Genomic DNA, 57,061 nt, shown 5'->3' on the forward strand with positions numbered 1-57,061 from the left:
GGCGGCCCTGTCGTCAGTGGGCCCTGTCGTCAGTCGGCCCTGCCGTCGGGCGCCCCGCCCCCAGGAGGCGCGGTGCCGGTCACCGGGGGACGTGCGCGAACGCGGCGCGCAGCCGGGCCCCGCGCTCGGGGTTGAGCTGCTCGACCCAGCCGATGCGCCCCCACAACTGGGCGGCGAAGTCCGGGTGCCCGGCCCGGTTCTGCGCCTCGAGCCCGGTGGTGGCCGCGTTGTGCAGCACGGCCCGCAGCCGGTCGTACTCGGAGCGCACCGTGTTCGTGCCCTGGTTGACCACCACGCCGGTGACGACCTGTCGCGTGGCCGCCCCGCGCACCCGGGTCTTGGCCGGGTTGAGCTCGTGTCCCTCGTCGCCGACGATGCGTCCGACACCCCGCACGAACGCGTCGGCCCGTGCCGCGAACGCCGCGTCGCCGCTGAACGCGAGGTCGTCGGCGTAGCGCGTGTACGTCGCACCGGCGGCCCGGGCGTACCCGTCGAGCCGCGAGTCGAGTCGGCGGACGGCGACGTTCGCGAGGGAGGGCGAGGTCGGCGCGCCCTGGGCGAGATGCGCGGCGGCGAGCGCGTGACGCAGGGCGAAGCGCTGTTCGGGGCTGCCCCCGGGGGGCATGCGCGAGAGCACGCCCGGCGGCACGGAGGTCGTGCACAACCCGGTGAGCACGTGGGCGACGGCATCGGGCAGTCCCTCGCGGCGCAGGGCACCGAACACCTGCCCGGCGGTGACCCGGGCGAAGAACGAGGTCAGGTCGAGGGCGATGACGACCTCGCGGCCGACGTGGCGACGGGCCCCGGTGACCGCGCTGCGCCCCGGCACGAAGCCGTGTGCCGCGTCGTGCAGCGGCACCGCGGCCAGCACCTCGTCGAGCACGACGCGGTGCAGGTCGCGCAGCCGGAAGCCGGGCACCTCGAGCAGCCGCGGCGTGCGTCCGGGCCGTGCCCGCCACTCGTACCGGTGGTGCTGCAGGGGGCCGCGTTCGACGCGGCGGTGCCACCGGCCGGGGTCGGCGAACCAGTCGAGCTCGCCCACGGTCAGGTGCAGCAGCCGGGCGACGTCGGCCACGGTGCCCAGACGCAGGAGGCGCGGGTCGGCCGAGCGCGCCTCCTGCGTCACGGGCACGTGGTGGACGATGCGCAGCGGACGGCCGCGCGCGCCCGCCTCGGCCACCGCCTCGGTGAAGGCCGGGTCGCGGCGGATGAGGGCCGCGAGGGTGCGGGGGTCGTCGTGCGGTGCTCGCGGAAGGGTGCGGACGAGGCCTCGGGCCAGGGGCCGCCAGAAGCGGGACGGGCCGTCGATCGCCTCGCCGGCCGCCGCGGCGAGCCCGCGGACCGACCATTCCGCGCCGAGCAGGGTGTCGGCGAGGGCGGTCGCCACGGCGTCGGGGCCCGGGTCGGGCTCGTGTGCGCCCGCGGCGGTGGCGGGGGAGCGGACGCTCACGCGGTGCCCGCCCGACTGTGGGGCATCCGACCGATGGGCGTCCGACCGATGGGCGTCCGACCGATGGGCGTCCGACCGTCGGTCGGGCACCTCGCGGTCGTGCCCGGGCGGGCCGGGCGGGCCGGGCGTGACGTGGGCGTCGGCACGGCGAAGGCTGGCGAGTGGATGCGGCGGTGCCTCGGCGACTCGTGCATCGGTGCGGGCCGCGAGCCGCGCGAAGCGCGGTCACCGGCCTGCGGAGCGGTGCCGTGGTCGATCTGCGTGCCCCGGGGTATCCCCGGAGAGGAAGGCACGACGCGTGTGCCGTCCACCTCGCCGAGACACCGTCGCATGCCGACACGCTAACGGCGCCCACCGACGTCCGCGATCCCCCGGAGGGCTGAGGGGCGCACCCGAGCGCTCGTCCCCAGGGGTGGACATCCCTCGCCGGAGACCATCCCGATACTGATATGTTCGCCGGAAGCGCCCCGATCGCCGTTCCTGCCCTCCGATCGAAAGCCGGCCCATGCCACGACCCCTCTCCCCGTCCGTCCGTCACCGAACCGTCTCGGCGGTCGCCCTCGGGGCGTTGTCCCTGTCCTTGCTCGCGGCGTGCGCCCCCGGCGGGGGTTCGCGCGAGAGCGTCGATCCCGCCGTCGGGGCCGCGGTCCGTGAGACCCTCCCGGCGACGCCGACCGAGACGCCGCGGCCCGACCCGCGCGAGTACGCCGTAACTCCGCAGACCATCACCGACGCGCCGCTCGGTCACACCGTCGAGGTCACCGACGTGGTGCGGAACTTCTCGGTCGAGGGTGGCACCGAACCGGTCCGCGACGGGGCCGAGGTCGTCCTCGTCAAGCTGGCCGTCACGGCCGGCAGCACCTACTACGCGTCGGTCAGCCAGAACGACTTCGGTCTGCTCACGACCTCGGGTGGGGTCGCCGCCGACCATTCCAACTACACGTACGAGGACGACATGGCGTCGGCCGGGTACGAGGTGCTGTCGCGGGTCGGCCACGGCGAGAGCGCTGCGGGCTGGATCTCGTTCGAGCTGAAGCACCCGCAGGACGAACTGTTCCTGAAGTACGAGCGTGCCGCGGCGAACGACGGCGCCATCGAGGCGTCGTCGGCCGAGGTGCCGCTCGTCGAGGCCGGCTGAGTCCCGCCCGGACGCCGAGGAGGCGCGGTGCCTGCTCTGCAGACACCGCGCCTCCTGTGCTCCCCGGCTCGTGTGCCGGGGGCGATCGACCTAGTAGGTCTGGACCGATGCCATGCCGGCGCTGAACGCGGCGATGCTGACGATGATGCCCACGACGAGGAAGACGGCGCTGAGGATCACGCCGGCCAGGGCGAGGCCGTGGCCGCGCTCGCCGGTCTTCTTGATCTGCGACAGGGCGATCAGGCTGACGATGAGGCCGGCGAGGCTGAAGACGAAGGCCAGGATGAACCCGACGATCGCGAGGACGTTGTAGCCCGCGGCGGTACCGGCGGACTGGGGCATGGCGGTGTTGTTGGACATGAGTACTCCTAGGTGGTGTGACGTCCGGGGACGTGCAAGACGAGATCGACCGCTTCGAGACGAGAATGCCTCAAACAGACCGGTCGTGCACGGAAGTCTGGCAGAAAGTTGTGATCACGTGTGGCCGACATACCGGCCGGCCTTGTGGTTCATCGCGAGGACGAGGTTCAGCACGACGGCGCCGAGGGCCGAGAGCAGCACGATCCACGGCGAGACGACGGTCAGCGAGGTCAGCACGATGACCACGTCGAAGCCCATCTGGACGTAGCCGGCGCGCAGCCCGGCGCGTTCTTGCAGCACCAGGGCGAGGATGTTGATCCCGCCGAGGCTCGCCCCGTGGCGGAAGAGGATGAGCAGGCCGACGCCGACGAGCAGGTTGCCGGCGAGGGTGCCGTAGATCGGGTTGATGCCGTCGATGTCGAACATCAGGGGGTGCAGGTACGAGAACGCGGACAGCATGACGACGGTCAACACCGTGCGCAGGGTGAACGGCCAGCCCTTCTTCCACACGGCGAGCGCGAAGAACGGCACGTTGACCAGGACGAACAGCACGCCGAAGGTCCAGCCCGTGGCGTAGCTCGTCAGCAGGGCGAGACCGGCCGTGCCGCCTGACACGGCCCCGCTCGTCTTCAGCAGGAAGAGCCCGAACGAGGCGAGGAAGACGCCGGTCACGACGCCCATCACGTTCTCGGCGAGCGTGTGTTTGTTCGCGTCGACGGTCTCGATGGAGCCGGTCAGGGCGGGGTCGTCGATGCCGTGCCGGGCCGGTGCGGCCGCGTCGGGGGTGGCGGCGTCGGGCAGGCCGGCCGGGGAGGACTCGGGGGCATGCCCGTCGTCGCTGTCGACGGCGTTCCGCTCGGAGCTCGCGGCGCGGGACGTGCTCGCGGTCGGGGTGGGGGAGGAGGTGCGGGTGACGTCGTCGGCGCGGGCGGCGGGGGTGGTGCCGGGGCGCGACTCGTCGAGGGGTTCGTGGGTCACCGGCACATCCTGCCAGCCCCCTGTTTCGCGCACGTGACGCGCCGCGCGCCTGCCGCTCAGCCTGCCGCAGCGTCCAGGGGACGAGTCGCGGCAGCACGCCACGATGTCTCGTCCCCTCGACCATGTTGTGCTGGGGCGATCAGGCTGCGTCGGCCGTCACCATGGCGATCGGCACGATGACGGCGATCAGGCCGGCGAGCGCCACGAGGGCGCAGAGCACCGGACGTCGGGTCGTCAGCGGGACGACGCCGGGCACGATGGCGGCGGCGTTCTTGCCCGAGAAGATCTGATCGGCGGGCATGATCGTGAGTCGTGCGTGCTGGGCGATCTCGAGCAGTTGTTCTCCGGGCCAGTTAGCCTCGGTGAGGACGAGTCGGCGGCCCTTGCCGTCCCGGACGGCGAGGTAGCCGAGGTTCTGCACGCCGAAGTTGAGCATGCAGAGGATGCCGCGCTGTGAGCCGTCGAACTCGACGGTCGTGGTGCGTCCCCACCAACGCCGGGCCACCGCCGTTTCGGTCACGGTGATGCTCGTCGTCCGGAGGTAGACCCACAGGCCGGCTGCCATCACCACCAGCAGGACGACGAAGTACGGGACGACCGATTCTCCGAGCCGGTACCAGCCCATCACGAACGCGAGGGGTATGAGGAAGAGCCGGCCCTTGGCTTTCGCCCAGAAGTGCGACCAATCCGGGCGGTAGGTGACGGCGGACGTTAGGGGACTGCTGGTCATGGTTCTTCTTCCTCTGGTGTGGTGTCTGACGGAGGGTCGTTCGTGAGATTCCACGAAAGACCTTCGGCGAGCTCGTCCATGAGGCGGACGACCTCGGAGAATGGGTGGGGAAAGGGAGCTTCCGCGATCAAGACGACGCGGGTCGACGTGCCCTCCTGCAGCCACGTCCAGGTCACCTGGCCCGTGGCGGCGGGGCGCGAGAGCCCCTGAAGCGGCAGAAGGCGGATGGCCTGTATTCGGTGGGCGCTTCCGAGCTGCGTTCCGAGGGTTGCGATGGATGGTGGCGCCAGGCATGTCGAGCTCGCGACGAGGGACTCCCTCAGCAGGCCCTCTCTTATCGGATGGTCGTCTTCGACGACGTAGAGGGCGGCCCAGGCGACCGGGCCCGAGCCCGGACGCCCGGGGGTCACAAATGCGGCTATCGCGCCTTGTTCTTCCAAGGTCGTCCGCAGTCCGGCAAGCGGATGCGAGTCATCGGGAGGCCACTGGCCCGCCACGCCGAAGAGTGGTCGCCAGAGGGACGAGTGATGGATGGTCAATCCCAGGTCTCGGTCGGGTCTCATGCGCTCGCCGTCGCGACGACAGGGGGAGCCCCGAGTGACCAGATGACGATGCCAAGAAGGACCGCGGCGATCATGGTCAGGGAAACGGCGATGACGAGGGTCGCCCAAGGGTGTCGTTGTAGGGGCGACAGCATGCCTGGTGCGAGGGCGTCTGCTTCTGCAGGGCTCAGCAGGCCATTGCCGTTGGAGTACCTGAGCGGAAAGTGGCGCGCGATCCGTTCCAGGTCAGGGGTGGCCCAGTAGGCACCCGTCAGCCGCACGATGGGCTGCTTGCCCCGTCCCAGGATGAGACGAAGAACGGGTCGAGGACCATCTACATTGGCGAAGATTCCGGCCGTCGGACGAGTCCTAGGGACATGTCGAGTCGAGAAGAAGCGCGAGTAGCTCAACCCGTCGTCGTGCAAGACGACGCGGGTGGTCACCATGTAGAGGCAGATGCCGCCGAGAACGAACACCAGGACGCCTGCGGCAAGAGCCCAGCCCGCCGCCGAGTCCCGGACGGTGAACGGGATGAGGCTCGTCGATCCGACCGAGACGACGGCGTTTCGTGCGTAATGGCGCCATCGTGGCCGCAGGACGAGCGGCGTTGACGTCGCCCGGCTCACGAAGCGGCCCCCGTATCAGCTGAGTTTGACGAAGTTCGGGTTCTGGCAGGCGCGGTCCAACGGAAAGCGCGCACGATGTCATCGGCGTGGGCGAGTTGCGGCGAGAGAAAAACTCCTCCCGTCGCGATGAACGTCATGAGGAGAACACAGTCGCGCCGCTTGGGAACGTCAACGATGTAATGAACTCGTGCCGTTTCGACGGGCTCCTCGAGCGCTTGGCGCTTCTCGGATGAAAGGTCTGTCGTGCTGGCGATTCCCACGCGCGCAAGCGCGAATTCAGCCGTCCTGGCCCACTGCGCGGCGCTTTCCGTCCAGCGATCCAGGACTCGTGCGACATCGCCCTGGCTGGTGCTCATGGTGCTGACCAGGCTCGTTGGCCCGGCGAGGGAACGTGCGACCTCGACATTCAGCGAGACGCCTGAGCGAGCTTCGTTTGTCACCACGGGCAAGACGGACAAGCACATAGGGCCCATCGATGGCCCGGCGGCCGACGAAAAGACGAAGAGGTCGAGGACGCCGTCCCGCCTTGCCTGCGAACAAATTGCCAGAAGGGTGTTTTTGGCACGCCGGCGGGCCAGAACGGTGTTGCGCGCGTCTCGTTGGCGACTCAGCGATGTCACCCCGTCGAGGAATCGCTCGATCTCGGTGTCGAGGTCGATTGCGAGGTTCAGGCGACCCCACCCGTGCGGAAACGTGAAGGCATATCCCGGGGACATCACAGCGACCCCACATGGATTTTCGTCTTCTCGGTCCAGTAGGTGCCCGCCGCGATGTCGGCTGCGTCTTGCCCGGCCGACACCAGCGACTTGACGTTTTGACCTGCACCCAGCAGACCGTTCGTGAGGGCTGAAACGACGCCGGGAGCAAAGAGTTCGCGTGCCTTCGGCCCACCCGCGGCCAGGCGACGCATCGCGAACATCTCGGCGGCCCCGCCCAGGAGAAGATTGTCGAGGCTCGTGACAAGGGGGTTCCTCGCCACCGCGTCGAGTCGCTCTGCAACGGCTTGTCGCTCCACGATCCGGGCCTGTTTTGCGGCCTTGGCGGGAACCCCGGCAAGTGCGCGAGCACTGACCGAGTCGATGATCGATCGTCGCATCCCCGATGTGGCCACCAGCGCGCCCTTGGCGGCCCCCAAGCCGACGATCGAGAGACCGACACCGAGGAGTTCGGCCCCGACGTCCGCGGTGGTTGCATCGCCCGCGCTGGCTTGAGCAAGGGTGATGACGAGGAGGAGCACGGCGGCTGCGATTCCGAGTCCCAGAGCGAAGGGGCCGATTATCGGTACGAAGCTCAGGACGGCCAGCACCGGCCCGAGCGCGTTCAGGACGTCCTTGATCGCCCCCAGCACCCCGCGGGCGTCGTGCACCGCCTGTTTCACTCCGTCCCACCAGGTGTCGCGCAGCTCGTCGTCGCCGGCCAGTCGGATGGCGGCGATCGCCTGGTCGTTGAGGGCGCCGTACTCGCCGTCCGTGTCGCCCCCGGTGCCGACCAGGCGGGTGATGACCGCCTTGGCATCCGCGAGGTCGGTGTCGGCGAGGTCGACTGCCCGCGTCCGGGCGGCCTCCTGCCGGTCGATCTCGAACGGGTCGGTCTCGCCGGGGACGACGAACGTGTCGGCCGTGCGCCGCGCCTCCTTCGCCTCGTCGGCGTCGAGGCGTGCGGCGTCCGCCTGGCGCTGGAGCTCTTCGAGGCCGTCCGCGTAGGTGTCGAGCGCCGTCGCGAGGTCGAGGTAGCGCTGCTTCGCCTTGTCGATCGCGTCGGCGAGCGGTTCGGCCGACGTCGTGAAGGTGCGGCCCGACTCGGAGTCCCATCCCTCGGCCTTCGCCAACCGACGCAGCCGCCTCGACTGGGTCTCGATCGACGTGCCCGTGGCACGCGCCGAGGTCGCCGACGACCGGATGTCGGTCGGGTCACCGGGCACGGGGTCGGACGCCAGGTCGAGCGGACTCCAGTCCCACGGGCGGCTCATGCCACACCTGCCGTGTCGGTCGGAGCCAGCGCGGCAGCCAGCTCGTCCTCGGCCTGCGTGAAGGTCTTCGCCGCGCCCTCGGACATGGCGCCGACCGCGGCGATCGACTCGAGCATGCGGCCCCGGGCGATCGCCCAGTCGTCGGCGAACGCCGTGACGGCCTGCTGCAGGCGAGGCGAGCCGATGCCGTCACCCGCGGCGCCGGCGCTGCCCGACGACAGGTCGGTGTGCAGGGTCTGAAGGTCGCGGGCCAACGCGGCCAGCGCCTCCAGATCGATGTTCATGTACGGCGCCACGGCAGATCCCCCTCGTCGATATGAGCAATGTCACACACCATAGCGACTGTTCGGCCCGCCGTGGCCTGCCTGTGGACGACCCCTGTGCCCCCCGGAGACGGGCGGATCGGCCGACGACCCGCACCTAACGCCCCGCCACCCCCGGCCGATAGTCACCCGTAGCCGCTCAGGACGAGCAGCGACACCTGCCCCACGGATGGCGGCAGGAGACACAGACCTAGGACGGGCCGATGATCGTCGTCACGCGACTCAACGACAGCAGATTCGCTGTCAACCCTGACCTCATCGAGCGCATCCACGAGACGCCCGACACGGTCCTGATCATGGTCGACGGCGCCAAGTACGTCGTGACCGAGCCGATGGCCGAGGTCATCGAGATGATCGCCCGCTACCGGGCCCGCATCGTCTCGCTCGCCTACGACGAGCCGTCCGCCACCGCGCCGGCCAGCCAGGCCCTCGGCAACCGCACCTCGACCGGCCCGCAGCTCGGCATCGTCCGCGGCTGGTCGGGTGCAGGAGGCGCGGGTCGCGTCACCGAGTTCCGTCCCGCCGTGCAGGCTCCCGCGGTGCACACCCCGACCGCCCCGACCGTGCCGACCGCGCCCGCCGCATCGGCCGACACCACGCAGGGACGCTGACCGTGGATCCCGCAACGATCATCGGCATCGTCCTCGCGCTGGGCGCCCTCTTCGGCATGATCCAGCTCGAGGGCGTCAGCATCGCCGGACTGCTGTTGCCCGCCCCGATCATCCTCGTCTTCGGCGCCACCATCGGCGTCGGCATCGCCGGTACGACGATCAAGGACGCGATCCTCAGCTTCAAGAAGATCTCCCGCGCCTTCACCGGCAAGGTCGTCCCTCCGCAGTCGGTCATCGACGGCGTCGTCTCGCTCGCCGAGAAGGCCCGCAGCGAGGGCCTGCTCTCGCTCGAGCAGGAGGCCGAGAAGCTCGACGACCCCTTCATGAAGGGCGCGTTGCAGAACATCGCCGACGGCACCGACGGGGAAGAGCTGCGCATCCTGCTCGAGGACGAGATGGAATCCCGCCTCGCCGCCGACCGCACGGCCAGCAAGTTCTTCATGAGCCTCGGCGGGTACGCCCCGACGGTCGGCATCGTGGGCACGGTCGTCAGCCTCACCCACGTGCTCGAGAACCTCGCCGAGCCCGACGAGCTCGGCCACATGATCGCCGCGGCCTTCGTCGCGACCCTGTGGGGCCTGCTGACCGCCAACTTCCTCTGGCTGCCGCTCGGTGCGCGCCTCAAGAAGCTCGCCGACCTCGACGAGCTGCGCATGACGCTGCTGATGGAGGGGGTCCTGGCGGTCCAGGCCGGAAGCCAGCCGCGCCTCCTCGGCGAGCGCCTCAAGGCCATGGTGCCGACGCACGCGCTCGACGGCGGCGACGGCAAGGGCGGCAAGGCCGGCAAGGCCAAGGCCGGCGCGAAGAAGGGCGGCGACGACCAGGGGCTGGCCGCATGAGCGGGGCACGTGGTGGACGCAAGAAGAAGGGGCACGCCGAGGACGAGCACCCGGACGAGCGCTGGATGGCCTCGTACATGGACATGATCACCGTGCTGATGTGCATGTTCATCGTGCTGTTCGCCATGTCGAACGTCGACCAGGACAAGTACATCGCCCTGCGCAACTCGCTCGCGACCGGCTTCGGCCAGACCGACGTGGGCAAGGTCGACACGGCCTCGGGCACCGTCGTGAACGCCGCCGACGTGACGAAGGAGGGCAAGGGCTACTCGTCGGGCGACGAGACCGACCTGAGCAAGGCGGCCGCCTCGGGTGAGGCCCAGACCGCCGAGCAGGCCGCCGCCGCCACGGTCGCGGCCCAGGGCGAGCTCGACGACCTCACCGCCATCAAGGCCGCGATCGCGGCGAACCTCGAGGGCTCGGGGCTCAGCGCCGACGTCGAGTTCGCCGTCGACGCCCGGGGCCTCACCGTCCGCCTGATCGGCTCCGAGACCTTCTTCGGCACGAACAGCGCCGACCTCAGCGGCACGGCCGTCAACGTCATGAACGCCATCGGGCCGGTGCTGAAGACCTCGGGTCACGACGTCTCGGTCGAGGGCCACGCCGACCAGCGCAGCTCGACCGCGCCCTTCGCGACCAACTGGGAGCTCTCCTCCGCCCGTGCCACCCAGGTGCTGCGCGACCTGGTCGAACGCGGCGGCGTCGGCGCCGACCACATCCAGTCGGTCGGCTTCGGCTCGTCGCGTCCCCTCAGCACCGGCACGACCGACGCCGACCTCGCGTCGAACCGTCGGGTCGACATCGTCGTCCTGTCGAACCAGTCCGACTCGGTGAGCGCGCTGCTGCCGCAGCTCGAGCAGGCGGCGGCGGCCGCAGGAGGCGCGGTGACCGACGGTCGCAACCCCGCCGTCCAGCAGGCTTCCGACACCTCGACCACGGCCGAGTCGGGTGACACGTCGACGGCGGACGCCGCGGCCGAGACGAAGACCGAGAAGAAGACGGAGAAGAAGGAGGAGTCGTCGGGCCACTGACCTCCGCCGGGCCCCTCCGGCCCGGCAGCGCGACCACGGCCCCCGGGCTCGACGACGGCAACCCAGTCCGGGGGGTACGGCCGATCCTGGGCTAACGCTCAGGTGGGGCGGGCCGATAGCTCCGTCCGTGACACTCCTCGACGCCCCGACGGGCAGCAGCGCGCCGACCGCGACGGTCGGCTCGTCGACGCGCCCGCAGAAGACCGTCGAGGTCTACGACTTCCGCCGTCCGACGACCCTCGCCCGCGAGCACTCGCGCGTCCTCGAACTGGCCTTCGACACCTTCGCCCGGCAGTGGGGCACGCAGCTCACCGCCAAGGTCCGGGTGCTCTCGCAGGTCACCTGCGACCAGGTCCAGATGCTCACCTACGACGAGTACGCCTCGTCGCTGCCGGCGACCACCGCGATGGTGCTCTGCTCCCTCGAGGGCGTCTCGGCGAAGGCCGTCATCCAGTTCCCGTCGTCGGCCGCGCTCACCTGGGTCAGCCACATGCTCGGGGCCGCCAAGCCGGCGAGCTCGCCCGAACGCACCTTCACGCCCATCGAGCAGGCCCTCGTGCGCCGCCTGATGGACGACGCCCTCGACGACCTGCGCTACTCGTTCGGCACCATGCTCGCCGACCCGATCAGCGTCGGCGGGTTCCAGTACAACTCGCAGTTCGCCCAGGCCGCGCAGAAGTCCGACCTCATGATCGTGGCCTCGTTCGAGATCCGCGTCGGCGAGCGCGTCGCGCCCGGCACGGTCGCGATCCCGGCCGACGTCCTGCTGTCACAGCTCGGCGAGTCCAACCCGACGATCGACGCCGCCGACGCCCGCGACCTGCTCGGCGCCCAGCTGGCCTCGGTCCCGGTGGGCGTCTCGCTGACCTTCGCCCCCGCCGCGGTGCTGCCGAGCGTCGTGCTCGGGCTGGCCGTCGGCGACCTGCTGCCGCTGCCCCACCCGCAGCACCGCCCGCTCGAGATCAGCGTCGACGGCCAGCCCGTCGGCCGCGCCGCCGTCGGGGCCGCCGGCTCCCGTCTGGCCGGCATCGTCGTCTCCACCTCCCTGACCGGCACCGAAGAAGGAACCTCATGACCGGCACGACCATCACCCTGCACACCGCGGCGGTCGAGGCGCTGGTCGCCCAGCTGCCGACGCCCACGCCCCTGCGTGCCGTGGCCGTCGACCCGGCCTCCGCACACGGCCTCCGCCTCGCGGGTCCGTCCGTCGTGGTCACGTCGTTCGTCGGGTCGGTCTCGGCCGACACCGCGGTCCTGCTGGCCGACATGGACCAGCTCGCCGCCGCCGCGGGCACCGACAACCCGATGGTCTCGGTCTCGGACGTCCTGCGTCCCGCGCTCGAGGCCGCGACGGGCGTGCTCGGCACGGGCGTGCTCGGCGAGAGCCGCCGCGAGTCGGCCGACGCCTTGCTGGCCGATCCCGAGACCGTCGTCTTCGAGCTGACGGCCGCGGGCCAGCCCGCCGGCTGGTTCGCCCTGCGCCTGCGCGAGACCGGCACGATCGGCGGATCGTCGCCGGTGGTGCCGGCCTCGAGCGGGGTGTCGACCGGCAACCTCGGTCGCATCAACAACGTCGAGATGGCGCTGACGGTCGAGATCGGCCGCACCCGCATGTCCGTCCGTGACGTCCTGGGCCTCGAGCCCGGGGCCGTCATCGAGCTCGACCGCTCGGCCGGTGCCCCCGCCGACGTGCTGCTCAACGGCCGCCTGATCGCTCACGGCGAGGTCGTCGTCGTCGACCAGGACTACGCCGTCCGCATCACCAAGATCCTCGACGTCGCCGACGGCATCGCCTGATCGTGGACACCGTCGTCGTCGGCCTGCGGGTCGTCCTCTCGTTGGGCGTCGTCCTCGCCCTGCTCTGGGTGCTGCAGAAGCGCCTGGTGAAGGGCGGTCGCGCGGGCACCCGTGCCACGTCGCAGGTCTCCGTCGTCGCCCGCCAGGGCGTCGGCGCGAAGGCGAGCGTCGTCGTGGTCGACGTCGAGGGCGAGCGCCTCGTGCTCGGCGTGACCGAGTCGTCGGTGACCGTCCTGGCCGCCGCCGACCGCCCGGTCGACGTCGGTGCCCTGACGCTGGTCCCCGAGCCCACGGCTGCCGAGGCCGGGCCGGAGGCGCAGGAGGCGCGGGTCACGTCGATCGCGCCCGTCGCCTTCGCGTCCGTCCTCTCCGCCGAGAACGCCGCGGCCCGCGACGAGCTGCCCGCCCGCCCGGCGGACGCGACGCCCGCCGAGTTGTTGCGCCCCCGCGGTGCCGCCCGTCGTGCCTCCGTCGCGCGTCCTCGGGACCTCGACGCGCGTCGTCGCGGTCGCACCGCCAAGTCGATCGAGGGCTCGATCCTCGCGCCCGACACCTGGCGTCAGGCGGCCGCGGCCCTGCGCAGCGGACGAGCCGGATGACCGGCCGCCGGTCGTCCGCGTCCCCGACCCGCCCCTCCTTCGCGTCCGCTCTGCGCCGGCTCGTCCGCCCGACGCTGCGCGACGGCCTGCACGGAGCCCCCCTGGGCCGCTCGGTGGTGGCCGTGCCCGTGCGCTTCGCCGACACGCGGTTCGCCCGTGCGGTCGTCGTCACGCTGCTCGCGCTCGTCGTGGCGTCCGCCCTCGTGATGCTGATCGGTCAGCAGGCCAACGCGGCACCCGTCTCGCCGACGGCCCCCACCGCGCCCACCGCCCCGGCCACGGACGGCACCGGCACCGAGGGCACCACGGGCACGACACCGACCGATTTCACCGACACCGACCAGACGACGTCCGACGGCACCGGCTCGGGCGGCCTGAACATCGACATCAACGGCCCCGACGGGGCACCCAGCCAGGCCGTCGTCACCCTGATCGGCATCACCCTGTTGAGCGTCGCCCCCGCGCTGCTGCTGATGATGACGTCGTTCACGAAGATCTTCGTGGTGCTCGCGATGACGCGCAACGCGCTCGCGCTGCCGTCCATCCCGCCGAACCAGGTGCTCGCGGGGCTGGCCCTGTTCCTGAGCCTGTTCATCATGGCTCCGATCCTGACCCACATCAACACGGACGCCGTGCAGCCCTACCTCGACGGCCGCCTCGACCTGCAGGGCGCGATCGACGCCGGCATCGCGCCGCTGCGCGAGTTCATGCTCGCCCACACCCGCGAAGAGGACCTCGCGCTGATGACCCGCTCCGCGAACCAGCCGAACCCCGACAGCCAGGCCGACGTGCCCATGCTGACGCTCATCCCGTCGTTCATGATCAGCGAGCTGCGCGCCGCGTTCATCATCGGCTTCGTCATCTTCATCCCCTTCCTCGTCATCGACCTCGTCGTCAGCGCCGCGCTGATGTCGATGGGCATGATGATGCTGCCGCCGGTGATGATCTCGCTGCCGTTCAAGATCCTGCTGTTCGTCCTCGTCGACGGCTGGGGTCTCATCATCAAGAGCCTCATCGAGAGTTACCAGGTGGGTGCCTGATGGATTCGAACGCCGTCCTCGACCTCTCGATGCAAGCCCTCATCATCACGGGCAAGCTCGCCGCGCCCGTCCTGATCACCTCGCTCGTCGTCGGTTTCGCGATCTCGCTGCTGCAGTCGATCACCCAGATCCAGGAGGTCACCCTCTCGTTCGTGCCGAAGGCCGTCGCCGTGGGCATCGCGCTCATCGTCACCGGCCACTGGATGATCAGCGAGATGGTGTCGTTCACGACCATGGTGTTCGACCGCATCCCCCAGCTGCTCAGCGGCGGGTAGGGGCACGTCGTGTCGTTCGACCTCAGCTGGCTCGAGGCCACCCTCCTCGCCGCCGTGCGCATGACCGCGTTCCTCGTGATCGCGCCTCCGTTCTCGTACCGCGCGTTCCCGGCGCGGGTGAAGGCCATGCTCGGCATCGGGCTGGCGCTCGCCGTCGCGCCGCGCGTCACCCCCGGCTACGTCTCGCTCGAGACCGGCCCGTTCGTCATGGCGCTCGTGCTCGAGCTCGTCGTCGGCGCCGTGCTGGGGTTCCTGGTGTTCGTCGCCTTCGCCGCCGTGCAGGCCGCCGGCAGCCTGATCGACCTCTTCGGCGGTTTCACGCTCGCCCAGGCGTTCGACCCGCAGTCGATGGTCAACGGCGCCCAGTTCACCCGGCTGTTCCAGATGACCGCACTCGCGCTGATGTTCGCGACCGGGGGCTACCAGCTGATCATCGGCGGCCTCACGCGATCGTTCGACGCCGTCCCGCTCGGCCTCGGCATGGACCTCTCCCGTCCGGTCGAGCTGCTGACGACCGGCGTCAGCCAGCTCTTCCTCTCGACCATCCAGATCGCCGGGCCGCTCTGCGTCGTGCTGTTCCTCGCCGACGTCGGCCTCGGACTGCTCTCGCGCGTCGCGCCGGCCCTCAACGCCTACGCGATGGGCTTCCCGCTCAAGATCCTCATGACGGTCATGCTGGCCGGCGGCGTCTTCCTCGCGCTGCCCGGCGTCGTGGCCTCGTTGACCGGCGACGCCGCCGACATGCTGCTGGGGGTGGGCTGACGTGGCGGACGACTCCGGCGAGCGCTCCGAGGCCGCGACCGACAAGCGGATGAAAGAGGTCCACTCGAAGGGCCAGCTGTCCCGCTCGCAGGACCTCAGCGCCTGGGTGGGCGTCGGCGCCGCCGCCGTGATGATCCCCTCGACCATCGAGCGCGCCTCCTCGGCGGGCGTCGACCAGATGTTCTCGATCCGCCAGGCCATCACGCACCCCGACTCGGCGACCGTGGTCACCGAGCTGATGCAGGGCGCGGGCTCGATGGGGGCCACGATCGGACCCATGCTGGCCGTCGTCGGCGTGGCCGTGCTCGCGACCGCGATCGTGCAGGGCGGCGTGCACATCAAGCGCATGACCGGCAACTACGAGCAGTTCAACCTGCTCAACGGCCTGAAGAACACGTTCGGCACGCAGGCGCTGTGGAACGGCGCGAAGGCGCTGATCAAGACGACCGTCGTCGGCCTCGTGCTCTGGTTCGCCATCCAGGGCCTGATGCCCGTGCTCATGAGCGGTGGCGGCCTCAGCGTCTCGGCCGTGCTCGCCGAGGCGAAGGTCGGCACCGGCATCCTGATCAAGGCCGCGATCGCGGCCGGCCTCTTGCTCGCCTTCGCCGACGTCTTCGTCGTCATGCGCCGCAACCGCAAGAAGACGCGCATGACCAAGAAAGAGGTCAAGGACGAGAACAAGTCGAGCGACGGCGACCCCCAGGTCAAGTCGCAGCGGCGTTCACGTCAGCTCGCGATGAGCCGCAACCGCATGATCGGGGCCATCGCCGACGCCGACGTCGTCATGGTGAACCCGACCGACTACGCCGTGGCGGTCAAGTACGAACCCGGAAAGTCGGCACCGCGCGTCGTCGCGAAGGGCGCCGGCAAGGTCGCCGCCCGCATCCGCGAGCAGGCCACCGCCGACGGTGTCCCGCTCGTCGTCGACGTCCCCCTGACCCGAGCCCTCCACGCCGCCTGCGGCCTGGGCGACGAGATCCCCGTCGACCTCTACACGCCGGTCGCCCGCGTGCTCACCTTCGTCATGGCGCTCAAGGCCCGCGGCACGCTGAAGGGCACGCACACGCCGCCTCGCGTCACGACGGCCGACGAGGTGGCCGGCGTCCTGGCTCCTGAGTCGCTCGAGGCCGACGCCGTGCCCCGTCGCCTCCGCATCGCCCGCGAGACCGCGACCGCCGTGGCCGCCGCGACCTCCGCGGCCGGCACCGCGGCCGGCGCGACCTCCGCGCCGTCCCGCACCGCGCCTCCTGCGCTCTCCCGCTCCGTCCGCCCCGCCACCCCTGGAGGCACCCGATGAAGTCCACCCTGCCCAAGCTCGCCGTCCCGGTCGGCATCGTCGGCATCGTGCTGCTGCTCGTCGTGCCGGTGCCCGCGCCGCTGCTCGACGTGCTGATCATCCTCAACATCCTGTTGGCGCTGGTGATCCTGCTGACGACGCTGTTCGTCAAGAAGCCGCTCGACTTCTCGGTCTTCCCGTCACTGCTGCTCGTGGCGACGCTGTTCCGCCTCGGGCTCAACGTGGCCTCGACGCGCCTCGTGCTCGGCGACGGCTTCGCCGGCGACGTCATCGCGGCGTTCGGGCACGTGGCGGTGAGTGGCTCGATCATCATCGGCTCGGTGATCTTCCTGATCCTCGTCGTGATCCAGTTCGTGGTCGTGACCAAGGGTGCCGAGCGCGTCGCCGAGGTGGGCGCGCGCTTCACCCTCGACGCCATGCCCGGCAAGCAGATGGCCATCGACGCCGACCTCAACGCGGGCCTCATCACCGACGAGGTCGCCAAGCAGCGTCGCGCCGACGTCAGCGCCGAGGCCGACTTCTACGGCGCCATGGACGGTGCGTCGAAGTTCGTCAAGGGTGACGCGATCGCCGGCATCATCATCATCATCATCAACCTGGTGGGCGGCATCGCGATCGGCGCCCTGCAGAACGGCATGGCCATCGGCGACGCCCTCTCGCACTACGGCCTGCTCACCATCGGCGACGGCCTGACCACGCAGATCCCCGCCCTGCTGATGGCCGTCTCGACCGGCATGATCGTCACCCGCTCGGGTGCCGACACCGAGATGGGCGCGCAGGCCGCGTCACAGCTCGGGCAGTCGCGCATCGCGCTCGCCGTGGCGGGGACCGCCGCCATCGGCATGGGCTTCATCCCCGGCATGCCGATCGTCGCGTTCCTGCTGATCGGTGGGGCGCTGCTGCTCGTCGCCTACCGGCTCGGCGTGGCCGCCAAGGCCGAGGAGGCGCGCGCGGCCCTGGCGGAGCAGCAGGCGGCGGTCGTCGCCCCCACCGACACGACCGACGACCTGCTCGAGCAGATGCGGGTGCACGCGCTCGAGATCCTGCTCGCGCCCGACCTCGTCGACATGGTCGGGGGAGCGTCGGACGACCTGCTCGGGCGGGTCAAGGCCCTGCGTCGCAAGATCGCGGTCGACCTCGGCATCGTCGTGCCACCCGTCCGCACCCGGGACAGCGTCGACCTGCCGCCGGCCACCTACTCGATCCGCATCGCGGGCGTCGAGGCGGGTCGCGGCCAGGCCCCGGCCCGTTCGGTGCTCGCCCTCGGCGACGCGCTCGACGGCCTGCCCGGCACGGCCACGGTCGAGCCGGTCTTCGGCCTCGCCGGCAAGTGGGTGCCCGCCGAGATGCGCCACAGTGCCGAGATGACGGGTGCGACGGTGATCGACCGTGTCTCGGTCCTGGTGACGCACCTGTCGTCGATCATCGCCGACAACGCCGCCCGACTGCTCACCCGCGAGGACGTCCGCGTGCTGACCGAGGGCGTCAAGCAGGTCAACGCCCCGGCCGTCGACGACCTCGTGCCGAACATGCTGTCGCTCGCCGAGCTGCAGCGCGTCCTCCAGGGCCTGCTGTCGGAGCGCATCCCGATCAACGACCTCGCGCGGATCTGCGAGGGACTGACGCTGCGGGCGAAGGTGTCGACCGACCCGGAGGGACTCGTGGAAGCGGCCCGCGCCTCCTTGGGGCCCGCGCTCACGGCGCAGTACCTCGACGGCCGCGTGCTGCGGGTCATCATGATCGACCCGACCCTCGAGCAGTCGATGCTCGAGGGGCTGCGACCCAGCGACCAGGGCACGCAGATCCTGCTCGACGGGCACCGGGTCGAGCAGGTGCTCGGGTCGCTGCGCGAGGCCGTGCAGTCGGTCGAGGCCCAGGGGCTCAGCGCGGTGCTGGTCTGCGCCCCGGCGTTGCGGCCGGCCATCCACCGGCTCGTGTCGGCGCAGCAGAACGGCCTGCCGGTGCTGTCGTACCAGGAGGCCACCGCCGCCGGGTCCACCATCGAGACCGTCGGCGTCGTCCGCGCGACCGACTCGATCGTGGCCTGAGATGCCGACCACGATCGTCATGACCGGCGAGACGCTCGACGCGCTGCGCCGGGAGGTGCGGGCCACCCACGGGGCCTCGGCGCGCATCGTCGCGGCCCAGAAGGTGACCGTCGGGGGAGTCGGCGGCTTCTTCGCCCGCAAGCACTACGAGGTCACGGTCGAGGTGCCCGACCCCGCGATCGACCTGCCCGTCGCCCGGGTGCGCATCACGACGCCGGTGCCGGCCGAGCGCGCGGGCATCGCGGCGCTGCTCGCGTCGGCGGACGAGGCCGAGGACGCGTTGCAGGCGGGGGCTCCGGCAGCCCGGGCCGCGTGGTCCGCGTCGTTGGCCGCGGGGGACGCCGCCGCGACGGCGGCGACGCCCGCGCGCGACGGCTTCGACGACGTGCTGACCGGTTCGGCCGTGCCCGTGAGTCCGCGTCGGGCCGCCCGCGCCGCTGCCGCCGCGGCGGGTGCGGGCGGGGCGTCGGTGTCCGCATCGGCCTCGGCCTCGCCGCCGAGCGCAGGAGGCGCGGTGCCGGTCGCGTCCCCGGCCGACGTCTCGACGCGCACCGACGCGTTCGCCTCGATCATGGACGACCTCACCTTCAACGGCATCGCGCCCGTCGCCGGTGCCGCCGCCGGCCTCGGAGCCGGTGTCGCGGCGACGGGCCCGGGCTCCACCGCCTTCGCCGACGGTGACGCCGCCGACCCCGACGCGCCGCACGGGGCCGCTCCCCGTCGGACGGCGGCGTCGCTCGCGGCCGCCGCCGACGCGCTCGCCGCGCAGGCCCGTGCCGTGGCCTCTCCGGGTGTGCCGCCCGCCCCCGACGTGTCGCGCGGGGCAGGCGACCTCGTCGTGGTCGTCGGCCGCCCCGGCGACGCCTTCCGCGTGGCCGCCCAGATGGCCTCGACGTTCGGGCTGCGCTCGGTCGACGTGTCGGATCGCCGGAGCGGCATCCTGGCCCGGGCCACCGGCGTGCACGAGAACTCGGCCGTCGTGACGGCCCTCGCCTGGGACGCGGCCGCACCCGCCGCCCTCGAGGCGATCGCCGCCGACCAGGTCTGGGTCGCGGTCGACGTCGGGCGCAAGCACGACGACACGGCCCGCTGGGTCGAGGCCGTCCGAGCGGTCGCGCCCGTGGTCGCGGCCGCGGTGGTCGGTGAGGACGACACGGCGACCCCGGGCACGGTCCACCTGCTCGGCGTGCCGGTGGGCTGGCGCGAAGGAGGCGCGGGCCGCTGAGCCGCGCCTCCTGCGATGGTCGTCCTCCCGCGGTGGTGCCTCGTGGCCGATGCCGTCCCGCGATCGCCGACCCGCGCCTCCTGCCTGTCGCCGCGACCGGAGCGCCCCGCGCTCGGTAAGCTGGCCCGATGCTGGTGCTGACACGCAAGGTCGGAGAACGCATCGTGATCGGCGACGACATCGTCATCACGGTGCTCGACTCCCGTGGCGACGGCGTGCGCATCGGCATCGACGCACCGCGCGGGGTCAAGATCCAGCGCGAAGAGGTCATCAAGGCCGTGACCGAGGCCAACGTCGAGGCGGCCAAGGCCCCCGACGACGCCGAGGCCCGCCTGCGTGCCGCCCTCGGCGCCCCCGCCCCCCGCGCCGACCAGTAGTCCCGCCGCCCGGCCCCGAGGTTCCTGGCCCGGGTCGCTCTCCGCTCGTGCCGCCGCGCGGTCGCACCCTTACGCCGCCGCGCCGCCGCGCCGCCGCACCCTCGCGCCGCCACGAAATGGACACACCGCCACCCTTTCGCGTGGCGTCGTGTCCACATCGTGGCGGGTTGCCCGAGATAACTGCAGCCCCCTCAACAGTCTGACATTGCAGATAAGAATGTTGCTACCTTCGACGCATGCATGACAGCCGCATCCGATGCCTCTCGCCAGCTGCCTCCGACTGCGTCGTCGGCGAGTCGGTCAGGTTCGTCATCCGCGACGCCTCGCTCGACCGCCTGTTCCTCCGCGGGGGCACCAGATGACGGCGGTGTCGCTGTGGGGGGTCGGCCACGACGTGGTGGACACCAAGGATGCGCGGCGCCCCGTCCTCGAGCAGATCTCGTTCACCGTGGCGAGGGGGGCGGCCCGGCGGTTCGACCGGAGCGTGATCAGCGCGCCCCGAACACGCTCCGCGACGGCTCGGGCGACGGCACGGCCGTGGCGTCGGTGACGACGGGCGCCCCGGCGACGAAGTCACGCAGCTCACGGCCGTGGACGACCTTGGCCGGCAGCGGGTCCGACGAGTAGAGCCGCGGCATGCGATCGGTCGGCAGCGGCGACGGCGAACCGATCAGCACGACGTTGCCGAAGCGACGCCCCTTGAGCGTCGCGGGGTCGGCGACCGCGACCACGTGCTCGAACACGGTCGCGAGCGTCGACGCCTGGCCCCGGGCGAAGGCCAGCCCCGCGCCGTCGGCCGAGTTGACGATCAGCATGCCGGTCGGCGACAGGAATTCCGCCGCCGCCGTGTAGAACTCGAGCGACGTCACGTGTGCGGGGATCTGCGAGCCGCCGAACACGTCGACGATCAGCAGGTCGACCGTGCCGCGCAGCCCGGCGGGCAGCTTCACCATGACCTCGCGGGCGTCGCCGTAGCGCACCCGGATCGAGGCCCCGCGGGGCAGCGGCAGCGTCTCGCGCACCAGGGCCACGAGGTCGGCCTCGAGCTCGATCACCTGCTGGCGCGAGCCCGGTCGGGTCGCCTCGACGTAGCGCGGCAGGGTCAGGGCGCCGGCGCCGAGGTGCAGCGCGGTGACCGGCCCCTCGGGCAGCAGGTCGATGGCGTGCCCGATCCGCCGGACGTACTCGAAGGCCAGGTGCGTCGGGTCGTCGAGGTCGACGTGCGACTGGGGCGTGCCGTCGACGACGAGGGTGTACGAACCGGGGCGGTGCCGGTCCTCGTCCACGCGGGCGAGACCCGCCCCGATCGAGATCTCGACGGGCGGTTCGTCGTGCTGTGCGGCCATGCCCCAAGCCTCCCATCCCGGGGACGAGGAGGCGCGCGCGGCCCCCGATCCCGTGGAATGCCTGTGCATGCGCCCGGCTTATACCGAAGCTCGGGCGAAAGGTCAACGACAGGGCTTGCCAGGCGTGTCCGGGGCGACCTAGTATGGACCTTTGCGCTCCCCGTGCGTCCTGTCGTCATATTGCGGTCGACAACGTCTCGAGACACCCACCCCCGAATATGACGGCGGGGTGGATGGTGTCCGCCGGGTAGGGCCGTTCACTCACTCACCACATACTGTCCGACAGTGATGACCCGACGGGGTCCACGGAGGTTACTTCCTTGGCTGCTGCGAACAACGCATCCACCAACTCACCCAAGAACGGTCGCAACGCATCGCGGCTCTCGTTCGCCAAGATCACCGACACGCTGACGGTCCCCGACCTGCTGGCGCTCCAGACCGAGAGCTTCGACTGGCTCGTCGGCAACGACATCTGGAAGGACCGCCTCGCCGAGGCGACCGAGCAGGGCCGCACCGACCTGGCCCTCCACTCGGGCCTGGAAGAGATCTTCGAAGAGATCTCGCCGATCGAAGACCTCGGCGAGACCATGCAGCTCTCGTTCACTGCTCCCGAGCTCGAAGAGCCCAAGTACACGATCGACGAGTGCAAAGAGCGTGGCAAGACCTACGCCGCGCCGCTCTACGTGAACGCCGAGTTCATGAACCACCTCACCGGTGAGATCAAGACCCAGACGGTCTTCATGGGTGACTTCCCGCTCATGACCGAGCGTGGCACGTTCATCATCAACGGCACCGAGCGTGTCGTCGTCTCGCAGCTCGTCCGCAGCCCGGGCGTCTACTTCGAGCGCGCCTCCGACAAGACCAGCGACAAGGACATCTACTCGGCTCGCGTCATCCCGAGCCGCGGTGCCTGGCTCGAGTTCGAGATCGACAAGCGCGACCAGGTCGGCGTGCGCATCGACCGCAAGCGCAAGCAGAGCGTGACCGTCTTCCTCAAGGCCCTCGGCCTGACGAGCGAAGAGATCATGGAGGAGTTCAAGGGCTTCGCCTCGATCGAGGCCACCCTCGAGAAGGACGCCATCCTCACCAAGGAAGAGGCGCTCAAGGACATCTACCGCAAGCTCCGTCCGGGCGAGCAGGTCGCTGCCGAGGCCGCACGTGCTCTCCTCGACAACTTCTACTTCAACCACAAGCGCTACGACCTGGCCAAGGTGGGTCGCTACAAGATCAACCGCAAGCTCGGCATCGACGCGCCCCTGGGTGACTCGGTCCTGACCGTCGACGACATCGTCGCGACGATCAAGTACCTCGTGTCGCTGCACGCCGAAGAGAAGTCGATGAACGGCACGCGCGACGGCGAGCCCGTCCAGCTGCGCCTCGACGTCGACGACATCGACCACTTCGGCAACCGTCGCATCCGCGCGGTCGGCGAGCTGATCCAGAACCAGGTCCGCACCGGTCTGTCGCGCATGGAGCGCGTCGTCCGCGAGCGCATGACCACGCAGGACATCGAGGCGATCACGCCGCAGACCCTGATCAACGTGCGCCCCGTCGTCGCCGCGATCAAGGAGTTCTTCGGCACCTCGCAGCTGTCGCAGTTCATGGACCAGAACAACCCGCTCTCGGGCCTGACGCACAAGCGTCGCCTGAGCGCGCTCGGCCCCGGCGGTCTGTCGCGTGAGCGCGCCGGCGTCGAGGTCCGCGACGTCCACCCCTCGCACTACGGCCGCATGTGCCCGATCGAGACCCCTGAAGGCCCGAACATCGGTCTGATCGGTTCGCTCGCGTCCTTCGCGCGCATCAACTCGTTCGGCTTCATCGAGACGCCGTACCGTCGCGTGGAGAAGGGCAACGTCACCACGACGATCGACTACCTCACCGCGTCGGAAGAAGACGACTACGTCGTCGCCCAGGCGAACGCCCCCCTCGACGACAAGTTCGACTTCGTCGACGACAAGGTGCTCGTCCGCAAGAAGGGCGGCGAGGTCGAGCTCGTCGACAAGGCCGAGGTCGACTACATGGACGTCTCGCCGCGCCAGATGGTGTCGGTGGCCACGTCGCTGATCCCGTTCCTCGAGCACGACGACGCGAACCGCGCCCTCATGGGTGCCAACATGCAGCGTCAGGCCGTCCCGCTCGTCCGCAGCGAGAGCCCCCTCGTCGGCACCGGCATGGAGGGCTACACCGCGATCGACGCCGGTGACGTCGTCACCGCCGACGCCGCCGGCGTGGTCTCCGAGGTGTCGGCCGACGTCGTCACCGTGCAGCTCGACGACGGTGGCACGCAGGACTACTTCCTGCGCAAGTTCGACCGCTCGAACCAGGGCGCCAGCTACAACCACCGTGTGATCGTCGACGCCGGCCAGCGCGTCGAGGTCGGCGAGGTCATCGCCGACGGTCCGGCGACCGAGAACGGCGAGCTCGCGCTCGGCAAGAACCTCCTCGTCGCGTTCATGCCGTGGGAGGGCTACAACTACGAGGACGCGATGATCCTGTCGCAGAACCTCATCAAGGACGACACGCTCTCGTCGATCCACATCGAAGAGTACGAAGTCGACGCCCGCGACACGAAGCTCGGCAAGGAAGAGATCACCCGTGATCTCCCCAACGTCAGCCCCGACCTGCTGGCCGACCTCGACGAGCGCGGCATCATCCGCATCGGTGCCGAGGTGCGCCCCGGCGACATCCTCGTCGGCAAGGTCACGCCCAAGGGCGAGACCGAGCTCAGCGCCGAAGAGCGCCTGCTGCGTGCGATCTTCAACGAGAAGAGCCGTGAGGTCCGCGACACGTCCCTGAAGGTGCCCCACGGCGAGCAGGGCACGGTCATCGGCGTCAAGGTGTTCGACTCGCAGGACGGAGACGACGAGCTCGGCTCGGGCGTCAACCAGCGCGTGGTCGTGTTCATCGCCCAGAAGCGCAAGATCACCGCGGGTGACAAGCTCGCCGGTCGTCACGGCAACAAGGGCGTCATCTCGACGATCCTCCCCGTCGAGGACATGCCCTTCCTCGCGGACGGCACCCCGGTCGACATCATCCTCAACCCGCTGGGCGTTCCCGGTCGAATGAACTTCGGCCAGGTGCTCGAGATCCACCTCGGGTGGATCGCGGCGCAGGGCTGGAACGTCGAGGGCGTCCAGGAGTGGGCGAAGAACCTGCCCGAAGAGGCGCTCAGCGCCGCTCCCGGCACGAAGGTCGCCACCCCGGTGTTCGACGGTGCCGCCGAGCGCGAGATCGAGGGTCTGCTCGACTCCACCCTGCCGACCCGCGACGGTGAGCGTCTGATCGGTTCGTCCGGCAAGGCGCGCCTGTTCGACGGTCGCTCGGGTGAGCCGTTCCCGAACCCGATCTCGGTCGGCTACATGTACATCCTGAAGCTGCACCACCTCGTCGACGACAAGATCCACGCGCGTTCGACGGGCCCGTACTCGATGATCACGCAGCAGCCGCTGGGTGGTAAGGCACAGTTCGGTGGCCAGCGCTTCGGTGAGATGGAGGTCTGGGCCCTCGAGGCCTACGGCGCCGCGTACGCGCTGCAAGAGCTCCTGACCATCAAGTCGGACGACATCCTCGGCCGCGTGAAGGTGTACGAAGCCATCGTCAAGGGCGAGAACATCCAGGAGCCCGGCATCCCCGAGAGCTTCAAGGTCCTCATCAAAGAGATGCAGTCGCTGTGCCTGAACGTCGAGGTCCTCTCGGCCGACGGCCAGACGGTCAGCCTGCGCGACACGGACGACGAGGTCTTCCGTGCCGCCGAAGAGCTCGGCATCAACATCTCCTCCCGCTTCGAATCGTCGAACGTCGACGAGATCTAAGCCCCCTTCCCACAACGACACGTCGATACATCTGACAAGGGATTAAATTTTGATCGAAGCAACAACTTTCGATGAGCTGCGGATCGGCCTCGCCACTGCCGAGAACATCCGCGCCTGGTCGCACGGTGAGGTCAAGAAGCCGGAGACCATCAACTACCGCACGCTGAAGCCCGAGAAGGACGGTCTCTTCGGAGAACAGATCTTCGGGCCCTCGCGTGACTGGGAGTGCGCGTGCGGCAAGTACAAGCGCGTCCGCTTCAAGGGCATCGTCTGCGAGCGCTGCGGCGTCGAGGTCACGAAGTCGTCCGTGCGTCGTGAGCGCATGGGCCACATCGAGCTCGCCGCCCCCGTCACGCACATCTGGTACTTCAAGGGCGTCCCCTCGCGCTTGGGCTACCTGCTCGACATGGCCCCGAAAGACCTCGAGAAGGTCATCTACTTCGCGGCCTACATGGTCATCTCGATCGACGAAGAGGGCCGTCACGCCGACATGCCCGGGCTCGAGAACGAGCTCCGCCTCGAGATCAAGCAGCTCGAGTCGCAGCGCGACACGCGCATCGCCGACCGCCTGAAGAAGCTCGAGGACGACCTGGCCGTCCTCGAGGAAGAAGGCGCGAAGAGCGACCAGAAGCGTCGTGCGAAGGACGGCGCCGAGAAAGAGATGTCGCAGACGCGCAAGTCGTTCGACGAGGACATCAACCGCCTCGAGCGCGTGTGGGAGGACTTCCGCAACCTCAAGGTCGGCGACCTCAAGCCGGAAGACGCCGTCTTCCACGAGCTGCAGGACCGCTTCGGCATCTACTTCGAGGCCCACATGGGCGCCGAGGCGATCAAGAAGCGCCTCGAGGCCTTCGACCTCACCACCGAGGCCGAGAACCTCCACCTGCAGATCTCCGAGGGCAAGGGTCAGAAGAAGATCCGCGCCATCAAGCGCCTGCGCGTCGTCAGCTCGTTCCTGGCGACCGGCAACTCGCCGGCCGCCATGGTCCTCGACGTCGTCCCGGTCATCCCGCCCGAGCTGCGCCCGATGGTGCAGCTCGACGGTGGTCGCTTCGCGACCAGCGACCTGAACGACCTCTACCGTCGCGTGATCAACCGCAACAACCGCCTCCGTCGCCTGCTCGACCTCGGTGCTCCCGAGATCATCGTGAACAACGAGAAGCGCATGCTGCAAGAGGCCGTCGACGCCCTGTTCGACAACGGTCGTCGCGGTCGTCCCGTCACCGGTACCGGCAACCGCGCCCTGAAATCCCTGAGCGACATGCTCAAGGGAAAGCAGGGTCGCTTCCGCCAGAACCTGCTCGGCAAGCGCGTCGACTACTCCGGTCGTTCGGTCATCATCGTCGGCCCGACGCTCAAGCTGCACCAGTGCGGTCTGCCCAAGCAGATGGCCCTCGAGCTGTTCAAGCCGTTCGTCATCAAGCGCCTGATCGACCTGAGCCACGCTCAGAACATCAAGTCGGCCAAGCGCATGGTCGAGCGTTCGCGCCCGCAGGTCTGGGACGTCCTCGAAGAGATCATCCGCGAGCGCCCCGTGCTGCTGAACCGTGCGCCCACGCTGCACCGTCTCGGCATCCAGGCGTTCGAGCCCCAGCTGGTCGAGGGCAAGGCCATCCAGCTGCACCCCCTCGTCTGCGCGGCGTTCAACGCCGACTTCGACGGTGACCAGATGGCCGTGCACCTGCCGCTGTCCGTCGAGGCCCAGGCCGAGGCGCGCATCCTGATGCTCGCCTCGAACAACATCCTGAAGCCGTCCGACGGCCGCCCGGTGACCCTGCCCGCACAGGACATGATCATCGGTCTGCACTACCTCACGACGGTCACCGAAGGTGCCGAGGGTGAAGGCCGTGCCTTCTCGTCGGTCGCCGAGGCGATCCTCGCGAAGGACCAGGGCTCGCTCGACCTCAACGCGATGGTCAAGATCCGCATGAACGGCGTGCACTTCGCCGAGGGCGAGGCTCCCGAGGGCTACGAGGTCGGACAGGACATCCTGCTCGAGACGACCCTCGGTCGTGCGCTCTTCAACGAGAACCTGCCGGCGGACTACCCGTTCGTCCAGCAGGTGACCGACAAGGGCATGCTCTCGACGATCGTCAACGACCTCGCCGAGCGCTACCCCAAGGTCGCCGTCGCCGCAGCCCTCGACAACATCAAGGACGCGGGCTTCTACTGGGCCTCGCGTTCGGGTGTCACGGTCGCGCTGTCCGACGTGCTCACGCCTCCGCGCAAGCCCGAGATCGTCGCGGGCTACGAGAAGCAGGCCGCGGCGGTGCAGTCCGAGTTCGACAAGGGCCTCATCTCCGACGCCGAGCGTCGTGCCGACCTGATCAAGATCTGGACGGAGGCCACGAACGAGGTCGCCGCCGAGATGCGGGCGAACTTCCCGATCGACAACACCATCAACCGCATGGTGACGTCGGGGGCCCGTGGTAACTGGCTGCAGGTGCGCAACATCGCCGGCATGCGAGGCCTGGTGAACAACCCGAAGGGTGACATCATCCCCCGCCCGATCATCTCCTCGTACCGCGAGGGTCTGTCGGTGGCCGAGTACTTCATCGCGACGCACGGTGCCCGCAAGGGTCTGGCCGACACGGCCCTCCGTACGGCCGACTCGGGGTACCTGACCCGTCGTCTCGTCGACGTGTCGCAGGACGTCATCATCCGTGAAGACGACTGCGGTACCTCGCGTGGCCTCGAGATGCCGATCGCCGCACCCGACGCCAACGGCGTCATGGTGCGCGACGCGACCGTCGAGAACACCGTGTTCGCACGGTCGCTCGCGGCAGCCGCGGTGGACGCCGGGGGCACGGTGCTGGCCGAGGCCGGCGCCGACGTCGGAGACGTCCTGATCGACGAGCTCGTGGCGGCCGGCGTCGAGACCATCAAGGTCCGCTCCGTCCTCACCTGTGAGGCCGCGGTCGGTGTCTGCGCCCAGTGCTACGGCCGCTCGCTGGCCACCGGCAACCTGGTCGACATCGGTGAGGCCGTCGGCATCATCGCGGCCCAGTCGATCGGTGAGCCCGGCACGCAGCTGACCATGCGTACCTTCCACACCGGTGGTTCGGCCTCGGCCGACGACATCACGCAGGGTCTGCCCCGCGTGACCGAGCTGTTCGAGGCGCGCACCCCCAAGGGTGCGTCCCCGATCGCCGACTCGGCCGGTCGCATCACCATCGAGGACACCGACAAGGCTCGCCGCGTCATCCTGCAGCCCGACAACGGCGACGAAGAAGTGATCTACCCGGTGCTCAAGCGTTCGACCCTCCTCGTCGAGGACGGTCAGCACGTCGAGCTCGGTGAGCAGATCATCGCCGGTGCGGTGGACCCGAAAGAGGTCCTGCGCGTCAAGGGCGTCCGTGCGGTGCAGCAGCACCTCGTGGGTGGCGTCCAGGACGTCTACCGCTCGCAGGGTGTGCCGATCCACGACAAGCACATCGAGGTCATCGTCCGTCAGATGCTCCGCAAGGTCACCGTCGTCGACCACGCCGACACCGACCTGCTGCCCGGTGAGCTCGTCGACCGGTCGAAGTACAACGAGATCAACCGTGCGGCACTGACCGAGGGCAAGCGGACCGCGTCCGCTCGCCAAGAGGTCATGGGCATCACGAAGGCCTCGCTGGCGACCGAGTCGTGGCTGTCGGCCGCGTCCTTCCAAGAGACGACCCGCGTCCTCACGCAGGCGGCCATGGAAGGCAAGAGCGACCCGCTGGTCGGTCTGAAAGAGAACGTCATCATCGGAAAGCTCATCCCCGCGGGCACCGGCCTGTCGCGTTACCGCGACGTATCGGTCGAGGCGACGGAAGAGGCGAAGGCGGAGCGGTACCCCAACCGCGTCTTCACCGACGATGCGTCGTTCAACGAAGCCGACCTGAGCTTCGTGGACTTCGACTCGTTCTCGTCGGACGACTTCACCCCCGGCACCTACAACTGAGAACCCCGTCGGGAGGCGCGGTGAGGGTCTGACCCGCACCGCGCCTCCTGAAGGCCTCGCCTCGAAGGGCCCCGGCTCGCACATCGTGCGGACCGGGGCCCTTCGCCGTCACCGGACCGAGCGGTGACGCCGGCGGGTCGTTCCCCCGCCGGGCTGAGGCGACGGCGGGAGGAGGCCCGGCAGGATGGACGGATGCCCGACGACCAGCCCGAAGAGACCGCCACCGTGACCTCCGCCGTCGGCGGCGCCGTCGGAGCACCGGCGACGGCGCCCCCGGCCGTCGTCGCCCGGGGCGAGGCCGCCGAGGGCGTCAGCGTCGGCACGGCCGACCGTCCCGTCCACGAGCGGGTGGCGGCGCCCGACGTCGTGCTGCCACCAGAATCCGTCGCGGGTGTCACCTGGCGGCCGCTCGCGCTCGACGACCTCGTGCCCCTGCACGCGCTCTGTGCCCGCATCGGGGCCGTCGACCACCCCGACCGGGGCCATGCCCTCGAGGTCGTGCGTGACGACCTCACGTCGCCCGGCATCGACCTCGTGCGGGACAGCATCGTCGGGGTCGACGCCGACGGCCGCTTCGTCGCCTGGGGACTCAGCCACCTGGGCCCGACCCGGGTCAGCCTCGTGCGGGTGGGGGTCCCCGGCGGTGTCGACCCCGGCCGACGCGGCGAGGGTCTCGGTCGCCGTCTCCTCGACTGGCAACGGGCTCGGGGCGAGCAGCACCTGGCCGCCTGTGACGAGGTCCTGCCGGCCGGTCTCGTGACCGACGTCGAGGAGGACGCCCTCGCCACACGGGCGGCGTTACGTCGGGCGGGGTTCGACGAGTCGCGGTGGTGGACCGAGCTGCGGCGCGACCTGACGGAACCGATCGAGCGCGTCGCGCTCGACCCGGCCGTCCGCCTGGTCACGATGACCGACGAATGGGTCGAGGCGACGCGTCAGGCCCGCAACGACGCCTTCCGCGACCACTGGGGCAGCCAGCCGACGAGCGAGGACCGCTGGGGTCGGATGGTCGGTGCCGGCACCTTCCGCCAGGACCTCTCGCTGCTGGCGGTCGCCCGTCCCCTCGACGACCCCGAGGCCGCCGAGCAGGTCGTCGCGTTCGTGCTGAGCGACGTCGACCCCGAGGACTGGGCGGCCCTGGGGCGGCGGTGCGCCTACGTCGAGTACGTCGGCGTCCGGCGTTCCTGGCGCGGACGGCACCTCGCGCAGTCCTTGCTCGCGTCGACGCTCGAGGCACACGTCGCCGAGGGGCTGGAGGTGACCGTGCTCGACGTCGACTCCGTGAGCCCGACGGGCGCACTCGGGCTCTACGACCGGGCCGGGTTCGTCGCTGCGAGGCGCTCCGCCACGGTGGTCCGCGCGTACTGAGGCCGCCCCCGGTCGACCGGCGCACCCCTTCGAGGGGCACCCGCTCTGGGACGTGCCGGCGACGACGTCCCGGCCGTAGCGTGAGGCAAGCTCGGTCCCGACCCCGAGCGTCGACCGGCCTCGTCGTCCTACCCCCGAGGCCCTGTACTTCCGAGGAGGTACGCGTGGCTTCCATGACCGAGATCCTGATCTTGCACGGGCTGTTGCCGATCGAGCAGCTCGACGTGATCCCGCGCGGCCCGGCCGAGGAAGAGGCGTCGATCCGCGACCTCCTCTCGCGAGGCGTCGTCACCGAGATGCAGGTGGCGAGGGCCCGGGCCACGGCCGCCGACCTCGACTTCGTCGAGCTGATCGACTACCCCGTCGACCGTTCGGCCGTGACGATGGTGCCCGCGGCCGTGTGCCGACGCCACAAGGTCCTGCCGATCGGGGTGCGCGACGGTTCCTTGATCCTCGCCATGGAGGACCCGGGCGACGTCTTCGCCATCGACGACGTCCGTGCCGGCCTCCGCATGGGCGTCGACCCCGTCGTCGCCGAGAAGAACGACCTCCGCGCCGCCATCGACCGCTACCTGCGCGCCGACGACGAGCTGAACGACCTCACGTCGACCCTCGAAGAGGAGCGGGCGCACGAGACCGCCGCCGACATCACCGACGGTCCCGACGACGACGTGCCGATCGTCCGGTTCGTCAACCTGCTCGTCAGCCAGGCGATCACCGACCACGCCTCCGACATCCACATCGAGCCGTCCGAGACCGACGTGCGCATCCGCTACCGCATCGACGGGGTGCTGCACGAGATGCAGCCGGCACCGAAGGCGATCCAGAACGGCGTCATCTCGCGCCTGAAGATCATGAGCGAGATCGACATCGCCGAGCGCCGCAAGCCGCAGGACGGTCGCATGTCGGTGCGCCACGGCGGACGACAGATCGACCTGCGGGTGGCGACGCTGCCGACCGTCTGGGGCGAGAAGGTCGTGATGCGGATCCTCGACAACTCGAACACCTCGATGAGCCTGCGCGACCTCAACCTGCTCGAGCGCAACTTCGACGTCTACGCCGAGTCGTACTCGAAGCCCTACGGCATGATCCTCGTCACCGGCCCCACGGGCTCGGGCAAGTCGACGACGCTGTACACGACCCTGAACGCCGTCGCCCGTCCCGAGATCAACGTCATCACGGTCGAGGACCCGGTCGAGTACCGCATGAAGGGCATCAACCAGGTGCAGGTCAACCCCAAGGCGGGCCTGACCTTCGCGAGTGCGCTCCGCAGCATCCTGCGGTCCGACCCCGACGTCGTCCTGCTCGGTGAGATCCGCGACCACGAGACGGCGCAGATCGCGATCGAGGCGTCGTTGACCGGCCACCTCGTGCTGAGCACGTTGCACACGAACGACGCCCCGAGCGCCATCACCCGCCTCACCGAGATGGGCATCGAGCCCTTCCTCGTCGGCTCGGCCATCGACTGCGTCGTCGCCCAGCGCCTCGCTCGTCGGCTCTGCGACCGGTGCAAGACGCCCACGGCCTACTCGCCGCTGCAGCTGGCACACCTGAAGTTCCGCGTCGGGCCCGACGAGAACCCCACGGTGTACCAGCCGGTGGGCTGCCAGCAGTGTTCGAACACGGGCTACCGCGGTCGCATCGCGCTGCACGAGGTGATGAGCGTCTCGGAAGAGATCGAACGCCTCGCCGTCAGCCGCGCGTCCAGCGCCGAGATCGGCCGGGTCGCCCGCGAGCAGGGCATGTTGAGCCTGCGTCAGGACGGTTGGGAGAAGGCCAAGCTCGGCCTCACCAGCGTCGAAGAGATCCTGCGGGTCGTCGCGTGACGCCCGTCTCCGGCCGAGCCCGGACCGAGAACGAGGAGGCCCTCTCATGAGCGCTTCGATCTACGACCTCCCCGACGACGCGGCCGCCGAGGCCGCCGCCCTCGCGGGGTGGACGCCGGGTCGTCCGGGCAACGAGGTCCGGTCAGCCACCGCGACCGCGACCGGCTCCGCGACCGCGTCGTCGACGGCTCCGGCCGACGCGTCGTCGTTCCCGTCCGCTCCCGCGTCGCCCGGTGGCGCCGCGACGGGCCCCGTCTACAGCCTCGACGGTGGCCAGGACCCGGTCATGGGCTGGACGCCCACGCGTGCCCCCTCGAGCCGTCGCGCCGCCCGGTTGGCCGAGGCCCTGGTCGACAAGGCCGCGCTCGCCGACCAGGAGGCCCTGCTCGTCCCCGACTCGGGCCCCTCGCCCGTCCTGCCCCGGTCGGCCGCGGCCCCGTCGTCGGTCTCCGCGCCCTCCTCCGTGCTCACGTCGCCCGCGACCGCAGGGCCCACGGCAGCCTCCCCGGCACCGCTCAGCCCGCCGCCCGCCGGCCACGTGCTGCCGTCGACGCCGCGACCCGGCTGGGTCGACCCCCGCTTCGAGGAGCCGATCCGCGCCTCCCGGGCTCAGGCGACCCCCATGCAGGAGGCGCGGGTCGACTCCGCGACGGACCTCGCCGCCACCGCCCCCACCGTCGCGATCCCGGCGACGGCCGAGACGACGGCGACGAGCACGTCGGCCTCGCCGTTCGCCGCCGAGGGCGTCGTCTTCCCGACCGCCGCCGGCGCCCCGGCGGCCCCGTCCACGGTCGCCCCCTGGGACGCGCCCGCTCCGCAGCACGTTGCGGCCGACGCGCCGACCGCCGTCCTCACGACGGCCGAGGACGCGGCCGACTTCCACGGCATCGAGCTGCACCGCCACCCGCGCGACCACGCGCACGCCGGACTCGTCTCGGCGCTGATCCAGGTCGTGCTGCAGAACGCGTCCGACCTGCACGTCACCACCGACGCCATGCCGACGATCCGCGTCGATGGTGACCTGCGACCCGCCCTCGCCGGCGGCACCGTCTGGGACGCGGCCATCGTCCGCACGGCGCTGGAGAGCCTGCTCACGCCCGAGCAGCAGCAGCGCTTCGACGACGAGCTCGAGCTCGACTTCGCCTACTCGCTCTCGGACGAGTCGCGTTTCCGCGTGAACTTCTACCAGCAGCGCGGCTCGTTGGGGGCGGCCTTCCGGTTGATCCCCACCGAGATCAAGCAGCTCGGCGATCTGGGCGTTCCCGAGTCGGTGTCGACCTTCGCCAAGCTCCCGCGCGGTCTCGTGCTCGTCACGGGCCCCACGGGTTCGGGCAAGTCGACGACCCTCGCGGCGCTGATCGACCTCGTCAACCGCACGCGGGCCGACCACATCGTGACGGTCGAGGACCCGATCGAGTTCATGCACCAGCACAAGAAGTCGCTCGTGAACCAGCGAGAGGTCGGGCACGACACCCACAGCTTCGCGGCGGCGCTCAAGCACGTGCTGCGGCAGGACCCCGACGTCATCCTGATCGGTGAGCTCCGCGACCTCGAGACCATCTCGGTCGCGCTGACCGCCGCCGAGACCGGTCACCTCGTCTTCGCGACCCTGCACACGCAGAGCGCGGCGCAGACCATCGACCGCGTCATCGACGTGTTCCCGCCGTACCAGCAGGACCAGGTGCGCACGCAGCTCGCCTCGACGCTGCAGGGCGTCGTCTGTCAGACGCTGCTGCCCAAGGCCAGCGGCCGCGGCCGGGTCGTGGCGACCGAGATCATGATGATGACCCCCGCGATCGGCAACCTCGTGCGCGAGGGCAAGACGTACCAGATCGCCTCGTCGATGCAGGCGGGCCGTGACCTCGGCATGCACACGATGGACCAGAAGCTCGCCGACCTGGTGAACACCGGCGTCGTGACGCACAAGGCGGCGATGGAGAAGGTGCACGACCGTGAAGGGTTCGACCGCCTCGTGACGCGAGTGATCAACAAGTCCGAGAGCCAGGGCCTCGACAGCGGCATCGACTTCGGCGACTCGTTCTCTGGCGGGGCCGCCTGATGGCCGGGGCAGTCGCCTACGCCTACAAGGGGCGTGACGGGGCCGGCAAGGTCGTCAAGGGCAAGGTCGACGCGTCGAGCGAGGGCGCGGTCATCACCCGCCTCCGCACGATGGGCGTGCAGCCGATCTCGATCAGCGAGGCGGGTGCCGGCACCGGCCTGCAGCGCGAGGTGTCGATCCCCGGGCTCGGCGACCGTGCGGTCAAGATGAAGGACATCGCGGTCATGTCGCGCCAGATGGCGACCATGATCGGTTCGGGGCTGTCGCTGCTGCGGACCCTGACGATCCTCGCCGACCAGGTCGACAACAAGCGGCTGGCCAAGATCATGGCCGAGGTGCGCGACGACGTCGAGACCGGCGTCTCGTTCTCGGACGCGGTCGGCAAGCACGACAAGGACTTCCCGCCGCTGATGATCAACATGATCAAGGCGGGCGAGACCGGCGGGTTCCTCGACAAGGCGCTCGAGTCGACGGCCGAGAACTTCGAGAAGGAGGTGGCGCTGCGGTCGACGATCAAGTCGGCCATGACCTACCCCGTCGTCGTGCTCGTCATGTCGCTCGTCGCGGTCGTCATCATGCTGCTGTTCATCGTCCCGATCTTCCAGGACATGTTCACCAACCTCGGCGGCCAGCTGCCGTTGCCGACGATGATGCTCGTCTACGCGTCGCGGGCGATGCCGTACGTCGTGCCGGCCGGCATCGTCGTGGGCATCGCGTTCTCGATCTGGTGGCGGACGAACAAGAACTCGGTCAAGGTGCGGGCGTTCCTCGATCCGCTGAAGCTGAGGCTGCCCGTCTTCGGTGCGCTGTTCCGAAAGATCGCGATCGCGCGGTTCAGCCGCAACTTCTCGAACATGATCGGGGCCGGTGTGCCCATCCTCACGGCACTGCGCATCGTGGGCGAGGTGTCGGGCAACTACGTCCTCGAGGAGGCGCTGGTCAAGGTGGCCGAATCGGTGCGGCAGGGCGAGTCCATCGCCGGCCCGCTGACCGACTCGGGCGTGTTCCCGTCGATGGTCACGCAGATGATCTCGGTCGGCGAGGACTCGGGTTCGCTGCAGACGATGCTCGAGAAGGTCGCGGACTTCTACGACCAAGAGGTGAAGTCGACGACCGAGTCGCTGACGGCCCTGATCGAGCCCCTGCTGATCGCCTTCCTCGGCGTCGTCGTCGGCGGCATGATCGTGGCGCTGTACCTGCCCATCTTCCAGATCACCTCGCTGATCAAGTAACGCGTCAGGCGCCCCCGCAGGAGGCGCGGGCCGGCTCACGAGGCCGGCTCGCGCCTCCTTCTCGTGCCGAGCGTCTCGCGACCGGGCGGTCTACCCCGCAAACGGGTGCTGACCTGCGCTTTCGGCCTTTTGGGGGATACCCGAACTGGGGCCGTGTCGCGGGCCAAAACCCCCCTTCCAAGGGATTCTGGGGCACTTTCCCAGGTGGCACCATCGATCCCGGCGGGAGCTCAGTGACCGCCTCACCCCCCTCACCGGGCATCACTCCCGCACCCGACCGAACAGGACCAGCGACATGTACTTCACCCTCATGGGCAAGCTCAGCGCCCGCCGCCAGAACCTCTCCGACGACAAGGACAAGGGCTTCACCCTGATCGAGCTCCTCGTCGTCGTCATCATCATCGGCATCCTCGCCGCGATCGCCATCCCGGTGTACCTCGGCGTGCAGAACAACGCCAAGGACTCGGCCGTGAAAAGCGACCTCTCGAACATCAAGACGGCCATCGTCGCGAGCTACACGAACGACAACACGGCGACGACAGCACCGGCTCTGACGTCCGCCAATCTCGGAAAGTACGGCTACACCGCGAGCGCCGACTACTCCGGCTCGGCAAGTGCCCCCGCATATGCCAGCAACTCGACCTCGAGCAACTTCTGCGTGAACGCCAAGGGCACGACGGGCAACACTTTCCGCATCTCGACGAACACCGGTGTGCAGGACGGCGCCTGCGGAGCAGCCACCACCTGGTGACCCTGACGTCCGCTGGTGCCCTCACCCGGCGCCAGCGGACGTCCCCTACCTTCTCGTGTCGTTCCGGCGACCACGAGCCGCCACGCCCTCGACCCGACCGGGAGGTGAACCACCATGTTCCAGCGACTCAGCGCCCGTCTCCGCCCCCTCGACCCCGAGGCCCGGGAGGCCGGTCTGTCGATCGTCGAGGTGGTCGTCGCCCTCCTGGTCTTCGCGATCATCACCGTCGGCTCCATCGTCGCCGTCGGCACCACGCTGACGATGTCGAGCGACAACCGCAGCCGTGAGGTCGCCACCAACCTCGCCGCCCAGGCCGTCGACGTCGCCCGCTCCGTGACCGACGTCGTGGCGGTGGCCTCGGGCACGACGACGACCGTCGTCAACGGCACCACGTTCACCGTGGCCCAGACCGCCGCCTGGATCACCACCACCGGCGTGGACGCGACCTGCACCCCGGCCGCGTCGTCGGGCAACGGTTCGCTGTTCTACAAGCGCCTCCAGGTCGCGGTCACCTGGTCGGGCATGCGCAAGACGACCTCTCCCGTGCGCAGCGACACGATCCTCGCCCCCAACAGCCGCCTGAACGACCAGGACACCGGCACGATCGTCATCGGCGTCAAGGACACCAAAGGCGGCCCGGTCTCGGGTGTCGTCGTCACCGTCGAGCCCGACGCCGGCTCGAACACGCCCGGCAAGGCGCTGACCTCGGCCTCGAAGCCGGGTGTGACCAACGCCGACGGATGCGCGGTCGCCATCAAGGTGCTGCCGGGCTCCTACAAGGTGACCGTCTCGCGCGCCGACGCCGCGCCCTATCGCGACTCCCGGCAGCAGCCCGCGCCGGTCAAGACGGGTACCTCCGTCGTCAAGGGCGACACCGCGGGTGTGTCGTTCACCTACGACCTCGGCGACGACTTCGAGCTCGGCTATGCCTCGAACTACGCCGGCGGCACCGTGCTGCTGCCGAACGACCTCAAGACCACCGTCCTCGGCGGGCCCGAAGCGTACGTGCTCAACGGCCCGGTGAGCGACGCCTACCTCTACCCCCTGACGACCGGCTACCAGCTGATCGCCGGCACCTACCTGCCCGCCGGCACGGACGGCGGCAGCTGCCTCTCGCCCGATCCGGCCTCGTGGCCGGCCAACGCCGCCGGCAAGACGGCCACACGCCAGCCCTTCGTCGCCGCGTCGGAGAAGACCGCGACCTACCCGCTGCCGATGGGCGTGACGACCGTGAAGCTCGCCGCGGGCAGCGACACCGTCATCCAGGCCAAGTCCACGACCGCTCTGAACGGCGACCCGGGCTGCGCCGCCACCCAGACCTACACCTTCACGGTCAAGAACAAGACTCCGGCGAACGAGGTCACGATCGCCCTGCCCTACGGCACGTGGTCGCTCTCATCCGGGAGGGACTCGTCCTCGTTGCGTGGACTCACCATCAGCGGGTTGATCGGCAGCGTCATCGGCGCCATCTTCGGTGGCAGCGGTGGCACGGCGAACGTCGTCACGCTCGACCCGAGGCCCGCCAAGTGACCGCGCTGCGGCGACTGCTCGCCCGGGCCCGCCGAGACGAGGGCGTCAGCCTGGCCGAGCTGCTGGTGGCCATCATGGTCTTCGGCATCGTCCTGGCCGTCGTCTCGACCACCTTCGTCTCGCTGACGAAGGCCACGGCCCAGGCCCGGTTCATCGACGTCAACACCCGCGTCGCCTCGAACGGGCTGAACGACCTCAGCCGGACCATCCGGGCCGCCCGGACGATCGCCCAGCCCGGGGGCACCGAGGCGTCGGCGTTCACGCTCGCGACGACCGAGAGCCTGACCCTCACGACGGCCGTCAACACCGCCGACTCCCTGACGACCGTGCCGCGTCGCGTGACCTACCGCCTCGAGGCCGACCGCACCCTCAGCTCGTCCACCGTCGTGGCCACGCCCCTCCAGACCGACTTCTGGCAGTTCACCTCGCCGGCGACCAAGCGCGCCCTCGGCGGCACCGTCGTCACGGCAGCGAGCAGCGGTTCGCCACTGTTCACCTACCTCGATTTCACGGGCAAGACGCTGACCCCCGACGCCTCGGGTGCGCTCACGGCGTCGCAGCTGCCCTCCATCGCCGCGGTGACCATCTCGCTGACCATCGACCGGACCAGCTCGATGTCGAGCCAGGCGGTCACCCTGCAGAACACCGTCTCGCTGTCCAACCTCGCCGGAGGGGCGACCACATGACCTCCTTGCGCACCCGTCTCGGGCTGGCCGGCCCGTCCGCCGAGAGCGGCATGGCCATGGCCATCACCCTCATCTTCGGCATGGTGCTCGTCATCATGGCTGCCACCGCCCTGACCGTGGCCACGAGCGGGCTCAAGAAGGCCGACGGCGACCAGGACTTCAACGGTGCCCTCGCCGCGGCCTACGCCGGCGTCGAGGAGTACCAGTCTCGCCTCGCCAACGACAACAGCTACCAGCAGTACGGCGACTCCGACGCCCCGTTCAGCAAGGCGACCGCCAGCAAGCTGACCCTGCCGTCCGGCACTCAGACCAACAAGGCGTTCGGGTCGGGTCCCTCCGGCTCGTGGGCCTCGGTGCCGGGCAGCGCCGACCTCGCGCAGTTCCGCTACGAGGTCGACAACTCGAAGTACGTCGGGTCGGGCGCCCTGCGCATCCGCTCGACGGGCAAGGTCGGTTCGGCCACGCGATCGGTCATCGCCGACCTGCGCCAGAAGGGCTTCATCGACTACCTGTACTTCACCGACATCGAGTCCCAGGACCCCACGCTCACCCGCAGCACGAACGCGGACTGCACCAAGCACGCCTGGGAGGGACGCACCCAGGGGGACGACTGCGGTGAGATCGCGTTCAGCGGTGGCGACACCATCTACGGTCCGGCACACTCCAACGACACGATGCGCGTCTGCTCGGCGACCTTCAAGGAGGTCGTGACCACGGCCGACCCGACCGCCGGCCGCACGTACGCCAAGGTCGACTCGAACAACAGCGCGTGCTCGGGTCAGACCTTCGACAAGGGCGTCCCCGGCCAGGTGGCGACCGTGCAGATGCCCGACACCAACAACGACAAGGTGCGCGAGACCCGCACCGACATCCCCTCCGAGGTCCCGCGCCCCGGCTGCCTCTACACCGGGCCGACCGACATCGTCTTCACCGCCGACGGCAAGATGACCGTCAAGTCGCCGTACTCGAAGATGACGCAGCTCGCGAACGCCGAGGCCACCGAGGGCAGCGCACCGGCCGAGTGCGGCCTGCCGGGCACCGGGAAGGGCCAGCTCGGCTCGGCCGCCGGCGCGACCATCACCGTGCCCGTGAACAACCTGGTCTACGTCCAGGACATCCCCGTGCCCGCGTCGGGCAAGGGCAAGTCCAACGTCAACGCGTGGGCCTCCACGGGCGACCTCACCGAGACCTCGTGCTCCAACAACCACGTCGGCTACCCCCTGGCCGGCGAGTCCGTGCCGACGGCGACCACGGCCGGTGGTCCGGGCTCCGGGGCTTGCGCCTACGGCGCCCGCAGCGGAGACGCCTTCGTCAAGGGCACCTTCCAGGGGCAGCTGACCATCGCGGCCAAGAACTACCTCTACGTCACGGGCGACCTCACCTACGCGTCCACGAACGCGAGCACGAACATCCTCGGCCTGGCCTCCGACGGCGTGACCTGGGTGCACAACCCGGTCAACGCGTTCGGCGGGTCGATGCTCGGCGACCGTGACCGCGAGATCGACGCGGCGATCATCTCGGTCCAGCACTCGTTCCTCGTGCAGAACTACGGGCGCGGTGGCGACCGGGGCACGCTGACCATCAAGGGGTCGATCTCGCAGGCGTACCGCGGCGTCGTCCGCAGCGGCTCCAACGGGTACATCAAGGCCTACGCCTACGACACGCGCCTGCGCTACCTCGCGCCGCCGAAGTTCCTCAGCCCGGTGACGACCTCGTACGGCGTCACCACGCAGACCGAGGTCAAGGCCGCCTTCACGTCGACCGGGGCCGCCTCGTGATCGCGGCTCCGTGGATCACCGCCGTCCTCGTGGCGGGTGGCTTCGGACTGCTCATCGGATCGTTCCTCAACGTCGTGGTGTACCGCGTTCCCGCGGGCATCTCGATCGCGCGACCCGCGAGCGCCTGCCCGAGCTGCTCGACGCCGATCCGCCGCCGTGACAACGTCCCCGTGGTCAGCTGGCTCGCCCTCGGCGGGAAGTGCCGCGACTGTCGCACCTCCATCTCGGCCCGGTACCCGATCGTCGAACTGGCCACCGGCCTGTTCTTCGTGCTCGTCGCCGCCCGCCTGTGGCCGCTCGTCGGCGTGCCGACCGAGGCGTTGCCGCTCGTGGCGCGCCTCCTGTCCCTCATCGCCTTCCTCTGGCTGGCCGGCGTGAGCGTCGCACTCGCCGTCATCGACCTCGAACACCACCGGCTGCCGGACGCGATCGTCCTGCCGTCCTACGCGGTCGGGGGCGCCCTCCTGGCCGCCTCGAGCATCCTCGTCGGGGACTGGCCGGCGCTCGTCCGCGCCGCCATCGGCCTGGCCTCCCTCTTCGCCTTCTACCTCATCGCCGCCCTGTCGTACCCGGGTGGCATGGGCTTCGGCGACGTCAAGCTCGCCGGCGTGCTCGGCCTGTACCTCGCCTGGCTCGGCTGGGGCGAGTTCGCCGTGGGAGCCTTCGCGGCGTTCCTGCTCGGCGGCCTGTACGCCGTCGTCCTCCTGGTCACCCGACGCGTCGAACGCACCGGTGGCATCCCTTTCGGCCCCTGGATGCTCGCGGGCGCCTGGGTCGGCGTCTTCGCCGGCGGCACCGTCGCCACGGCGTACCTCACCCTCCTCGGCCTGGCATGACCCGGCGAGCTGACAGAGAGCAGAACTGATGGGCAAGAACATCGTGGGCATCGACATCGGCAGCCGCTTCGTGCGGGCGGTCGAGGTCGCCGACGTCGACAAGGCCAAGCCGACCATCGTCCGGTTCAGCGAGGTGTCCCTGCCCGACGGTGCGGCGAGCCGCGGAGAGGTGATCGAGTCTCAGACCATGGCCGGCACGCTCAAGCAGCTGTGGTCGGCCGGGGGTTTCAAGAGCAAACGCGTCGTGCTGGGCATGGGCAACCAGCGGGTGCTCGCTCGCGACATGACCGTGCCCAAGGCGTCGCACAAGCGCATCCGTGAGATGCTGCCGTTCCAGGTGCAGGACATGCTGCCGGTGCCGGTCGCCGACGCCCTCCTCGACTTCTACCCCTACGCCGAGGGGCTCGGCGAGAACGGTCCCGTCGTCCACGGGCTGCTGATCGCGGCGGTCAAGGACGCCGTGCTCGGCAACGTCCAGGCGAGCAAGCTCGCCGGCCTGACCACGCTGGGGGTCGACCTGATCCCGTTCTCGAACACGCGCCTCCTCGTCACCCGTCCGCGCATCGCGGGCACGGTGGCGCTCGTCGAGATCGGGCACAGCACGACCTCGGTCATCATGATCGCCGACGGCGTCCCCCAGTTCGTCCGCATCATCCCCTCGGGCGGAGACGACGTCACCCAAGCCGTCGCGACGAAGCTCGAGGTCTCGGCCCAGGTCGCCGAGGGCATCAAGTTCGGCCGCGGTCTCGCCACGACCGTGACGACTCCCGACGAACAGGCCGCGTCGGCCGCGATCTTCGAATCCGTGAACGAGTTGCTCGGCAGCCTGCGCAACACGATCCAGTACTACGTCAACACCCGCCCGACCGAGACCGTCGCGGGCATCATGATCGCCGGCGGGGGAGCGGCCCTGCCCGGCCTGCCCGAGGCGCTCAGCGAGGTCACCCGCCTGCCGGTCGCCCTCGCCGACCCGTTCGCGACGGTGGGCTTCGCGAAGAACCTCGACGAGGCCGCCCTGCGGTCGCGGTCGACCGACCTGACCGTGGCCCTCGGCCTGGCCCTGGGGAGCGCAGCATGAGAACCCGCGGAAAAGACACCGGCATCACGGTAGGAGGCGCGCCACGCGTCGACCTGCTGCCCCCGGAGGTCCGCGCCGAGCGTCGCGCCGCGGCCCTGACCCGTCGGGTCTGGGCCGGCGTCGTCGTGGTCGCCGTCGTCGTCGGAATCGGATCGGGTGCGGCGTTCCTCCAACGCATGCAGGCCGAGGACGGACTGATGACCGCCCAGGGCGAGACCCAGTCGCTGCTCATGTCGCAGACGAAGTACGCGGACCTGAAGACCACGCAGGGAAAGCTCGACCTGGTCGAGGCCGCCCAGAAGGTCGGCGGTTCGACCGACATCGACTGGCCGACCTACCTCGAGAAGGTGCAGGGCACACTGCCCGTCGGCGTGACCATCGTCAGCGTCTCGCTCGACCAGGCCTCGCCACTCGTCCAGTACACGCAGCCCACGGCGCCCCTGCAGGGTTCGCGTGTGGCGACCCTCACGTTCCAGGCGTCGAGTCCGACCCTGCCGTCCGTGCCCGATTGGTTGAACGGGCTCGCGACCCTCCCCGGCTTCGCCGACGCCCAGCCGGGCTCGGTGACCCTCGAGGAAGGCGTCTACAGAGCGGACATCACGATGCACATCACGGCGGACGCCTTCTCGGGCCGCTTCGACCAGAAGGCCGGCGAGTGACCATGGACCGCAACCGGATGATGCTGATCGCCGCCGCCCTGACCGGCGTCGTGGTGATCGCCCTCGGATTCCTCGTGGGGGTGCAGCCGCAACTCGCCGCCGCCTCGTTCGCCGAGTCGCAACAGCAGAGCGTCGAGACGCAGAACGAGACCCTGCGCGAGAGCCTCGCGACCCTCGAGGCCGACAACGCCGCCCTCCCCGACCTGAAGTCCGAGTTGGCGACGCTCGACACGTCCGTGCCGTCCCAAGCCGCCCTGTCGTCGTTCCTGACCGAACTGGACCAGCTGGCCGGGGCCTCGGGCACGACCGTCACGGGGTTCACCTCGTCCGACGCGACGGCCTACGAGCCCACGACCACGGACGTCGCCGCGCCCGCCGCGACCGACGCGGCGGCATCCGACGCGGCCGGGACCGACGCGGCGGCCACCGCCCCCGCCGCGCCCACCGCCCCCGACCTCGTGACCGACCCGCTCGTCACCGCGACGAACTTCTCGTCGATCCCGATCACGGTCAGCATCCAGGGCAGCTACGCCCAGGCCCGTGATTTCCTGTCGAAGCTGCAGGGCGGGTCGCGGCTCTTCCTCGTGACGACGTTCGCCAGCACCGGCAGCTCCGAGGCCGGCGACGCGACCGGCGTTCCCGACCAGTGGACCGTCGGCGGCCTCGTCTACGTCCTCCAGGACGCCGCAGCGACCCAGGCCGACCAGGCCGCCGAGACCCCCGCGGCCACGGCCGAGGGCACCGACGGCACGAGCTCGGACACCGCCGCCGGCCAGTAGCGCGAGACCCCTCAGGCCGGGCCCCGGCCAGCGGTGGCCCCTCGTGGCGGGGTGGCCCGTATGCGGCCCACCGTGCCCACCGCGGGCGCGTAGCCTCGAAGGATGTCCCGAGCCGTCTACGCCGTCATGGGCACCGTCCTGTTCGGTGCGCTCGTCATCATGGTCGCGGGCTTCGAAGCGTTGCTGCTCGACCGCGACCCGATCGACGAGCCCGACGCCGGCACGCTGCTCGGCCCGCTGATGGTCGCCGCCGCCGTCCTCGTCGTGTTGCTGTCTCTGCTGCGGTCGGCGGCGCTCTCCGACGCCCGCGACGACAGGGCTCCGGAGGTGCGGGGCACGTTCCCCGCCCAGCCCGCCGTCCTCGCCCGCCCGGGCGCCTCGGGTGGGACGCGCTCCGGCACCGGTGACGAGGTGGCCGGCCCCCGAGGGCCCGCACCGCACCTCCTCGTCCAGACGATCGTCACCGCGGCCCTCGTGTACGTCCTGATGCTCGCCGTCGGGGGAGTCGTCTACGGCCTCGTGCGACAGGAGCTCGTGTGGGTGCTGCTCTTCGCCGCCCGGTACGCCGTGTCGCCGTTCGTGATCGGTTCGGCGATCTGCGCCGGACTCGTCGTCGGGGGCACCCTCGCCCTGTCGCGCGTCGACCCGGGGCGCCCCGAGCCTCGACCATTTGATTAAGGCACTACCGCAAGATAAGCTCTTTCGGGTGTGCGCCTGACCGCGCGCCCGAATAAAAGCCCCCTCGACCTCGCGGCCGAGACGGGCAGACCGTCTCGGCCACCGAGACGAGGATGCCGGCTGATCAGCCGGACAGAGCAGAGCGATGCGAGAGCAGCGCGACTCGGCGCGTTCGAGAGGACGACGCCGAGATCCGATGAGGAGAACCAGTGCCAACTATTCAGCAGCTGGTCCGTAAGGGACGCACGCCGAAGGTCGTCAAGACCAAGGCCCCCGCCCTGCGGTCCAACCCCCAGCAGCGTGGCGTGTGCACGCGTGTGTACACCACCACCCCCAAGAAGCCGAACTCCGCGCTCCGCAAGGTCGCTCGTGTGAAGCTCTCGAACGGCACCGAGGTCACCGCCTACATCCCCGGCGAGGGCCACAACCTGCAAGAGCACTCGATGGTGCTCGTGCGTGGCGGTCGTGTCAAAGACCTCCCCGGTGTGCGCTACAAGATCGTCCGTGGCGCCCTCGACACCCAGGCCGTGAAGAACCGCAAGCAGGCTCGCAGCCTCTACGGTGCGAAGAAGGACAAGAAGTAATGCCTCGTAAAGGACCCGCGCCCAAGCGCCCTGTCGTCGCCGACCCGGTCTACGGTGCGCCGATCGTCAGCCAGCTCGTCAACAAGATCCTCCTCGACGGCAAGAAGGGGCTCGCCGAGCGCATCGTCTACGGTGCTCTCGCCGGCGTCACCGCCAAGAACGACCAAGATGCCGTGGCCACGCTGAAGAAGGCGCTCGACAACGTGCGCCCGACCCTCGAGGTCCGCTCGCGTCGCGTCGGCGGTTCGACCTACCAGGTCCCCGTCGAGGTCAAGCCCCACCGCGCCAACACCCTGGCCCTCCGCTGGCTCACCAGCTACGCCAAGGCTCGTCGCGAGAAGACGATGACCGAGCGTCTCATGAACGAGATCCTCGACGCGTCGAACGGTCTGGGCGCCGCTGTCAAGCGTCGCGAAGACACGCACAAGATGGCCGAGTCGAACAAGGCCTTCGCGCACTACCGCTGGTAACCGGCACGAGGAGGCGCGGTGTGCGCACGACGCGCACCGCACCTCCTCGTCCCCCCACTTCCCCACCTATCCCTTCGGAGGAACCCGTGGCACAAGATGTGCTCACCGACCTGAACAAGGTCCGCAACATCGGCATCATGGCTCACATCGATGCTGGCAAGACGACGACCACCGAGCGCATCCTGTACTACACGGGCATCACCCACAAGATCGGTGAGGTCCACGACGGTGCGGCCACGATGGACTGGATGGCGCAAGAGCAAGAGCGCGGCATCACGATCACCTCGGCGGCGACGACCTGCTTCTGGAACAAGAACCAGATCAACATCATCGACACCCCGGGCCACGTCGACTTCACGGTCGAGGTCGAGCGTTCGCTCCGCGTGCTCGACGGTGCCGTCGCCGTCTTCGACGGAAAAGAGGGCGTCGAGCCCCAGTCCGAGACCGTCTGGCGTCAGGCCGACAAGTACGACGTCCCGCGCATCTGCTTCGTCAACAAGATGGACAAGCTCGGCGCCGACTTCTACTTCACGGTCGACACGATCATCAACCGCCTCGGCGCCAAGCCGCTGGTGATGCAGCTCCCGATCGGTGCCGAGAGCTCCTTCGAGGGTGTCGTCGACCTGGTCGAGATGCGCGCCCTCACGTGGCGCGGCGACGCCAAGGGTGACGTCGAGCTGGGTGCGAAGTACGAGATCGAAGAGATCCCCGAAGACCTCAAGGAGAAGGCGGCCGAGTACCGCGCCAAGCTCCTCGAGACCGTCGCCGAGTCCGACGACGTGCTGCTCGAGAAGTACTTCGGTGGCGAAGAGCTCACGATCGCCGAGATCAAGGGTGCCGTCCGCAAGATGACGGTCAACTCCGAGCTCTACCCGATCTTCTGTGGTTCGGCCTTCAAGAACCGCGGTGTGCAGCCCATGCTCGACGCGGTCATCGACTACCTGCCCTCGCCGCTCGACGTGCCTCCGATGGAGGGCCACGACGTCCGCGACGCCGAGAAGATCATCATCCGCAAGCCCGAGTCGACCGAGCCCTTCTCGGCTCTCGCCTTCAAGGTCGCGGTGCACCCCTTCTTCGGTCGTCTCACCTACGTCCGCGTGTACTCGGGCTCCATCGAGTCCGGCGCCCAGGTCATCAACTCGACCAAGGACAAGAAAGAGCGCATCGGCAAGATCTTCCAGATGCACTCCAACAAGGAGAACCCGGTCGACAGCGTGACCGCCGGTCACATCTACGCCGTCATCGGCCTCAAGTTCACCACCACCGGTGACACCCTGTGCGACCCCTCCGACCAGATCGTCCTCGAGTCGATGACGTTCCCCGAGCCCGTCATCGAGGTCGCGATCGAGCCGAAGACGAAGGCCGACCAAGAGAAGCTGTCGCTGGCCATCCAGAAGCTCGCCGAAGAAGACCCGACGTTCCGCGTCGAGCTCAACGCCGAGACGGGCCAGACGGTCATCAAGGGCATGGGCGAGCTCCACCTCGACATCCTGGTCGACCGCATGAAGCGCGAGTTCAACGTCGAGGCCAACGTCGGCAAGCCCCAGGTCGCGTACCGCGAGACCCTCAAGAAGGGCATCGAGCGCTACGACTACACCCACAAGAAGCAGACCGGTGGTTCGGGTCAGTTCGCCAAGGTGCAGATCGCTCTCGAGCCCTTCGAGGTCACGGCCGAGTCGACCTACGAGTTCGTCAACAAGGTCACCGGTGGCCGCATCCCCCGCGAGTACATCCCCTCGGTCGATGCCGGCATCCAGGACGCCATGCAGGTCGGCGTGCTCGCCGGCTACCCGACGGTGGGCGTCCGCGCGCTGCTGCTCGACGGTGCGGCGCACGACGTCGACTCGTCCGAGATGGCGTTCAAGATCGCTGGGTCGATCGCCTACAAAGAGGCGGCTCGCAAGGCCCAGCCCGTTCTCCTCGAACCGCTCATGGCGGTCGAGGTCCGTACGCCCGAGGAATACATGGGCGACGTCATCGGCGACCTCAGCTCGCGACGCGGGCAGATCTCGTCGATGGAAGACGCCAGTGGTGTGAAGGTCGTTCGGGCCAGCGTGCCGCTGTCGGAGATGTTCGGTTACGTCGGAGACCTGCGGTCGAAGACCTCGGGCCGGGCCGTCTACTCGATGACGTTCGAGTCGTACCAAGAGGTGCCCTCGGCCGTCGCCGAAGAGATCATCCAGAAGAACAAGGGCGAATAGTCCTGAACCGCGTGGTCGTCCGACGACCGCGTAACATGTACACACACCAATCCGCAGGGCGACCGGTAGGCCGGGTCATCGACCCGGCCCCCGGGCCGCACTGCAACCGAGTCCTGAGGAGGACCCACAGTGGCTAAGGCCAAGTTCGAGCGGACCAAGCCGCACGTCAACATCGGAACCATCGGTCACGTCGACCACGGCAAGACCACGCTCACCGCAGCGATCACCAAGGTCCTGCACGACAAGTACCCCACCCTCAACACGGCGTCGGCGTTCGACCAGATCGACAACTCGCCTGAAGAGAAGCAGCGCGGCATCACGATCAACATCTCGCACGTCGAGTACCAGACCGAGAAGCGCCACTACGCTCACGTCGACGCTCCCGGCCACGCCGACTACGTCAAGAACATGATCACCGGTGCCGCTCAGATGGACGGCGCGATCCTCGTCGTCGCCGCCACCGACGGTCCCATGCCCCAGACGCGTGAGCACGTCCTGCTCGCCCGCCAGGTCGGCGTGCCCTACATCGTCGTCGCCCTGAACAAGGCCGACATGGTCGATGACGAAGAGATCATGGAGCTCGTCGAGCTCGAGGTCCGCGAGCTCCTCTCGAGCCAGGAGTTCGACGGCGACAACGCCCCGATCGTCCAGGTCTCCGCTCTCAAGGCCCTCGAGGGTGACGAGAAGTGGGCCGAGACGGTCGCCGAGCTGATGAACGCCGTCGACGAGAACGTGCCCGAGCCCGTTCGCGCCACCGACCAGCCCTTCCTCATGCCCATCGAGGACGTCTTCACGATCACCGGTCGTGGCACCGTCGTCACCGGTCGTGTCGAGCGCGGTCAGCTCAACGTCAACGAAGAGGTCGAGATCGTCGGCATCCGCCCGACCGTCAAGACCACCGTCACCGGCATCGAGATGTTCCGCAAGCTGCTCGACTCGGCCCAGGCCGGCGACAACACCGGTCTCCTCCTCCGCGGCACCAAGCGCGAGGACGTCGAGCGCGGCCAGGTCGTCGTCAAGCCCGGTTCGGTCACGCCGCACACCGAGTTCGAGGCGAACGTCTACATCCTGTCGAAGGACGAGGGTGGGCGTCACAACCCGTTCTACGCGAACTACCGTCCGCAGTTCTACTTCCGCACCACCGACGTCACGGGTGTCATCACGCTGCCCGAGGGCACCGAGATGGTCATGCCCGGCGACACGACCGAGATCAGCGTCCAGCTGATCCAGCCGATCGCCATGGAAGCCGGTCTGCGCTTCGCCATCCGCGAGGGTGGTCGCACGGTCGGTGCCGGTACGGTCACCAAGATCAACAAGTAAGTCCTGTTCACGCAGAACTGCTGATCTGACGAGAGAGGTCAGGCCCTTCGGGGCCTGGCCTCTTTCGCGTCGGCAGGGCACGATGGTGGAGACGTCGGACGGTCCGACGCCGACGGGAGGACGTCATGGCAGGTTTCGACGACATCACGAAGAAGGCGCAGGCCTTCCTGAAGGACGGCAAGGTGCAGGACGCGCTCAAGAGCGAGAAGGCCGAGGGTGTCAGCGACAACATCCTCGACGCCGTCGCTGCCGCGGCCGACAAGGCCACCGGTGGCAAGCACACCGACAAGATCCACCAGGCGAAAGAACAGGCCGACAAGAAGCTCGGCAACCAGTAGGTCGTCCCCTGCGAAGCCCCCGTCTCCTCGGCGGGGGCTTCGCTGTACCCCGCCCAGGCCCCTCGGCGACGCGCGGTGTTCACTCGACCGATGCCGCGCCTCCGGAGGACCGATTCGAGCCGACCCGGGCTGACCCGGGTCCGGGCAGGACGGGGATTCTCGTACCGCACCGCTGACGGAACGGCCGTCGCCGACACCGAGCTGCGGGCCCGCATCGAGCACCTCGCCATCCCACCGGCCTGGACCGACGTCTGGATCTCCCCATACGAGAACGGCCACATCCAGGCCACGGGCGTCGACGCCGCCGGTCGGCGTCAGTACATCTACCACCCGACGTGGCGTGAGCAGAAGGACCGCATCAAGTTCGACCGGGCCCTCGCCCTCGCCGAGTCGCTGCCGACCGCCCGTCGCTTCGTGACGCACGACCTGCGCGTCCCGGGGGCCGGGCGCGAGCGGGTCCTGGCCGCCGCCTTCCGCATGCTCGACACCGGCTCCCTGCGCGTGGGGTCCGAGCGCTACGCGCAGGAACACGGCAGCCATGGGCTCTCGACGCTGCTCTGCGCGCACGCGACCGTCTCCGGCGACACGGTGTCGCTGGCCTTCCCCGGCAAGAGCGGCCAGGACTGGGACTCCGAGATCCGCGACGTCGACCTCGCGGCCGTCGTCCGCAGCCTGAAACGGCGCGGCGGGCGGGCCCGGCTGCTCGCCTGGAAGGCCGACGGTGGGGGAGCGGGGGAGGCGCGCTCGGCATGGCACCCGCTGCGAGCGACCGAGATCAACGACTACGTCAAGGAGAGGGCCGGCGACGAGTTCACCGCGAAGGACTTCCGTACCCTTCACGGAACCGTCGCCGCCGCCGTCAGCCTGGCCCGCTCCGGGCCGCAGGCCTCGGCCTCCCGCCAGTCGAGGTGCCTCGCCCAGGCGATGCGGGACGCCGCCGCCGTGCTCGGCAACACCCCGGCCATCGCGAAGTCCTCGTACGTCGATCCCCGCCTGGTCGATGCGTACCGGCACGGGGAGACCATCGACCCTGCCCGCCTGCACGCCGCCGAATCGGAGGTCCGGGCGCTGCTGTTCCGCTGAGTCCCGGGCGACGTCGTCGACCACGGTCTGCGGACGGTCCCCGTCGTGACGTAACCTAGAGGGTCGCGTCCCGTTCGGGGCGCCCGAGAGGAACAACTGCAGTGACTGACGAGTGCATCCACGGATTCGAGCGAGAGTTGTGCGACATCTGTGCTCCCCGCAAGCGCGAGGGCGTCGCCGACGGCATGCCCTCGACCGCCGCACGGTCGGTCACCACCCGCCGCCGCCCCTCCAACCGCAAGCCCGAGTCGTTGCGCAGCACCCCCGCACTCGCCCGTGACTCGGCCGCCGTCGCCGTGGCCGCTCAGACGGCCGCCACCCCCGTCCCCGAGTTCTCGACCCAGCGCGCCTACCACTGGACTCACGTGTCCAACCTGCCCGGCATCCTCGAGGCCGGCGCGCTGCAGGCCGGCGCGACCCCCGTGCTCGACGTCAGCTCCGAGGCGACCCGGGCCCTCCGCGCGTCCGTCATGACAGCGTCGGGTCAGCCCGTCGCCGCGCACGTGCCGTTCTCGCTGTCGCCCCACGCGACCGCCTGGGACGCCGTCCGTACCGGAGCCGAGGGCTACGAGTGGTCCGATGCCGCACGTGAGGCCCGCGCCATCGACTTCGTCATGCTCGTCGTTCCCGTCGCGTCGCTCGGCGACGACTTCGTGGTGACCGAGGGCGATGCGGCCGTCGAGGGCGTCCGCGCGGCCGCGGGCCTCGACGACGCGTCGTCGATGGTCCGTCGTTTCAGCCTGAAGGACCCCGACCTGCTCGGGCCGGAGGTGCTCGTCCCCGGTTCGGTGCCCTTCTCCTCGGTGACGCTCGTGGGCGTCCCGAACGACAAGGTCCGTGACGCCGTGAAGGACACGCTCGCCGAGCTGGGCGCCGACGCACCGCGCGTCGCCGTCTACCCGCCGTGGTTCCGCCCGGCTCCGGTCGTCGACGCGGTCTGAGATCCGCGACACGCCCGGGTTGCAGCAAATGCAGGCGTGTGGCAAAATCGTCTAGTTCAACATTTCGAGCCTGGCCTCTGCGCCGGGTGTCGGATCACTGCCAGGCAGTGCACAGACGTCAGGCGTCTGGGCCGCGGGTAGCAGGACGCATCTCACAACGAAACCACCGCCGTGACCTTCGGTCGCGGTGCGCCGGGGCGAAGCCCCGGGTGCAGGTGGCGGTGGCGAAGATGGCCCTCCCCGGGTCCTTCCTCGCGGGCACCGGCCGGTTTCGGCAGATGGATTGACACAAGAACAGCGGTACGCGAGAGACACGTAGTGCCAACAGATGTTCGCCCAGCGAACAGCGTCAGGCGGCCCCCGAGGTGCGCGACGTCCGAACGAGAGAGAGTCACACATGGCGGGACAGAAGATCCGCATCCGACTTAAGTCGTACGACCACGAGGTCATCGACACTTCCGCGCGCAAGATCGTCGACACGGTCACCCGCGCGGGCGCTACGGTCGTCGGCCCCGTGCCGCTCCCGACCGAGAAGAACGTGGTCGTCGTGATCCGTTCGCCCCACAAGTACAAGGACTCGCGCGAGCACTTCGAGAAGCGCACGCACAAGCGCCTCATCGACATCGTCGACCCGACGCCGAAGGCCGTCGACTCGCTCATGCGTCTCGACCTGCCTGCCGACGTCAACATCGAGATCAAGCTGTAGGGGGGGGCGACCATGACCATCAGCACCACCAAGAACGTCAAGGGCCTGCTCGGCAAGAAGCTCGGCATGACCCAGGTCTGGGACGAGAACAACAAGCTCGTCCCCGTCACCGTCGTCGAGATCGCCCCGAACGTCGTGACCCAGGTCCGCTCGCTCGAGAAGGACGGCTACACCGCCGTGCAGATCGCGGCCGGCCAGATCGACCCCCGCAAGTCGAACAAGCCCGCCACGGGCCACTTCGACGCCGCGGGCGTCACGCCCCGCCGCCACCTCACCGAGGTCCGCACCGCCGACGCCGCCGAGTACGCACTCGGCCAAGAGCTCACGGTCGACACCTTCGAAGCCGGCCAGAAGGTCGACGTCGTCGGAACGTCCAAGGGCAAGGGCTTCGCCGGTGTCATGAAGCGTCACAACTTCAAGGGCGTCAGCGCCTCGCACGGTGCGCACCGCAACCACCGCAAGCCCGGTTCGATCGGTGCCTCCTCGACCCCCAGCCGTGTCTTCAAGGGCATGCGCATGGCCGGTCGCATGGGTGGCGAGCGCGTCACCATCCTCAACCTCACGGTGCACGCCGTCGACGCCGAGAAGGGTCTGCTGCTCGTCAAGGGCGCCGTCCCCGGTGCTCGTGGCCGCATCGTTTTCGTCCGCACCGCCGTGAAGGGGAAGTAGCTCATGGCCACCACTACCGCATCGGCCGCTTCGGTCGACGTCGTCGACGCCAAGGGCCAGAAGACCAGCACGGTCGAGCTCCCGGTCGAGCTGTTCGACGTCGTCACGAACGTCCCGCTCATCCACCAGGTCGTCGTCGCCCAGCAGGCCGCCGCACGTCAGGGCACGCACAAGACCAAGCGTCGCGGCGAGGTCTCCGGCGCCGGCCGCAAGCCGTTCAAGCAGAAGGGCACCGGCCGCGCCCGTCAGGGTTCGATCCGTGCTCCTCAGATGACCGGCGGTGGCATCGTCCACGGTCCGCAGCCCCGCGACTACGCACAGCGCACCCCCAAGAAGATGATCGCCGCAGCCCTGCTCGGTGCGTTGTCCGACCGCGCTCGTGGCGCTCGCGTCCACGTCGTCGAGAGCTTCGTCGCCGACTCGATCTCGACCAAGGTCGCCCTCGAGCTGCTCGCGTCGATCGCCTCGAGCAAGCACGTCCTGATCGTCACCGACCGCGACGACACGCTGACCCTCAAGAGCGTCCGCAACGTGCCCACGGTCCACGTGATCACGTTCGACCAGCTGAACGCCTACGACGTCCTCGTCAGCGACGACATCGTCTTCACGAAGAGCGCCTTCGACGGCTTCGTCGCCTCGAAGACCAAGAAGGAGGCCACCGCATGAGCGGCTACGGAAAAGACCCCCGCGACGTCATCATCGCGCCCGTCGTCTCCGAGAAGAGCTACTCCCTGATCGACCAGGGCAAGTACACCTTCCTCGTGGACCCGCGTTCGAACAAGACCGAGATCAAGCTCGCCATCGAGAAGATCTTCGACGTCAAGGTCGACAGCATCAACACGCTCAACCGAACGGGCAAGACCCGTCGCACCCGCTTCGGCACCGGCAAGCGCAAGGACACCAAGCGCGCCATCGTCACGCTGAAGTCCGGTTCCATCGACATCTTCACGGCTGTCGGCTAGGGAGCAGAGGCATAAATCATGGCAATTCGTAACTACAAGCCCACGACCCCGGGTCGCCGCGGTTCGTCGGTCGCCGACTTCGCGGAGATCACGCGATCGACGCCCGAGAAGTCGCTGCTGCGCCCGCTCTCGAAGTCCGGTGGCCGTAACAACGCCGGCCGCATCACGACCCGTCACATCGGTGGTGGCCACAAGCGCCAGTACCGCGTGATCGACTTCCGTCGCAACGACAAGGACGGCGTCAACGCCAAGGTCGCTCACATCGAGTACGACCCCAACCGCACGGCTCGCATCGCGCTCCTGCACTTCGTGGACGGCACCAAGCGGTACATCATCGCGCCGAACAAGCTGAAGCAGGGCGACGTCGTCGAGTCGGGCCCCGCTGCCGACATCAAGCCCGGCAACAACCTGCCGCTCAAGAACATCCCCGTCGGTACCGTCATCCACGCCATCGAGCTCAAGCCCGGTGGAGGCGCGAAGATGGCCCGCTCGGCCGGCGCTTCGGTGCGTCTCGTCGCCAAGGACGGCCCCTACGCGCAGCTCCGTCTGCCGTCGGGCGAGGTCCGCAACGTCGACGCCCGCTGCCGCGCCACGATCGGCGAGGTCGGCAACGCCGAGCAGTCGAACATCAACTGGGGCAAGGCCGGCCGCATGCGCTGGAAGGGCGTCCGCCCGACCGTGCGTGGTGTCGCCATGAACCCCGTCGACCACCCTCACGGTGGTGGTGAGGGCAAGACCTCCGGTGGACGCCACCCGGTCAGCCCGTGGGGCCAGAAAGAGGGCCGCACGCGTCACCCCAACAAAGAGAGCGACAAGCTCATCGTCCGTCGTCGTAACGCTGGCAAGAAGCGTAAGTAGGAGTTGTAGAAGATGCCACGCAGTCTTAAGAAGGGCCCCTTCGTTGACGACCACCTGCTTCGCAAGGTCGTCTCGCAGAACGAGGCCAGCACCAAGAACGTCATCAAGACCTGGTCGCGCCGTTCGATGATCGTCCCCAACATGCTTGGGCACACCATCGCCGTGCACGACGGACGCAAGCACATCCCCGTGTTCGTGACCGAGAGCATGATCGGCCACAAGCTCGGTGAGTTCGCGCCCACCCGCACCTTCCGTGGTCACGTGAAGGACGACAAGAAGGGTCGTCGCCGCTAACGCGGCGACGTGAAGGAGGAGAGAAATGGTGGAGTCGATCGCACGCGTGCGTCACATCCGCGTCACCCCCATGAAGGCCCGCCGTGTCGTCAACCTGATCCGCGGCAAGCAGGCAGCCGAAGCTCTGGCGATCCTGAAGTTCGCGCCTCAGGGTGCCAGCGAGCCCGTCTACAAGCTCGTCGCGTCGGCCATGGCCAACGCTCGGGTCAAGGCGGATGCCTCGAACAGCTACCTCGACGAGCAGGACCTGTACATCAGTCGTGCATTCGTCGACCAGGGCGCCACCCTCAAGCGGTTCCAGCCGCGTGCACAGGGCCGCGCCTTCAAGATCCTGAAGCGCACCAGCCACATCACGATCGTCCTTTCGACGCCTGATGAGGTCGAGGCTGCCGACGCTACGAAGAAGGCGAGCAAGTAATGGGCCAGAAAGTCAACCCGTACGGCTTCCGTCTGGGCATCACCACCGACCACGTGTCGCGGTGGTTCACCGACAGCACCAAGCCGGGACAGCGTTACAGCGACTACGTCGCCGAGGACGTCAAGATCCGCACCCTGCTCAAGACCTCGCTCGACCGCGCCGGCGTGGCCAAGATCGAGATCGAGCGCACCCGTGACCGCGTCCGCGTCGACATCCACACCGCCCGTCCGGGCATCGTGATCGGTCGTCGTGGCGCCGAGGCCGAGCGCATCCGCGGCGACCTCGAGAAGCTCACGAGCAAGCAGATCCAGCTCAACATCCTCGAGGTCAAGAACCCCGAGGCCGAGGCTCAGCTCGTCGCCCAGGGCATCGCCGAGCAGCTCGCTGCTCGCGTGGCGTTCCGTCGTGCGATGCGCAAGGGGCTCCAGGGCGCTCAGCGTGCCGGCGCCAAGGGTGTCCGCATCCAGGTGTCGGGCCGTCTCGGCGGCGCCGAGATGAGCCGCTCGGAGTTCTACCGCGAGGGTCGCGTCCCCCTGCACACCCTCCGCGCCAACATCGACTACGGCTTCTACGAGGCCAAGACCACCTTCGGTCGCATCGGTGTCAAGGTCTGGATCTACAAGGGCGACATCACCAACAAGGAGCTCGCGCGCGAGCAGGCGAACCAGAAGTCGTCTCGCCCCGAGCGCCGCAACGACCGTGACGGCGCCCGCCGCGGCGGGGGCGACCGCGCTCCCCGCGAGCAGAAGGCACCCGCCACCACAGGAGCTGAGGCGTAACCATGCTTATCCCCCGTCGTGTCAAGCACCGCAAGCAGCACCACCCGGGCCGTAGTGGCCAGGCCACTGGTGGCACCAAGGTCAGCTTCGGTGAGTACGGCATCCAGGCCCTCACGCCCGCTTACGTGACCAACCGTCAGATCGAGTCCGCTCGTATCGCGATGACGCGTCACATCAAGCGTGGCGGAAAGGTGTGGATCAACATCTACCCCGACCGTCCCCTCACGAAGAAGCCCGCCGAGACCCGCATGGGTTCCGGTAAGGGCTCGCCCGAGTGGTGGGTCGCGAACGTCAAGCCGGGTCGCGTGCTCTTCGAGCTCAGCGGCGTGAGCGAGGAGATCGCCAAAGAGGCGCTCACTCGCGCAATCCACAAGCTGCCCCTCAAGGCACGCATCATCAAGCGCGAGGAGGGCGACGCATAATGGCGATCGGTTCCAAGGAGCTCCGTCCTGTCGAGCTCGACACATTCGAAGACGAGCGTCTCGTCGATGAGCTGAAGAAGGCGAAGGAAGAACTCTTCAACCTCCGCTTCCAGTCGGCCACCGGCCAGCTCGAGAGCCACGGCCGCCTGCGTGCCGTGAAGCGAGACATCGCTCGCATCTACACGGTCCTGCGTGAGCGCGAGCTCGGCATCCGTGCCACCCCCGCCCCCGTCGAGGCTGCCCCCAAGGCCGCCAAGAAGTCGACCAAGAAGGCTGACAAGCCGGCCGAGTCGGCTGACGAGACCGCCGAGGAGAGCAAGTAATGGCCACCGAGAACAAGACCGAGGTCGACTCGGCTGCCGTCGAGGTCCGCGGCTACCGCAAGACGCGTCGCGGCTACGTGACCAGCGACAAGATGGACAAGACCATCGTCGTCGAGGTCGAGGACCGCGTGAAGCACCCCCTGTACGGCAAGGTCATTCGCCGCACGTCCAAGGTCAAGGTCCATGACGAGGCCAACGCGGCCGGTGTCGGCGACCTCGTCGTGATCAGCGAGACCCGTCCGCTCAGCGCCTCCAAGCGCTGGCGCCTGGTCGAGATCCTCGAGAAGGCGAAGTAGGCCTCGCGGCCTGCTTGCGTAGAAGGAGACA

57 protein-coding genes are annotated in these 57,061 nt (G+C 69.3%); 48 read left to right on the forward strand and 9 right to left on the reverse strand.

Annotation, left to right across the window (positions count from 1 at the left end):
• Positions 1-79 precede the first annotated feature (79 nt).
• The gene (locus ASE87_RS10915) at positions 80-1,450 is read right to left on the reverse strand and encodes a reverse transcriptase family protein (RefSeq protein WP_056228468.1); all 1,371 of its coding nucleotides are present in this window, start codon (positions 1,448-1,450) and stop codon (positions 80-82) included.
• A gap of 505 nt (positions 1,451-1,955) precedes the next feature.
• Here ASE87_RS10915 and ASE87_RS10920 point away from each other — a divergent pair.
• Positions 1,956-2,588 (forward strand): DUF4352 domain-containing protein, encoded by a 633-nt coding sequence (locus ASE87_RS10920; protein ID WP_056228471.1) that lies wholly within the window; start codon positions 1,956-1,958, stop codon positions 2,586-2,588.
• 90 nt (positions 2,589-2,678) lie between these two features.
• Here ASE87_RS10920 and ASE87_RS10925 read toward each other — a convergent pair whose 3' ends face one another.
• From ASE87_RS10925 to ASE87_RS10960, 7 genes are all read right to left on the reverse strand, one after another.
• Positions 2,679-2,948 carry a DUF4190 domain-containing protein gene (locus ASE87_RS10925; RefSeq protein ID WP_043596065.1) on the reverse strand — a complete coding sequence of 90 codons (270 nt, stop codon included), beginning with the start codon at positions 2,946-2,948 and terminating at the stop codon, positions 2,679-2,681.
• A gap of 114 nt (positions 2,949-3,062) precedes the next feature.
• Entirely contained in the window at positions 3,063-3,701 is a 639-nt protein-coding gene (locus ASE87_RS10930; protein ID WP_043596074.1) for a YitT family protein, read from the reverse strand.
• A gap of 364 nt (positions 3,702-4,065) precedes the next feature.
• Positions 4,066-4,656 carry a hypothetical protein gene (locus ASE87_RS10935; protein WP_056228475.1) on the reverse strand — a complete coding sequence of 197 codons (591 nt, stop codon included), beginning with the start codon at positions 4,654-4,656 and terminating at the stop codon, positions 4,066-4,068.
• Between the two features lie 559 nt (positions 4,657-5,215).
• A complete protein-coding gene (locus ASE87_RS10945; RefSeq protein WP_056228480.1) occupies positions 5,216-5,824 on the reverse strand; it encodes a hypothetical protein in 609 nt (202 codons plus the stop codon).
• Positions 5,821-6,540 carry a hypothetical protein gene (locus ASE87_RS10950; protein WP_157489828.1) on the reverse strand — a complete coding sequence of 240 codons (720 nt, stop codon included), beginning with the start codon at positions 6,538-6,540 and terminating at the stop codon, positions 5,821-5,823. The genes ASE87_RS10945 and ASE87_RS10950 overlap by 4 nt, the downstream gene beginning before the upstream one ends.
• Complete coding sequence (locus ASE87_RS10955) at positions 6,540-7,793, reverse strand: hypothetical protein (RefSeq protein ID WP_056228486.1); 1,254 nt, start codon at positions 7,791-7,793, stop codon at positions 6,540-6,542. The genes ASE87_RS10950 and ASE87_RS10955 overlap by 1 nt, the downstream gene beginning before the upstream one ends.
• Entirely contained in the window at positions 7,790-8,077 is a 288-nt protein-coding gene (locus ASE87_RS10960) for a hypothetical protein (RefSeq protein WP_056228488.1), read from the reverse strand. The genes ASE87_RS10955 and ASE87_RS10960 overlap by 4 nt, the downstream gene beginning before the upstream one ends.
• A gap of 242 nt (positions 8,078-8,319) precedes the next feature.
• Between ASE87_RS10960 and ASE87_RS16915 the strand changes: the two genes are divergently transcribed.
• The 14 genes from ASE87_RS16915 to ASE87_RS16840 all read left to right on the forward strand — a co-directional run bounded on the left by ASE87_RS16915 (position 8,320) and on the right by ASE87_RS16840 (position 20,379).
• Entirely contained in the window at positions 8,320-8,727 is a 408-nt protein-coding gene (locus ASE87_RS16915) for a flagellar FlbD family protein (RefSeq protein WP_082452563.1), read from the forward strand.
• 2 nt (positions 8,728-8,729) lie between these two features.
• Complete coding sequence (locus ASE87_RS10970) at positions 8,730-9,566, forward strand: motility protein A (RefSeq protein ID WP_056228491.1); 837 nt, start codon at positions 8,730-8,732, stop codon at positions 9,564-9,566.
• On the forward strand, positions 9,563-10,597 hold the full coding sequence (locus tag ASE87_RS10975) for a flagellar motor protein MotB (protein WP_082452564.1): 1,035 nt from the start codon (positions 9,563-9,565) through the stop codon (positions 10,595-10,597). The genes ASE87_RS10970 and ASE87_RS10975 overlap by 4 nt, the downstream gene beginning before the upstream one ends.
• A 127-nt stretch (positions 10,598-10,724) precedes the next feature.
• Positions 10,725-11,672, forward strand: coding sequence for a flagellar motor switch protein FliM (locus tag ASE87_RS10980; protein ID WP_056228493.1), 948 nt, complete (start codon positions 10,725-10,727; stop codon positions 11,670-11,672).
• Positions 11,669-12,394, forward strand: a complete 726-nt coding sequence (gene fliN, locus ASE87_RS10985) for a flagellar motor switch protein FliN (RefSeq protein ID WP_056228496.1) — start codon at positions 11,669-11,671, stop codon at positions 12,392-12,394. The genes ASE87_RS10980 and fliN overlap by 4 nt, the downstream gene beginning before the upstream one ends.
• A 2-nt stretch (positions 12,395-12,396) precedes the next feature.
• Entirely contained in the window at positions 12,397-12,993 is a 597-nt protein-coding gene (locus ASE87_RS10990) for a flagellar biosynthetic protein FliO (protein WP_052505349.1), read from the forward strand.
• The gene (fliP, locus tag ASE87_RS10995; RefSeq protein ID WP_369814008.1) at positions 12,990-14,033 is read left to right on the forward strand and encodes a flagellar type III secretion system pore protein FliP; all 1,044 of its coding nucleotides are present in this window, start codon (positions 12,990-12,992) and stop codon (positions 14,031-14,033) included. The genes ASE87_RS10990 and fliP overlap by 4 nt, the downstream gene beginning before the upstream one ends.
• A complete protein-coding gene (fliQ, locus tag ASE87_RS11000; RefSeq protein WP_043596053.1) occupies positions 14,033-14,308 on the forward strand; it encodes a flagellar biosynthesis protein FliQ in 276 nt (91 codons plus the stop codon). The genes fliP and fliQ overlap by 1 nt, the downstream gene beginning before the upstream one ends.
• 9 nt (positions 14,309-14,317) lie before the next feature.
• Positions 14,318-15,070: a flagellar biosynthetic protein FliR gene (locus ASE87_RS11005; protein WP_255349758.1), complete on the forward strand. Its 753-nt coding sequence runs from the start codon at positions 14,318-14,320 to the stop codon at positions 15,068-15,070.
• Position 15,071: 1 nt separating this feature from the next.
• Complete coding sequence (locus ASE87_RS11010; RefSeq protein WP_082452565.1) at positions 15,072-16,367, forward strand: EscU/YscU/HrcU family type III secretion system export apparatus switch protein; 1,296 nt, start codon at positions 15,072-15,074, stop codon at positions 16,365-16,367.
• Positions 16,364-18,415, forward strand: a complete 2,052-nt coding sequence (locus ASE87_RS11015) for a flagellar biosynthesis protein FlhA (protein ID WP_056228499.1) — start codon at positions 16,364-16,366, stop codon at positions 18,413-18,415. The genes ASE87_RS11010 and ASE87_RS11015 overlap by 4 nt, the downstream gene beginning before the upstream one ends.
• Before the next feature lies 1 nt (position 18,416).
• Positions 18,417-19,640, forward strand: coding sequence for a hypothetical protein (locus ASE87_RS11020; protein ID WP_056228501.1), 1,224 nt, complete (start codon positions 18,417-18,419; stop codon positions 19,638-19,640).
• Between the two features lie 128 nt (positions 19,641-19,768).
• Positions 19,769-20,017, forward strand: coding sequence for a carbon storage regulator CsrA (csrA, locus tag ASE87_RS11025; RefSeq protein WP_043596512.1), 249 nt, complete (start codon positions 19,769-19,771; stop codon positions 20,015-20,017).
• A 236-nt stretch (positions 20,018-20,253) separates the two neighbouring features.
• The gene (locus ASE87_RS16840) at positions 20,254-20,379 is read left to right on the forward strand and encodes a hypothetical protein (RefSeq protein WP_255350930.1); all 126 of its coding nucleotides are present in this window, start codon (positions 20,254-20,256) and stop codon (positions 20,377-20,379) included.
• Positions 20,380-20,505: 126 nt separating this feature from the next.
• Here ASE87_RS16840 and ASE87_RS11035 read toward each other — a convergent pair whose 3' ends face one another.
• Complete coding sequence (locus ASE87_RS11035) at positions 20,506-21,363, reverse strand: spermidine synthase (protein ID WP_056228507.1); 858 nt, start codon at positions 21,361-21,363, stop codon at positions 20,506-20,508.
• Positions 21,364-21,683: 320 nt separating this feature from the next.
• Here ASE87_RS11035 and rpoB point away from each other — a divergent pair, with 320 nt between their 5' ends.
• The 33 genes from rpoB to rpsQ all read left to right on the forward strand — a co-directional run bounded on the left by rpoB (position 21,684) and on the right by rpsQ (position 57,030).
• Positions 21,684-25,175, forward strand: a complete 3,492-nt coding sequence (gene rpoB / locus ASE87_RS11040; RefSeq protein WP_043596504.1) for a DNA-directed RNA polymerase subunit beta — start codon at positions 21,684-21,686, stop codon at positions 25,173-25,175.
• A 49-nt stretch (positions 25,176-25,224) separates the two neighbouring features.
• Positions 25,225-29,106 (forward strand): DNA-directed RNA polymerase subunit beta', encoded by a 3,882-nt coding sequence (locus ASE87_RS11045; RefSeq protein WP_043596503.1) that lies wholly within the window; start codon positions 25,225-25,227, stop codon positions 29,104-29,106.
• 192 nt (positions 29,107-29,298) lie between these two features.
• Positions 29,299-30,474, forward strand: coding sequence for an N-acetyltransferase (locus ASE87_RS11050; protein ID WP_056228510.1), 1,176 nt, complete (start codon positions 29,299-29,301; stop codon positions 30,472-30,474).
• 164 nt (positions 30,475-30,638) lie between these two features.
• Positions 30,639-32,300: a GspE/PulE family protein gene (locus tag ASE87_RS11055; RefSeq protein WP_043596501.1), complete on the forward strand. Its 1,662-nt coding sequence runs from the start codon at positions 30,639-30,641 to the stop codon at positions 32,298-32,300.
• Positions 32,301-32,346: 46 nt separating this feature from the next.
• Positions 32,347-34,359 carry a type IV pilus twitching motility protein PilT gene (locus ASE87_RS16880; RefSeq protein WP_304437694.1) on the forward strand — a complete coding sequence of 671 codons (2,013 nt, stop codon included), beginning with the start codon at positions 32,347-32,349 and terminating at the stop codon, positions 34,357-34,359.
• Positions 34,359-35,591: a type II secretion system F family protein gene (locus ASE87_RS11065; RefSeq protein ID WP_056228512.1), complete on the forward strand. Its 1,233-nt coding sequence runs from the start codon at positions 34,359-34,361 to the stop codon at positions 35,589-35,591. Before ASE87_RS16880 ends, ASE87_RS11065 begins: the two co-directional genes overlap by 1 nt.
• A 295-nt stretch (positions 35,592-35,886) precedes the next feature.
• The gene (locus ASE87_RS16920) at positions 35,887-36,342 is read left to right on the forward strand and encodes a type IV pilin protein (protein ID WP_056228515.1); all 456 of its coding nucleotides are present in this window, start codon (positions 35,887-35,889) and stop codon (positions 36,340-36,342) included.
• 114 nt (positions 36,343-36,456) lie between these two features.
• Positions 36,457-37,872: a carboxypeptidase-like regulatory domain-containing protein gene (locus ASE87_RS11075; protein WP_056228519.1), complete on the forward strand. Its 1,416-nt coding sequence runs from the start codon at positions 36,457-36,459 to the stop codon at positions 37,870-37,872.
• Entirely contained in the window at positions 37,869-38,558 is a 690-nt protein-coding gene (locus ASE87_RS11080; RefSeq protein WP_043596496.1) for a type II secretion system protein J, read from the forward strand. Before ASE87_RS11075 ends, ASE87_RS11080 begins: the two co-directional genes overlap by 4 nt.
• Entirely contained in the window at positions 38,555-40,336 is a 1,782-nt protein-coding gene (locus ASE87_RS11085; protein WP_056228521.1) for a hypothetical protein, read from the forward strand. Before ASE87_RS11080 ends, ASE87_RS11085 begins: the two co-directional genes overlap by 4 nt.
• Positions 40,333-41,172 carry an A24 family peptidase gene (locus ASE87_RS11090; protein ID WP_235472285.1) on the forward strand — a complete coding sequence of 280 codons (840 nt, stop codon included), beginning with the start codon at positions 40,333-40,335 and terminating at the stop codon, positions 41,170-41,172. Before ASE87_RS11085 ends, ASE87_RS11090 begins: the two co-directional genes overlap by 4 nt.
• 28 nt (positions 41,173-41,200) lie before the next feature.
• Positions 41,201-42,250 (forward strand): type IV pilus assembly protein PilM, encoded by a 1,050-nt coding sequence (gene pilM, locus ASE87_RS11095; RefSeq protein WP_043596493.1) that lies wholly within the window; start codon positions 41,201-41,203, stop codon positions 42,248-42,250.
• Entirely contained in the window at positions 42,247-42,909 is a 663-nt protein-coding gene (locus tag ASE87_RS11100; RefSeq protein ID WP_043596491.1) for a hypothetical protein, read from the forward strand. Before pilM ends, ASE87_RS11100 begins: the two co-directional genes overlap by 4 nt.
• Positions 42,906-43,688, forward strand: a complete 783-nt coding sequence (locus ASE87_RS11105) for a hypothetical protein (protein ID WP_157489830.1) — start codon at positions 42,906-42,908, stop codon at positions 43,686-43,688. Before ASE87_RS11100 ends, ASE87_RS11105 begins: the two co-directional genes overlap by 4 nt.
• A gap of 102 nt (positions 43,689-43,790) precedes the next feature.
• Positions 43,791-44,366 (forward strand): DUF6121 family protein, encoded by a 576-nt coding sequence (locus tag ASE87_RS11110; protein WP_056228527.1) that lies wholly within the window; start codon positions 43,791-43,793, stop codon positions 44,364-44,366.
• Between the two features lie 209 nt (positions 44,367-44,575).
• Positions 44,576-44,950 carry a 30S ribosomal protein S12 gene (gene rpsL / locus ASE87_RS11115; RefSeq protein WP_043593380.1) on the forward strand — a complete coding sequence of 125 codons (375 nt, stop codon included), beginning with the start codon at positions 44,576-44,578 and terminating at the stop codon, positions 44,948-44,950.
• The gene (gene rpsG / locus ASE87_RS11120) at positions 44,950-45,420 is read left to right on the forward strand and encodes a 30S ribosomal protein S7 (protein WP_043593378.1); all 471 of its coding nucleotides are present in this window, start codon (positions 44,950-44,952) and stop codon (positions 45,418-45,420) included. The genes rpsL and rpsG overlap by 1 nt, the downstream gene beginning before the upstream one ends.
• Before the next feature lie 86 nt (positions 45,421-45,506).
• On the forward strand, positions 45,507-47,621 hold the full coding sequence (gene fusA, locus ASE87_RS11125; RefSeq protein ID WP_043593376.1) for an elongation factor G: 2,115 nt from the start codon (positions 45,507-45,509) through the stop codon (positions 47,619-47,621).
• Positions 47,622-47,750: 129 nt separating this feature from the next.
• Positions 47,751-48,941 (forward strand): elongation factor Tu, encoded by a 1,191-nt coding sequence (gene tuf / locus ASE87_RS11130; RefSeq protein WP_043593375.1) that lies wholly within the window; start codon positions 47,751-47,753, stop codon positions 48,939-48,941.
• Between the two features lie 125 nt (positions 48,942-49,066).
• A complete protein-coding gene (locus tag ASE87_RS11135; RefSeq protein ID WP_043593373.1) occupies positions 49,067-49,279 on the forward strand; it encodes an Rv0909 family putative TA system antitoxin in 213 nt (70 codons plus the stop codon).
• A gap of 90 nt (positions 49,280-49,369) precedes the next feature.
• Positions 49,370-50,362 (forward strand): DNA topoisomerase IB, encoded by a 993-nt coding sequence (locus ASE87_RS11140; protein WP_056228530.1) that lies wholly within the window; start codon positions 49,370-49,372, stop codon positions 50,360-50,362.
• A 101-nt stretch (positions 50,363-50,463) separates the two neighbouring features.
• Entirely contained in the window at positions 50,464-51,303 is an 840-nt protein-coding gene (locus ASE87_RS11145; protein WP_056228532.1) for a DarT ssDNA thymidine ADP-ribosyltransferase family protein, read from the forward strand.
• 397 nt (positions 51,304-51,700) lie between these two features.
• Complete coding sequence (gene rpsJ, locus ASE87_RS11150) at positions 51,701-52,009, forward strand: 30S ribosomal protein S10 (RefSeq protein ID WP_043593369.1); 309 nt, start codon at positions 51,701-51,703, stop codon at positions 52,007-52,009.
• Positions 52,010-52,027: 18 nt separating this feature from the next.
• Positions 52,028-52,678, forward strand: coding sequence for a 50S ribosomal protein L3 (gene rplC, locus ASE87_RS11155; protein ID WP_167599061.1), 651 nt, complete (start codon positions 52,028-52,030; stop codon positions 52,676-52,678).
• 3 nt (positions 52,679-52,681) lie between these two features.
• Positions 52,682-53,344 (forward strand): 50S ribosomal protein L4, encoded by a 663-nt coding sequence (rplD, locus tag ASE87_RS11160; RefSeq protein ID WP_043593365.1) that lies wholly within the window; start codon positions 52,682-52,684, stop codon positions 53,342-53,344.
• Entirely contained in the window at positions 53,341-53,640 is a 300-nt protein-coding gene (rplW, locus tag ASE87_RS11165; RefSeq protein WP_043593363.1) for a 50S ribosomal protein L23, read from the forward strand. The genes rplD and rplW overlap by 4 nt, the downstream gene beginning before the upstream one ends.
• Positions 53,641-53,658: 18 nt before the next feature.
• Positions 53,659-54,498 (forward strand): 50S ribosomal protein L2, encoded by an 840-nt coding sequence (gene rplB / locus ASE87_RS11170; protein WP_043593362.1) that lies wholly within the window; start codon positions 53,659-53,661, stop codon positions 54,496-54,498.
• Between the two features lie 12 nt (positions 54,499-54,510).
• Positions 54,511-54,792 (forward strand): 30S ribosomal protein S19, encoded by a 282-nt coding sequence (gene rpsS / locus ASE87_RS11175; RefSeq protein ID WP_043593360.1) that lies wholly within the window; start codon positions 54,511-54,513, stop codon positions 54,790-54,792.
• 25 nt (positions 54,793-54,817) lie between these two features.
• Positions 54,818-55,210, forward strand: a complete 393-nt coding sequence (gene rplV, locus ASE87_RS11180; RefSeq protein ID WP_043593358.1) for a 50S ribosomal protein L22 — start codon at positions 54,818-54,820, stop codon at positions 55,208-55,210.
• The gene (gene rpsC / locus ASE87_RS11185; protein ID WP_043593357.1) at positions 55,210-55,989 is read left to right on the forward strand and encodes a 30S ribosomal protein S3; all 780 of its coding nucleotides are present in this window, start codon (positions 55,210-55,212) and stop codon (positions 55,987-55,989) included. Before rplV ends, rpsC begins: the two co-directional genes overlap by 1 nt.
• A gap of 2 nt (positions 55,990-55,991) precedes the next feature.
• Positions 55,992-56,411, forward strand: coding sequence for a 50S ribosomal protein L16 (gene rplP / locus ASE87_RS11190; RefSeq protein WP_043593355.1), 420 nt, complete (start codon positions 55,992-55,994; stop codon positions 56,409-56,411).
• Positions 56,411-56,734 carry a 50S ribosomal protein L29 gene (gene rpmC / locus ASE87_RS11195; RefSeq protein ID WP_043593353.1) on the forward strand — a complete coding sequence of 108 codons (324 nt, stop codon included), beginning with the start codon at positions 56,411-56,413 and terminating at the stop codon, positions 56,732-56,734. Before rplP ends, rpmC begins: the two co-directional genes overlap by 1 nt.
• The gene (rpsQ, locus tag ASE87_RS11200) at positions 56,734-57,030 is read left to right on the forward strand and encodes a 30S ribosomal protein S17 (protein ID WP_043593352.1); all 297 of its coding nucleotides are present in this window, start codon (positions 56,734-56,736) and stop codon (positions 57,028-57,030) included. The genes rpmC and rpsQ overlap by 1 nt, the downstream gene beginning before the upstream one ends.
• Positions 57,031-57,061: the final 31 nt, after the last annotated feature.

The sequence above is a fragment of the Frigoribacterium sp. Leaf44 genome (assembly GCF_001421865.1).
Classification (GTDB): domain Bacteria; phylum Actinomycetota; class Actinomycetes; order Actinomycetales; family Microbacteriaceae; genus Frigoribacterium.

What these genes read in the sequence shown, in the direction of transcription:
- ASE87_RS10920 (WP_056228471.1), top strand. Translation starts at nt 1,956, where the DNA reads ATGCCACGACCCCTCTCCCCGTCCGTCCGTCACCGAACCGTCTCGGCG.
- ASE87_RS10925 (WP_043596065.1), bottom strand. Translation starts at nt 2,948, where the DNA reads ATGTCCAACAACACCGCCATGCCCCAGTCCGCCGGTACCGCCGCGGGC.
- ASE87_RS10935 (WP_056228475.1), bottom strand. Translation starts at nt 4,656, where the DNA reads ATGACCAGCAGTCCCCTAACGTCCGCCGTCACCTACCGCCCGGATTGG.
- ASE87_RS10950 (WP_157489828.1), bottom strand. Translation starts at nt 6,540, where the DNA reads ATGTCCCCGGGATATGCCTTCACGTTTCCGCACGGGTGGGGTCGCCTG.
- ASE87_RS10955 (WP_056228486.1), bottom strand. Translation starts at nt 7,793, where the DNA reads ATGAGCCGCCCGTGGGACTGGAGTCCGCTCGACCTGGCGTCCGACCCC.
- ASE87_RS10960 (WP_056228488.1), bottom strand. Translation starts at nt 8,077, where the DNA reads ATGAACATCGATCTGGAGGCGCTGGCCGCGTTGGCCCGCGACCTTCAG.
- ASE87_RS16915 (WP_082452563.1), top strand. Translation starts at nt 8,320, where the DNA reads ATGATCGTCGTCACGCGACTCAACGACAGCAGATTCGCTGTCAACCCT.
- ASE87_RS10975 (WP_082452564.1), top strand. Translation starts at nt 9,563, where the DNA reads ATGAGCGGGGCACGTGGTGGACGCAAGAAGAAGGGGCACGCCGAGGAC.
- fliN (WP_056228496.1), top strand. Translation starts at nt 11,669, where the DNA reads ATGACCGGCACGACCATCACCCTGCACACCGCGGCGGTCGAGGCGCTG.
- fliP (WP_369814008.1), top strand. Translation starts at nt 12,990, where the DNA reads ATGACCGGCCGCCGGTCGTCCGCGTCCCCGACCCGCCCCTCCTTCGCG.
- fliQ (WP_043596053.1), top strand. Translation starts at nt 14,033, where the DNA reads ATGGATTCGAACGCCGTCCTCGACCTCTCGATGCAAGCCCTCATCATC.
- ASE87_RS11015 (WP_056228499.1), top strand. Translation starts at nt 16,364, where the DNA reads ATGAAGTCCACCCTGCCCAAGCTCGCCGTCCCGGTCGGCATCGTCGGC.
- ASE87_RS11020 (WP_056228501.1), top strand. Translation starts at nt 18,417, where the DNA reads ATGCCGACCACGATCGTCATGACCGGCGAGACGCTCGACGCGCTGCGC.
- csrA (WP_043596512.1), top strand. Translation starts at nt 19,769, where the DNA reads ATGCTGGTGCTGACACGCAAGGTCGGAGAACGCATCGTGATCGGCGAC.
- ASE87_RS16840 (WP_255350930.1), top strand. Translation starts at nt 20,254, where the DNA reads ATGCATGACAGCCGCATCCGATGCCTCTCGCCAGCTGCCTCCGACTGC.
- ASE87_RS11035 (WP_056228507.1), bottom strand. Translation starts at nt 21,363, where the DNA reads ATGGCCGCACAGCACGACGAACCGCCCGTCGAGATCTCGATCGGGGCG.
- ASE87_RS11050 (WP_056228510.1), top strand. Translation starts at nt 29,299, where the DNA reads ATGCCCGACGACCAGCCCGAAGAGACCGCCACCGTGACCTCCGCCGTC.
- ASE87_RS16880 (WP_304437694.1), top strand. Translation starts at nt 32,347, where the DNA reads ATGAGCGCTTCGATCTACGACCTCCCCGACGACGCGGCCGCCGAGGCC.
- ASE87_RS11065 (WP_056228512.1), top strand. Translation starts at nt 34,359, where the DNA reads ATGGCCGGGGCAGTCGCCTACGCCTACAAGGGGCGTGACGGGGCCGGC.
- ASE87_RS16920 (WP_056228515.1), top strand. Translation starts at nt 35,887, where the DNA reads ATGTACTTCACCCTCATGGGCAAGCTCAGCGCCCGCCGCCAGAACCTC.
- ASE87_RS11075 (WP_056228519.1), top strand. Translation starts at nt 36,457, where the DNA reads ATGTTCCAGCGACTCAGCGCCCGTCTCCGCCCCCTCGACCCCGAGGCC.
- ASE87_RS11085 (WP_056228521.1), top strand. Translation starts at nt 38,555, where the DNA reads ATGACCTCCTTGCGCACCCGTCTCGGGCTGGCCGGCCCGTCCGCCGAG.
- pilM (WP_043596493.1), top strand. Translation starts at nt 41,201, where the DNA reads ATGGGCAAGAACATCGTGGGCATCGACATCGGCAGCCGCTTCGTGCGG.
- ASE87_RS11100 (WP_043596491.1), top strand. Translation starts at nt 42,247, where the DNA reads ATGAGAACCCGCGGAAAAGACACCGGCATCACGGTAGGAGGCGCGCCA.
- ASE87_RS11110 (WP_056228527.1), top strand. Translation starts at nt 43,791, where the DNA reads ATGTCCCGAGCCGTCTACGCCGTCATGGGCACCGTCCTGTTCGGTGCG.
- rpsG (WP_043593378.1), top strand. Translation starts at nt 44,950, where the DNA reads ATGCCTCGTAAAGGACCCGCGCCCAAGCGCCCTGTCGTCGCCGACCCG.
- ASE87_RS11135 (WP_043593373.1), top strand. Translation starts at nt 49,067, where the DNA reads ATGGCAGGTTTCGACGACATCACGAAGAAGGCGCAGGCCTTCCTGAAG.
- ASE87_RS11140 (WP_056228530.1), top strand. Translation starts at nt 49,370, where the DNA reads ATGCCGCGCCTCCGGAGGACCGATTCGAGCCGACCCGGGCTGACCCGG.
- rpsJ (WP_043593369.1), top strand. Translation starts at nt 51,701, where the DNA reads ATGGCGGGACAGAAGATCCGCATCCGACTTAAGTCGTACGACCACGAG.
- rplD (WP_043593365.1), top strand. Translation starts at nt 52,682, where the DNA reads ATGGCCACCACTACCGCATCGGCCGCTTCGGTCGACGTCGTCGACGCC.
- rplW (WP_043593363.1), top strand. Translation starts at nt 53,341, where the DNA reads ATGAGCGGCTACGGAAAAGACCCCCGCGACGTCATCATCGCGCCCGTC.
- rplB (WP_043593362.1), top strand. Translation starts at nt 53,659, where the DNA reads ATGGCAATTCGTAACTACAAGCCCACGACCCCGGGTCGCCGCGGTTCG.
- rpsS (WP_043593360.1), top strand. Translation starts at nt 54,511, where the DNA reads ATGCCACGCAGTCTTAAGAAGGGCCCCTTCGTTGACGACCACCTGCTT.
- rplV (WP_043593358.1), top strand. Translation starts at nt 54,818, where the DNA reads ATGGTGGAGTCGATCGCACGCGTGCGTCACATCCGCGTCACCCCCATG.
- rpsC (WP_043593357.1), top strand. Translation starts at nt 55,210, where the DNA reads ATGGGCCAGAAAGTCAACCCGTACGGCTTCCGTCTGGGCATCACCACC.
- rplP (WP_043593355.1), top strand. Translation starts at nt 55,992, where the DNA reads ATGCTTATCCCCCGTCGTGTCAAGCACCGCAAGCAGCACCACCCGGGC.
- rpmC (WP_043593353.1), top strand. Translation starts at nt 56,411, where the DNA reads ATGGCGATCGGTTCCAAGGAGCTCCGTCCTGTCGAGCTCGACACATTC.
- rpsQ (WP_043593352.1), top strand. Translation starts at nt 56,734, where the DNA reads ATGGCCACCGAGAACAAGACCGAGGTCGACTCGGCTGCCGTCGAGGTC.